This is a genomic window from Kitasatospora sp. NPDC048298 (assembly GCF_043201465.1).
Lineage (GTDB): Bacteria > Actinomycetota > Actinomycetes > Streptomycetales > Streptomycetaceae > Kitasatospora.
Window position 1 is genome coordinate 1 of sequence record NZ_JBICYZ010000082.1, and the last position, 46,556, is coordinate 46,556.

Consider the following 46,556-nt stretch of genomic DNA (forward strand, 5'->3'; position numbering starts at 1 on the left):
GGGGGGGGGCGGGGCCGCGGGGGGGGGGGGGCGGGCCGGGGGGGGGGGGGGGGGGGGGGGTACCCCCCGGGGGGGGGGGGGGCGGGGATCGGCGGGAGCTCGCCGGTGGTCTCGTACTCGCTCAGCATCTCGATCCGGCGGGTGTGCCGGGGCTCGCCGCTGTACGGGGTCTTGAGGAAGACCTCGACGAACTCGGTGGCCTCCTCCAGGGTGTGCATGCGGCCGCCGATGGAGATCACGTTGGCGTTGTTGTGCTGACGGCCGAGCTCGGCGGTCTGCACGCTCCAGGCCAGCGCGGCCCGGACGCCCTTGACCTTGTTGGCGGCGATCGCCTCGCCGTTGCCCGAGCCGCCGATCACGATGCCCAGGGCGTCCTCGTCGGCGGCGGTGCGCTCGGCGGCCCGCAGGCAGAACGGCGGGTAGTCGTCCTCGGCGTCGTAGATGTGCGGCCCGCAGTCGACCGGCTCGTGGCCGGCCCCCTTGAGCCACTCCACGAGGTGGTTCTTCAGTTCGTATCCGGCATGGTCGGAGCCCAGGTACACGCGCATGCCATGAGTGTGGCATGCGCGTGCGCCCGGGCCCGACAACGGGTGCGCCGACCGGGGTGGCCGGTGGGGCCGGCCGGTGGAGCCGCCCGGTGGGTCGGCGCCGGCCGGGCGGGTCAGCGCCGGCCGACCAGCTTCCAGGCCAGCGGCAGGGCACCGGCGGCGAGGGCGGCCTTGAGGGCGTCGCCGACCAGGTACGGGTAGAGGCCGAGCTCGGCGGCCCGGGCGAGCGACACGTGCAGCGACAGGGCGAGGTACGGGACGCCGACCGCGTAGATGGCGAGGCTGCCGAGGACCATGGTGACGGCGGTGTTGACCGGGGTGCGGTCGGCGCCGCGGCGGGCCAGCGCGCCGGTCAGGGCGGCGGCCAGGACGAAGCCGAGCACGTAGCCGAAGGAGGCCATCGCCCAGCCGGAGGTGCCCTCGGCGAACCAGGGCAGGCCCGCCATGCCGGCCAGCATGTACAGCACGAGCGAGGCGACGCCGCGGCGGGCGCCGAGCGCGGTGCCGACCAGCAGGGCGGCGAAGGTCTGGCCGGTGACCGGCACCGGCGAGCCGGGGACGTTCACCGACAGCTGGGCGGCCACGCCGGTCAGCGCGGCGCCGCCGGCCACCAGGGCCAGGTCGCGGGCCTGGGCGCCGAGCCGGGTGGAGGCGGCGGGCAGCAGGTCGGCGAGGACGGCGCGGCGCGGTATCGGGGTGGTGGCAGTGGCCATCGGGGCTCCTCCGTGAGGTCCAGGTGAGTGAACACCTGTGAACCTACGCGGTGATCCACTGCGCGAACGGCACGGTTTCGGACAAACCCGGGCCGTCGGGTGTTGTCGGAACCGGTCCCGGACGACTCCTGGTCACAACATGATCACGTTAGGTTTCGACGTGGTCCGCATCGTGAGCCCGAAGCGATCATCTTTGGCATGGACAGGGGCGCCCCCGGATATTGGACAGCTCATGTCGCATACCGCACAGTCTGGAACCGCCTCTATGGCCCCCACCCCCGCCCCTACGGCGACCGGGACCCCCGCCGGTCCCCGCCCGGCCGCCGACCCGGCGTCGGGTGGCCAGCAGCTCACCCACGGGCTGAAGCAGCGCCACCTGTCCATGATCGCCCTCGGCGGCGTGATCGGCGCCGGCCTCTTCGTCGGCTCCGGCGCCGGCATCGCGGCCGCCGGCCCGGCGATCATCCTGGCGTTCGTGCTCTCCGGCCTCCTGGTCATGCTGATCATGAGAATGCTCGGTGAGATGTCCGCCGCCCGTCCGGCCTCCGGATCGTTCTCGGTGCACGCCGAGAAGGAGATCGGCCCCTGGGCCGGGATCACGGCCGGCTGGATGTACTGGGTGATGCTCTGCTGCGGCGTGGCCGCCGAGGCCACCGCCGCCGGGAAGATCGTCAACGGCTGGATACCCGGCGTCTCCGCCTGGGTCTGGGTCGCCCTGTTCATGGTCTTCTTCTGTACCAGCAACCTCACCGCGGTGAAGAACTTCGGCGAGTTCGAGTTCTGGTTCGCCGCGATCAAGGTCGCCGCCATCGTCACCTTCCTGGTCCTCGGCGGGCTCGGCATCGCCGGCGTGATCGGCCCCGGCGCCCCCGGCACCGCGAACCTCACCGGCCACGGCGGCTTCCTGCCCAACGGCATCGACGGGCTGATCATCGGCCTGCTCGCCTCGGTCTTCGCGTACGGCGGTCTGGAGACCGTCACCATCGCCGCCGCCGAGTCCGACGACCCCAAGAAGAACGTCGCCAACGCCGTGCGCACCGCGGTGTGGCGGATCGGGATCTTCTACATCGGCTCGATGGCCCTGGTCGTCACCCTGGTCTCCTGGAAGGACCCGAAGGTCGTCACCGACGGCCCGTACGTCACCGTGCTGAGCCACCTCGGGGTGCCCGCCGCCGGGACGATCATGCAGGTGGTGGTGCTGGTCGCGCTGCTGTCCGCGATGAACGCCAACATCTACGGCGCGTCCCGGATGGCGTACTCGCTGGTCGGCCGCGGCCAGGGCCCCAAGGCGCTGGCCAAGGTCAGCGGCGGGGTGCCGCGCAGAGCCGTGCTGGTCTCCTGCCTGTTCGGCTTCGGCGCCGTGCTGGCCGCCAAGTTCTGGCCGGACACCGTGTTCACCTGGCTGATGAACACCACCGGTGTGGCGATCCTGGTGGTCTGGCTGTTCATCTGCGTGGTCCAGCTGCGGATGCGCCGCCGGCTGCAGCGCGAGGCGCCCGAGCTGCTCACCGTGAAGATGTGGGGCTACCCGTACCTGACCTGGGTCGCGATGGCCGCGGTGGTCGGCATCCTCGCCCTGATGACCACCACCGAGGGCAACCGCGACCAGCTGTACGCGGCCGGCGTGCTGGTCGCCGGACTCACCGTCGCCGGGCTGCTCAAGCAGCGCCGGGACGCCGCCGCCCTGCGCTGACCCACCCGGACGCGCGGACGGCGGGGGCCCGGTACCGATGGGTACCGGGCCCTGCCGCGTTCCACGCCGCGCTCACGCGTTCCGCGCGGTGCTCATGCGTTCCGCGCCGTGCTCACTCGAAGGAGGGGCCGGCCGTCCGGCTGCGCTTGATCTCGTAGAAGCCCGGGGTGGAGGCCACCAGCAGGGTGCCGTCCCACAGCCGGGCCGCGGCCTCGCCCTTCGGGGCGGGGGTGACCACCGGGCCGAAGAAGGCCACCCGCTCGCCGTCCACGCCCTCGACCGCGATCACCGGGGTGCCGACGTCCTCGCCGACCAGGCCGATGCCCTCCTTGTGCGAGGCGCGCAGGGCCTCGTCGTACGCGTCCGTGTCGGCCGCGTCGGCCAGCTCGACCGGCAGGCCCGCTGCCACCAGGGCGGCCTCGACGGTCTCCCGGTTCTGCGGCAGGCCCTGGTTGTGGAAGCGCAGGCCCAGCTCGGTGTAGAGCCGGCCGAGGACCTCCGGCCCGTGCTGCTGCTCGGCGGCGATGCAGACCCGCACCGCGCCCCAGGCGTTGTCCAGCAGCTCCCGGTAGCTCTCCGGGAGGTCCCGGTGCTCGTTGAGCACCGACAGGCTCATCACGTGCCAGTGCACGTCGACCGGACGCAGCTGCTGGACCTCGGTCAGCCAGCGGGAGGTCATCCACGCCCACGGGCAGGCCGGGTCGAACCAGAAGTCGGCGGTCTTGCGCTCAGCGGCAGTCGTCACTGCGTGTCGTCCTTCGTGAGGTGGTCCGAGGCAGGGAGGAGTTCCGTCCCCGGAACGCCAACACCCGCCCGGCGCCGGTGATTCCGGTGCGAACGCGGCGGCCTGTGCAATGGTACTGACGGCGCGGAGCGTGAAAGGATGGCCCCGCGCGCGGAGCACACCCCGCGCCGAGACCGCACCACCCACAGGCGCACCACCGTGCGAGCCGGACAAAGGAGTACCGCCGTGCCGGGCAAGAACCTCAGCCGCGACGAGGCGCAGCAGCGGGCCAGCATCCTGGCCGTGGACGGCTACCAGGTCCGGCTGGACGTGACCTCGGCCCCGGACCAGGCGGCCGGCACCTTCCGGTCCACCACCACCGTCACCTTCCGCTGCTCCCAGCCCGGTGCGGACACCTTCCTCGACCTGCTCGCCCCCGCCGTCCGCTCGGTCACCCTCAACGGCCGCGCCCTCGACCCGGCCACCGCCTACGACGGCGCCCGGGTGCACGTCGACGGCCTGGCCGCCGAGAACGTGCTGACCGTCGAGGCGGACTGCGCCTACAGCCGCACCGGCGAGGGCCTGCACCGCTTCGTCGACCCGGTGGACGGCGAGACCTACCTCTACACCCACTACGAGCCGGCCGACGCCCGCCGGGTGTTCGCGAACTTCGAGCAGCCCGACCTGAAGGCCCCGTTCACCTTCACCGTGACCGCCCCCGCGGCCTGGGACGTGTGGTCCAACGCCCCGCACGAGAACGTCACCGCCGAAGGCGACGCCCGTACCTGGGAGTTCGCGCCGACCAAGCCGATCTCCACCTACCTCACCGCCGTCGTCGCCGGCCCGTACCACGTCGCCCGCGACCACTACCGCCGCGAGCTGGCCGACGGCACCGCGCTAGAGATCCCGCTCTCCGCGATGTGCCGCAAGTCGCTGGCCCCGTACTTCGACGCGGACGAGATCCTCGGCGTCACCAAGCTCGGACTCGACTTCTTCCACGAGGAGTTCGACTACCCGTACCCCTTCGGCAAGTACGACCAGGCCTTCGTCCCCGAGTACAACATCGGCGCGATGGAGAACCCCGGCTGCGTCACCTTCCGCGAGGAGTTCATCTTCCGCTCGAAGGTCACCGACGCCGCGTACGAGGGCCGGGCCAACGTCATCCTGCACGAGATGGCGCACATGTGGTTCGGCGACCTGGTCACCATGCGCTGGTGGGACGACCTGTGGCTGAAGGAGTCCTTCGCCGACTTCATGGGCTCCTACGGCCTGATCGGCGCCCGCACCCGCTACTCCTCGGCCTGGGTCACCTTCGCCAACCAGCGCAAGGCCTGGGCCTACCGGCAGGACCAGTTCCCCACCACCCACCCGATCACCGCGGACATCCGGGACCTCGAGGACGCCAAGCTCAACTTCGACGGCATCACCTACGCCAAGGGCGCCTCCGTCCTCAAGCAGCTGGTGGCGTACGTCGGTTCGGAGGCCTTCTTCGAGGGCGCCCGCCGCTACTTCAAGCGCCACGCCTTCGGCAACACCGAGCTGGGCGACCTGCTGGAGGTGCTGGAGGAGACCAGCGGCCGCGACCTCAAGGCCTGGGCCGCCGCCTGGCTCCAGACCTCCGGGGTCAACGCGCTCACCCCGCAGGTCACCACCGACGCCGAGGGCCGGATCACCGAGCTGGCCGTGCTCCAGGACGGCGCTGCGGACGATTCCGCGACTCCGTCGCGTGGCCTGCGCCCGCACCGGATCGCGGTCGGCCTGTACGACCGGGACGCCGACGGCGCCCTGGTGCGCACCGGCCGGATCGAGCTGGACGTCACCGGCGCCCGGACCGTCGTCGCCGAGGCCGTCGGGCTGGCCCGCCCGGCGCTGGTGCTGCTCAACGACGACGACCTGACCTACTGCAAGATCCGCTTCGACGAGGAGTCGCTGGAGGGCCTGCGCACCGGCCTCGGCGACATCCGCGACGAGCTGGCCCGCGCGCTGACCTGGTCCGCGGTGTGGAACCTCACCCGGGACGGCCTGATGCCGGCCCGCGACTACGTCGCCCTGGTACTGCGGTTCGCCGGCCAGGAGGGCAACATCGGCGTGCTCCAGTCGCTGCACGCCCAGGCCAAGACCGCCGTCGACCTGTACGCCGACCCGGCCTGGCGCGGCGAGGGCGGCCGGCTGCTCGCCGACGGCGCCCTGCGCGAGCTGCGCGACGCCGTCCCCGGCAGCGACCACCAGCTGGCCTGGGCCCGCTTCCTCGCCCAGACCGCGGGCGGCGCCGAGCACCTCGGCCTGGTCCGCGGCCTGCTGTCCGGCAGCGCCCGGATCGACGGCCTGGAGGTCGACCAGGACCTGCGCTGGTCGCTGTGGCTGGCGCTGGCCGCGTCCGGCCAGGCCACCGACGAGGAGCTGGCCGCCGAGCTGGCCGCCGACAACACCGCGAGCGGCAAGCGGCACCACACCCAGTGCCTGGCCGCCCGGCCCACCGCGGAGGCCAAGGCCGCCGCCTGGTCGGCCGTGATCGACTCGGACGAGCTGCCGAGCGCCCTGGTCGAGGCCAACACCGCCGGCTTCTCGATCCCCTCTCAGCGCGACCTGAGCGCCCTCTACGCGGCGCCGTACTTCAAGCTGCTGGAGCGGATCTGGGCCGAGCGGAGCATCGAGATCGCGATGCGGATCGTCGGCGGCTTCTTCCCGATCGCCCAGACCGACGAGCAGACCCTGGCCGAGGCCGACGCCTGGCTGGCCGGGCACCCGCAGGCCGCGCCGGCGCTGCGCCGCCTGGTGCTGGAGCGCCGGGACGACCTGGCCCGCGCGCTGCGGGCGCAGGCCTGCGACCGGGTCTGACGGGCAGCGCGCACCGCGACGGCCGCGGGCCGCGCCGGCCGTACGCCGCCGTGACCGGGCCGCCATGACCGGGCCGCCGTGAAAGAGGGCCCCGGCCGCTCCCTGGATTCAGGGAGCGGCCGGGGCCCTCTGCCGTGGGAGGCCGGTCAGTCGCGGCGCAGGCCGCGGTCCAGCGCGGCGATCGCGCTGCCCTGGGCGTCGTCGCCGTCCAGCGACCAGACCATCACCCCGGCCAGGTCGTTCCAGCGCGTGTACCGCGCCTTCTGGGTGAGCACCTCGGCGGTGTCGTAGCTGTAGAAGGTGGTGCCGTCGTACTTCCAGGACGCGCCGTGGTCGCGGTCCAGGTGGACCTTGCCCGGCAGCTCGTTGATCTCCCGGTAGGAGCGGTCGGGCGCGGACGCGGTGGCGCTCTGGAAGAGGCCGCCGCGCTTGCCGGGGGCGACGCCGGTCCAGCCGTGGCCGTACAGCGGGGCGCCGAGGACGAGCTGTTCGGAGGGCATCCCGCGCTCCTGGTAGTGGGTCACGGCGGTGTCGGCGCTGCGCTGCCGGGGGTCCGGGTCGGTCGGGTCGGAGTACAGGTTGGCCTGGTGGTTGGCCGGGCCCTTGCCCTCCCAGGGGCCGTGCAGGTCGTAGGTCATCACGTTCAGCCAGTCCATCGACTCGCTCAGCTGCGGCAGTTCGAGCCGGTCGGCGACGGTCTCGTTGGCGGCCACGGCGGCGGTCAGCAGGTAGTGCTTGCCCTTCCTGCCGCTCAGCGCGTCCAGCTGGTCGCGGAACTCCCGCATCAGCAGGGTGAAGTTGTGCCCGTCCTCGGGGCGGACCACGTTGCCGGCGTCCCCGCCGCCGCCCGGGTACTCCCAGTCGATGTCGATGCCGTCGAAGACGCCCGCGGCCGCGGCCCGGCCGCCCTCCGGTGAGTCGGCCAGGACCGGTAGGTCGCCCTTGAGGTAGAGGTCGATGCAGGAGGAGACGAACTTCCTGCGGGACTCGTCGGTGGCGGCCGCGTCGGAGAAGTACTTGGACCAGGTCCAGCCGCCCAGCGAGATGACCGTGCGCAGCTGGGGGTTCTTCGCCTTGAGCTTGCGCAGCTGGTTGAAGTGGCCCTTCAGCGGCTGGCCCGGGGCGTCGGCCACGCCGTCCACCGACTCGGCGGCGGAGAAGGAGCGCTGGTAGTCGTCGCGGGCGTCGCCCTGGCCGGGCTCGTTGCTCTCGAAGCAGGTGCCGTCGGCGGAGACGTTGCCGAAGGCGTAGTTGATGACGGTGAGCCTGGCCGCCTGGCCGGACTCCTGGACCCGCTTGGCGGAGCTGTCGGCGCCCCACTGGGTGAAGTAGCCGACCCGCTGGCCCTTCAGCTTCGGGCCGTGCCGTCCGTCGGCGGCGTTGGCGGTGGCGGGGGCGGCGAGCAGCGCGGCGACGGTGGCGGCGGCGAGCAGGGCTGAGGCGCGAGTGGGCATACCGGACCTGTTCTCTGAAGCGACGTCAAATGGTCTGGACCAGATGGCACAGAGGTTTAGTCCATCCGCCGTTCACCGCACAAGGGGTCGGCGGCAACCGGCGCGGTATGCAAAAGCCCGGCGCAGTATGCAAAAAGGAGAGGGGCCGGACCGCGAAGTGCGGTCCGGCCCCTCTCAGGCCTGTGCCGGGACTCAGCCGATCAGCGAGCGCAGCACGTACTGCAGGATGCCGCCGTTGCGGTAGTAGTCCGCCTCACCGGGGGTGTCGATGCGGACGACCGCGTCGAACTCCTTGTCACCGGCCTTGACCTTGACGGTCTTCGGGGTGCGGCCCTCGTTGAGCTCGGTCACGCCGGTGATGGAGAAGGTCTCCTCGCCGGTCAGGCCGAGGGACTCGGCGTTCTCGCCCTCCGGGAACTGCAGCGGCAGGACGCCCATGCCGATCAGGTTCGAGCGGTGGATGCGCTCGTACGACTCGGCGATGACGGCCTTGACGCCCAGCAGCGCGGTGCCCTTGGCGGCCCAGTCGCGGGACGAGCCGGAGCCGTACTCCTTGCCGGCCAGGACGACCAGCGGGATGCCGGCGGCCTGGTAGTTCTGCGAGGCGTCGTAGATGAACGACACCGGCGCGTCGGCCTGGGTGAAGTCGCGGGTGTAGCCGCCCTCGGTGCCCGGCGCGATCTGGTTGCGCAGGCGGATGTTGGCGAAGGTGCCGCGGATCATCACCTCGTGGTTGCCACGACGGGAACCGTAGGAGTTGAAGTCGCGCTTCTCGACACCGTTGGTGGTCAGGTACTGCGCCGCCGGGGTGCCCGGCTTGATGTTGCCGGCCGGGGAGATGTGGTCGGTGGTGACCGAGTCGCCCAGCTTGGCCAGGACGCGGGCGCCGGCGATGTCGGTCACCGGGCTCGGGGTCTTGGCCATGCCCTCGAAGTACGGGGGCTTGCGGACGTAGGTGGACTCGGCGTCCCACTCGAAGGTGTTGCCGGTCGGGACCGGGAGCGACTGCCAGCGGTGGTCACCGGCGAAGACGTCCTGGTAGCCCTTGTCGAACATGGCCTCGTCGATGGAGCCGGCGACGACGTCGGCGACCTCCTGCTCCGACGGCCAGATGTCGGCGAGGAAGACGTCGTTGCCGTCGGCGTCCTGACCCAGGGCGTCCTTGGTGATGTCGACGTTCATGTTGCCGGCGAGGGCGTAGGCGACCACCAGCGGCGGGGAGGCCAGGTAGTTCATCTTGACGTCGGGGTTGATCCGGCCCTCGAAGTTGCGGTTGCCGGAGAGCACCGAGACGACCGCGAGGTCGGACTCGTTGACGGCGGCCGAGACCTCCTCGGGCAGCGGGCCCGAGTTGCCGATGCAGGTGACGCAGCCGTAGCCGACCAGGTTGAAGCCCAGCTTCTCCATGTACGGGAGCAGGCCGGCCTTCTCGTAGTAGTCCATGACGACCTTGGAGCCGGGCGCCAGGGTGGTCTTGACCCAGGGCTTGACGTGCAGGCCCTTCTCCACGGCCTTCTTCGCCAGCAGGGCGGCGCCCAGCATGACGGAGGGGTTGGAGGTGTTGGTGCAGGAGGTGATCGAGGCGATCACGACCGCGCCGTTGTCGATCTCGTAGGCCGAGCCGTCGGGGGCGGTGACGGCGGTCGGCTTCGAGGCCTCGGCGGAGTAGGTCGGCAGCGCCTCGGCGAACTTCTCGGCGGCCTCGGCCAGGATCACGCGGTCCTGCGGGCGCTTCGGGCCGGAGATCGACGGGACGACGGTGGAGACGTCCAGCTCCAGGTATTCGGAGTAGACCGGCTCGTGCGACGGGTTGTGCCAGAGACCCTGCTCCTTGGCGTACGCCTCGACCAGGGCGAGCTGCTGCGCGTCACGGCCGGTGAGCTTCAGGTAGTTGATGGTCTCGGCGTCGATCGGGAAGATCGCGCAGGTCGAGCCGAACTCCGGCGACATGTTGCCGATGGTGGCGCGGTTGGCCAGCGGGATGGAGCCGATGCCGTCGCCGTAGAACTCGACGAACTTGCCGACCACACCGTGCTTGCGCAGCATCTCGGTGATGGTGAGCACCAGGTCGGTGGCGGTGGTGCCGGCCGGCAGCTCGCCGGTCAGCTTGAAGCCGACGACGCGCGGGATCAGCATGGAGACCGGCTGGCCGAGCATGGCGGCCTCGGCCTCGATGCCGCCGACGCCCCAGCCCAGCACGCCCAGGCCGTTGACCATGGTGGTGTGCGAGTCGGTGCCGACGCAGGTGTCCGGGTAGGCCTGGCCACCACGGACCATGACGGTGCGGGCCAGGTGCTCGATGTTCACCTGGTGGACGATGCCGGTGCCCGGCGGGACGACCTTGAACTCGTCGAAGGCGGTCTGGCCCCAGCGCAGGAACTGGTAGCGCTCCTTGTTGCGGCCGTACTCGATCTCGACGTTCTGGGTGAACGCGTCCTTGGTGCCGAACTTGTCGGCGATGACCGAGTGGTCGATGACCAGCTCGGCCGGGGCCAGCGGGTTGATCTTCGCCGGGTCGCCGCCCAGCTCCTTGACGGCCTCGCGCATGGTGGCGAGGTCGACCACGCACGGCACACCGGTGAAGTCCTGCATGATCACGCGGGCCGGGGTGAACTGGATCTCCTGGCTCGGCTGGGCGTTCTCGTCCCAGTTGCCGAGGGCGCGGATGTGGTCGGCGGTGATGTTCGCGCCGTCCTCCGTGCGGAGCAGGTTCTCCAGCAGCACCTTGAGGCTGTACGGCAGCCGCTCGGAACCCTCGACGGCGGAGAGCTTGAAGATCTCGTACGACTCGTCGCCCACCTGCAGCGAGCTGCGGGCGTCGAAGCTGTTCGCGGACACGACTGACTCCTTCTGGGTGCTTCGTGCGATATCCGGCCGTCACGCGGTGGTAAGGTCAGCCTTACTTAGGCTGACCTTGCCCGCATCGCCGGCGAGCGCCTCTCGGCAAGTATCTTGATGTCGAGATATATCCTAAGGGGCAGTTATCTCGATGTCGAGATAAACCATAGTGCATGCCGTGACTCACCGGTCGTCCGGGCCGCGCCGCTTGCGCTCCAGCCTGATCAGCCAGACCGCACCCGCCACGACAGCGGCCGCCATCAGCAGCACCACCACAAGCTCACCACCGGATCCGCCGGTCGGCGAGGGGGCGATGTCGGCCAGCAGGGTCGTCGTCACTCTTCTTCCTCCGTTCGCGCCCGGTTCGCTCCCAGGCCCAGAACCAGCATCAACAGCACCGGGAACTCCAGATACGCGTGGTAACTCGCCAACGCCGCGTACACCGACCGGCCCTGGGCGTAATCCACGGCGAACAACAGGGCCAGCAGCACACCCGCGCCCGCGCCCAGCCCCCAGGCCCGCACCCCGCGCAGCCCCGGCACCCGGGCGTCGAAACGCTCCGCCGCCTCCGGCGCGTAGCGGGGCAGGAACCAGACCCAGACCACGTAGTGCATCGTCTGCAGGAACGCGAACACCGCCAGGAAACGCAGCCCCACCTGCGGCGTCAGCCAGCCGGGCGGGGTGTAGGCGGCGGCCAGCCGGTCCGTCCAACCGCCCGGGCGCCGCGCCAACAGGCCGTCCAGCAGACCGCTCAGCAACAGCGCCGGAACCAGCAGCACCCAGGCCGACTGCAGCGTCAGGAACGCCGCACGGCCCCGCGCCAGCCGGCGCGACCACTCGGCCAGGAACAGCAGCGGCACCACGTTGTGCAGGTGCGCCAGCACCACGAAGTGGTACGCGGGGAAGGCCAGCGAGACCGCCCCCGCCGCCACCAACAGCACCGCGCCCACCACCGACAGCCGCCGGCGGCCGCGCAACCCGTACCGGCAGGCCGCCGCCAGCAGGCCGTACGCGAGCAGGATCTCCGCCGACTGGGCGACCCGGGAGGGCGGCAGCAGGCGGCACAGCACGATGCCGGTCACCAGGACCAGCAGCAGCCGCAGCAGCGGGCCGGCCAGGACCGCGGCGAAACGGCCGGCCACGTAGCGCAGCTCCAGCACGTTGTGCAGCAGGCCGAAGGCGGCCAGGCCCAGCACCGCCAGGCCGGTCGGCGCCCGCAGGGCCAGCGCCAGGGCGAGGACGGCCGACAGGGCGAAGCCCGCGAACGGCGCGGCGCCCAGCCGGGCGGCCGGGCCGGGCGCGGGCCAGGCGGTGGCCGCGGGGGCGGCTGCCGTCGTGGGTGAGGTCGTGGGGGCGGGTGCCGTCGTGGGTGAGGTCGTGGGGGCGGGTGCCGTCGTGGGTGAGGTCGTGGGGGCGGGTGCCGTCGTGGGTGCGCCCGCGCTCGTCGTCGCCATGTCCCCCCTTTCCATGGCACGATCCCCGCCGTGCGCTACCCGGTGGCCCTCGCCCTCACCCTGCTGACCGAGACGCCCGTCTACACCGCCGCCCTGGTACAGGTGGGGCGGATCCGCCCCGGCCGGGCGGCCGCGGCCGCCGTCCTGGTCAACCTGGTGACGCACCCACTGCTCTGGTGGACCCTGCGGCACTGGACCGACGGACCGGCGGCAGCGTACTGGACGGGCTTCGCGCTCGGCGAGGGGGCGGTCTGCGCGATCGAGGCGCTGCTGCTGTGCCCGCTCGCCGGGCTGCGCCCGCGCGACCCGCTGCCCTGGCTCGCTGCCGGCACCGCCAACGCCGCCTCCCTGCTGGCCGGGCTGCTGATCGGGTCCTGAGCACCGCTCTCCCCGGCCGCAACGCGGGCTGCCGGGCTCGGGCGTCCGACCATGCGCAGCGGGCGCGGAGCCCGCCGAGTCACGGGGGCGCGACCAGGAACGTCCCGTCCGCCCTGGGCGCCCCCGAGCCCGGCCCCGCCGGACGAGGGCCGCCCCGGTACCGTGGCCGGTGAGTTGACGTGCGGGAACGGGCAGGGGCCGACTGATGATCGTGGTGGACGCATCCGCGCTGGTACTGGCACTCGCCGACCAGGGCCCGCGCGGGGTCAGGGCCCGCGCGGAACTCGCCTCCGGCGGCGAGTGGGTGGCGCCCGAGCACGTCGTCGTCGAGGTGATGCAGTCGCTGCGCGGGCTCTACCTGGCCAAGGAGCTGACCGTCGAGCGGGTCGCCGAACTCACCGAGGAGCTCGCGGCGGTGACGATCCGCAAGATCGAGGTGGCGCCGTTGCTCGGCCGGATCTGGGAACTCAAGGACAACCTGACCCCGGACGACGCCGCGTACGTCGCGGTCGCCGAGCGGTACGGGGTACCGCTGGTCACCGCCGACCTGCGGCTGATGCGGGCCAGCGGGCCGCGCTGCGAGATCCGGGGGATCCGGCGGGACGCGGACTGAGGGCGTCGCCTGCGCGGGGAGGACCGGGGGTGTCCTGGGAGCCCCGGCCGCGTTAGCAGGGCGACCGTCGCCCCGCCCCCGGAAGGCCCCGTCCCGATGACCGCTCCGCTTGCCGCCGCCCTGCTGCCGCTGGCCCTGCTCGCCCCCGCCACCTCGCCGGTCTCCGTCACCGAGGCCGCCTTCGACCCGGCCACCGCCTTCGTCCCGCCCACCGCGATCAGCTACGCGAGCGACCTGGTGCCGTACGGCTCGCACGCCCGGATCGTCACCGACCGCTCGCTGCCCGGGCGGACGGTGCTCACCCTGACGGTCTCGGGGCTCGCCCCCGACCACGAGTTCCCGGCGCACCTCCACACCGGCGACTGCGGGGTCGACCCGGCCTCCTCCGGCCCGCACTACCAGAACGTGGTCGACCCGGTGCAGCCGTCCACCGACCCGGCGTACGCCAACGAGGGCAACGAGCTGCGGCTGGCGCTGCGGACCGACCGGCAGGGCGTGGGCAGCGCCGCCACTGCGGTGGCCTGGCAGCTGCGGCCGGGCGAGGCGCGCTCGCTGGTGTTGCACGCGGGCACCCCGGCCGGCCGGCACGCGGTGGGTGACCGGGTGGCCTGCGTCAGGCTGGACGGCTGAGGCCGGCGCCGCCGCCGCAGGGAGCCGCCCGCGGCCCGGGGAGCCGTTCGGGCCAGGAGTCGTTCGGGCCAGGAGCCGTTCGGATCGGAAGGGTCCTCGCCCCTCACCCCTCGGTCAGGAATCGGGAGTCAGGAGCCGAGGGTGGCGACCAGCACCGCCTTGATGGTGTGCAGCCGGTTCTCGGCCTGGTCGAACACGATGGAGTGCGCCGACTCGAACAGTTCGTCGGTGCACTCCAGCTCGCTCATGCCGGTCGCCTCGTGCATCTGCCGCCCGACCACCGTGCCGAGGTCGTGGAAGGCGGGCAGGCAGTGCAGGAACTTCACGTCCGGGTTGCCGGTGGCCCGCACGGTGTCCATGGAGACCTGGTACGGCTTGAGCAGCTCGATCCGCTCGGCCCAGACCTCCTTGGGCTCGCCCATCGAGACCCAGACGTCGGTGTAGAGGAAGTCGGCGCCGGCCACACCCTCGGCCACGTCCTCGGTGAGGGTGATCCGGGCCCCGGTCGTCTCGGCCAGGTCCCGCGCCGACTTCTGCACCTCCTCGGTCGGCCAGAGCGCGCGCGGGGCGACGATCCGGATGTCCATGCCGAGCATGGCGCCGGTGACCAGCAGCGAGTTGCCCATGTTGGAACGGGCGTCGCCGAGGTAGGCGAGGGCGACCTCGGGGAGCGGCTTGGGCGTGTGCTCGGTGACGGTGAGCACGTCGGCCAGCATCTGGGTGGGGTGCCACTCGTCGGTCAGGCCGTTCCAGACCGGGACGCCGGCGTACTCGGCCAGTTCCTCGACGATCTCCTGGCCGTGGCCGCGGTACTCGATGCCGTCGAACATCCGGCCGAGCACCCGGGCGGTGTCCCTGATGGACTCCTTGTGGCCGATCTGGGAGCCCGTGGGGTCCAGGTAGGTGGTGGTGGCGCCCTGGTCGTGGGCGGCGACCTCGAAGGCGCAGCGGGTGCGGGTGGAGGTCTTCTCGAAGATCAGCGCGATGTTCCTGCCGCGCAGTCTGGGCTGCTCGGTGCCCGCGTACTTCGCCGCCTTGAGCGTGGCGGCGAGGTCCACCAGGAAGCGGAACTCCTGGGGCGTGAAGTCGAGCTCCTTGAGGAAGTGCCTGTTCCGGAGGTTGAAGGCCATGCCGGGCTCCTGGGGTGACGGGACTGGAGGAAGCGGCAAGTCTATACGATACTCGGAATTTCTATACAGAGGCGGGGCCGGGACGGTCCCACAGGAGGGGGTTCCGGGGAAGCCCGCGGGGAGCCCGCGAAGGGCTCCCCGCCTTCCGGCACCGCGCTCACAGTCGCGGATCGACCGGCTCCGACTCCAGCGCGAGCACCGCGAAGACCGGCTCGTGCACCCGCCACAGCGGCTCCCCCGCCGCCAGCCGGTCCAGCGCCTCCAGGCCCAGCGCGTACTCGCGCAGCGCCAGCGAGCGCTTGTGGCCCAGCGCGCGCAGGCGCAGCCGGTCGAGGTGCTCGGTGTAGTCCGGGCCGTAGATGATCCGCAGGTACTCCCGGCCGCGCACCTTCACCCCGGGCTGCACCAGGCCGCCCGGCCGGCCCTCACCGCGCACCGTGCGGACCAGCGAGGCCAGCGGCTTGACCACCATGCCCTCGCCACCCGCCGCGGTCAGCTCCTCCCACCAGGCGGTGGCGGCGGCCATCGAGGCCTCGTCCTCGGTGTCCACCAGGATCCGGCGGGTACGGTGCAGCACCGGCTCCTTCCGGTGTTCCGGGTGCTGCGGGTGCTGCGGGTCCTGAGGGCCCTGCGGGTACCGAGGGTCCTGCGGGTGTTCCGTGCCGTCGGCGGCGCCGGTCGCGTCGGCGGCCACCAGGCGGTCGATCCAGGCCAGGTGCTCGTCGTGCGGGCGCACCGCCAGGTTCACCCCCTCGGCCGCGAGCAGCTGGAACGGTGCGAGCCGGATGCCCGACAGGCCCTCCGTCGGCCAGCAGTAACGCCGGTACGCCTCGGTGAACGCCTGCGCGTCGGCCGCGCGCTGCCGCTGGCGGGCGGTCAGGTGGGCCAGGTCCAGGCCGCGCCCGGCCGCCCGCTCCAGCGCGGACAGCACCTCCGGCAGGACGGCGCCCGCCGCCGCGCCGACCGCCGCGTACTGGCGGCGCAGCAGTTCCACCGCCTTCAGCGACCAGGGCATCAGCTCGGCGTCCAGCAGCAGCCAGTCGGTGGCCAGCTCCTCGAACAGCCCGGCACGCTCGGCGGCCTCCCGGACCCGGCCGAGCACGGCGCCGGTGAGCTCCTCGTCGGCGAGGAAGGCGCGGCCGGTCCGAGTCCAGATCGCACCGGGGCCGGCCACGCCGAAACGGCGCTCCAGCGCGGACTCCTCCCGGGCGACCAGCAGCACCGCGCGCGAGCCCATGTGCTTCTCCTCGCAGACCAGGTGCCGCACGCCGTCGGCCCGGTAGCCGAGGAAGGCCTCCTCCGGGTGCTCCAGGTAGCCGTCCCGTCGGGAGGTGGCGCTCGGTGCCATGGTCGGCGGCAGGTAGGCGAGCAGCCGCGGGTCCAGCGCGAAGCGGCTCATCACCTCCAGCGCCGCGGCCGCGTTCTCCTCCCGGACGGCCACCCGCCCGTGCAGCCCGGTCTCGACGATCCGGCGCCCGGCCACGTCGGCGAGGTCCAGCGGACGGCCCTCGCGGGCGCCCGGCGCGTCGGTGACCAGCGGACGCACCGGGGCGTACCACTCGCGCTCCGCCTCGACGCTCACCAGCTCGCGCTCCGGGTAGCGCAGCGCGGTCAGGCTGCCGCCAAAGACGCAGCCGGTGTCCAGGCAGACGGTGTTGTTGACGAAGCTCGCGGCCGGCACCGGGGTGTGGCCGTAGACCACCAGCGCCCGGCCCCGGTACTCCTCCGCCCACGGGTAGCGCACCGGCAGGCCGTACTCGTCGGTCTCGCCGGTGGTGTCCCCGTACAGCGCGTGCGAGCGGACCCGGCCGGAGTTGCGACCGTGGTACCTCTCCGGCAGACCGGCGTGGCAGACCACCAGGGCACCGCCGTCCAGCAGGTAGTGGCTGACCAGGCCGCGCATGAACGCGCGGACCTCGGCCCGGAACTCCTCGCTCTCCCCCGCCAACTGGTCCAGCGACTCCTGGAGGCCGTAGGCGACGTTGACCTTCTTGCCGTCCATCGCCCGGCCCAGCTTGTTCTCGTGGTTGCCCGGCACGCAGAGCGCGTGGCCGGCCGCCACCATGCCCATCACCAGGCGCAGCACGCCCGGGGTGTCGGGGCCGCGGTCGACCAGGTCGCCGACGAAGACGGCGGTGCGGCCCGCGGGGTGCGCGGCGTCCACCGGGCGGCCCTCGGCGTCCCGGGTGAGCGTGTAGCCGAGCCGGGTCAGCAGGGTCTCCAGCTCGGAGCGGCAGCCGTGGATGTCGCCGACGAGGTCGAACGGGCCGGTGAGGTGACGCAGGTCGTTGTAGCGCTTCTCCAGCACGATCTCGGCGGCCGCGACCTCGGCCTCGCCGCGCAGGATGTGCACCTTGCGGAAGCCCTCGCGCTCCAGGCCTCGGAGGGAACGGCGCAGTTCCCGGTGCTGGCGGGGGATCACATGGGCCGGCAGCTGACGGTCCGGGCGGGAGCGGTTGCGCTCGGCGCACACCCCCGGTGGGACGTCCAGGACGATCGCGATCGGCAGCACGTCGTGCTCGCGGGCGATCGCGACCAGCTGCCGGCGGGCCTCGGGCTGCACGTTGGTGGCGTCCACGACGGTCAGCCGGCCGGCCGCCAGGCGCTTGCCGACGATGTAGTGCAGGACGTCGAAGGCCTCGGCGGAGGCGGACTGGTCGTTCTCGTCGTCGGCGACCAGACCCCGGCAGAAGTCGGAGGAGACCACCTGGGTGGGCAGGAAGTGGCGGCGGGCGAAGGTGGACTTGCCCGCGCCGCTGGTGCCGATCAGGACGACGAGGGAGACGTCGGTGACGGGGAGGCGGCGGGGGGTGGCGCTCTCCGCGCGGTCCTGGTCCCGGCTCTCGCCGGGGGTGTCGGTCGTGTCATCGGTCATCGGGGCTCGCCTCCTTCGGGCGTCGTGGTCGGGGTGGGCGTGGTGGGTGCCATGATCGTGGCGGTCGGAGCGGACGTGGTGGGCATGGTGGTCACGGTGGTCGTGGTGGTCGGAGCGGACGTGGTGAACAGGGCCAGCTGGGTCGGGGCGCCGACCTCCTCGTCCTGTGGACCGACCGGGCGCAGCTCCACGGTGTAGCCGTACGCGGCGGCGACCTTCCCGGTCCAGGCGCGGAACTCGGCCCGGGACCACTCGAAGCGGTGGTCGGCGTGCCGGACGGCGCCCGCCGGCAGGCTGTCCCAGCGGACGTTGTACTCGGCGTTCGGCGTGGTGACCACGACCGTCCTCGGCCGGGCGGCGCCGAACACCGCGTACTCCAGCGCGGGCAGCCGCGGCAGGTCCAGGTGCTCGATCACCTCGCACAGCACCGCCGCGTCGAAGCCCTTGAGCCGGACGTCGGTGTAGGTGAGCGCTCCCTGCACCAGCGACAACCGGGCCGCCTGACGCTCCGACAACCGCTCCAGGCCCAGCTTACGACTCGCCACCCGCAGCGCCCTGGTGGAGACGTCCACGCCGAGGATCCCGGTGAACCGGGCGTCCTTGAGCAGCTCGCCGATCAACTCGCCCTGGCCGCAGCCGAGATCGGCGACGCGGGCGGCGCCGGTCTCGCGCAGCGCGGTGAGGATCGCGGCGCGGCGCTGCTCGGCGAGCGAGGGCTGCCTGGGCTCCGGCTGTTCCCGCACCTCCTCCTCGGGCCGGTCGTCGACCGCGTTGTCGATCTCCTCGACCTCGCGGTCGTCGGCCTCCGCCAGCCGGGCCAGCTCCAGTCGCTCCATCGCGGCCCTGGTCAGCGACCAGCGCCGGGCCAGGTAGCGGCGGGTGATCAGGGCGCGCTCCGGGTGGGCCGCCAGCCAGCCCTGGCCGGCCGCGAGCAGCTTGTCCACCTCGTCCGGGGCGACCCAGTAGTGCTTGGCGCCGTCCAGCACCGGCAGCAGCACGTACAGCTGCTGGAGCGCGTCGGCGAGCCGGACCGCGTCGGAGGAGAGCGCGATCCGCACGTGGCGGGACTCGCCCCACTCGGGGAAGGACTCGTCCAGCGCGATCGCCGTCGCCTCGACCCGCCAACCCAGCGGCTCGAACAGCCGGGCCACCAGGGCCGGGCCGCCGGCCTCGCCCGCGCCGTTCGCGGGCACGGCGGGCAGCTCGATCCGCAGCGGGCGCACCCGCTCCGGCAGTTCGGGGCGGGCCGGGCAGGCGCCCTTCATGGCGGACCGGAACACCGTCCGCAGCGCCACCGCGAGCAGCGAGGACGCGGCGTACGGGCGGTCGTTGACGTACTGGGAGAGCGCGAAGTCGGGCGAGCCGCCGCGCCCCCTGCCGTCGCCCCGGCCCTTGCGGACCAACGCGATCGGGTCGATGTCCAGCAGCAGTGCCGCCGTGCAGAGCTCGTCCCCCGCCTCGGGGTAGAAGACGTGGGCCTCGCCGTGCGACGTGGTGAACTGCTGGACCTTGCCGGGGTGCTTGTGCAGCAGGAACCCGAGGTCCGTGGCCGGGGCCTCGGCGCTGCCGGTGGTGGAGATCGACATGAACACCCGCTGAAGTATTGCCCAGCACCGGAGCGCCGAGCACCGGGTTTTCCCGCCCCGCGGGCCGCCGACCAGCGCGTCCGCCGGGCGCGTCCGCCCGGTGGGCGTGTTCGGCACCGGGGCCCCGCATTGGTTAACGTGCACGGTGTGACTGCTGAATCCACCTCGCTCGAATCCACCTCCGCGGCGACCGGCGCCGTGGCCGCCGGCCTGGCCACCATCGCCGCCGACGGCACCGTCCTCGACACCTGGTTCCCCGCTCCCGCGCTGGCCGCCGAGCCCGGCCCGGCCGGCACCGTCCGGCTGACCGCCGAGCAGGCCGAGGCCGAGCTCGGTGCCGGCGCGGCCGAGGCGCTGCGCGCCGACGCGCGCCGCGGCGTCGAGGTGGTCGCCGTGCGCACCACCATCGCCTCGCTGGACGAGAAGCCGCTCGACACGCACGACGTGTACCTGCGCCTGCACCTGCTCAGCCACCGGCTGGTCAAGCCGCACGGCCAGAACCTGGACGGCATCTTCGGCCTGCTGGCCAACGTCGCCTGGACCAGCATCGGCCCCGTCCCGGTGGACAAGGTCGAGCAGGCTCGCCTGGCCGTGCGCGCCCAGGGCGGCCAACTGGCCGTGTACGGGATCGACAAGTTCCCGCGGATGACCGACTACGTCGCCCCGACCGGTGTGCGCATCGCCCACGCCGACCGCGTCCGGCTCGGCGCGCACCTGGCCGCCGGCACCACCGTGATGCACGAGGGCTTCGTCAACTTCAACGCCGGCACGCTGGGCACCTCCATGGTCGAGGGCCGGATCAGCGCGGGCGTCGTCGTCGGCGACCACAGCGACATCGGCGGCGGCGCCTCGATCATGGGCACCCTGTCCGGTGGCGGCAAGCAGGTCGTCTCGGTCGGCGAGCGCTGCCTGCTCGGCGCCAACGCGGGCATCGGCATCTCGCTCGGCAGCGACTGCGTGGTCGAGGCCGGCCTGTACGTGACCGCCGGCACCCGGGTCACCACCCCGGACGGCACGGTGGCCAAGGCCGTCGAGCTGTCCGGCCAGGACAACCTGCTGTTCCGCCGCAACTCGCAGAGCGGCGCGGTCGAGGTCATCGCCCGCTCCGGCTCCTGGGGCGGCCTGAACGCCGACCTGCACGCCCACAACTGACCTACGGGCAGGGGCTGTCGGGGTCCGGCGCCGGGGGGCCGCGCGCTTCCCGGGAACCGCTCCTTCCCCGGGTTCGGCCGCGACCGGGGCGGCTCGTGGTCCGGGTGCGGCTCGGGCACCGCTGCGAGTGGACCTGCCCGCGCGGGCGTCAGGGCTTGCGGTGGCGCCCCGGCGCCTTCCTCGGCCGCCGGGCCTGACGCCCGGGCCGCGGTGCTCCCGCGCCCTCGATCCCGTACAGGATCCGTTGGGCGGTGGCGTAGTCCTCGGCCACCGTCTCCGGCAACCACTGGTAGCCGTCCCAGCGCACGATCAGCCTCGGTTCACCCGGCGTCACATGGGCACCCCGCTGTCGTCCGCCCGTGAGCCGTACGGCCCGCAACTGCCCGACCGGCCGTAGCCGTTGCGCCCGCCTGGCCGCCCACGACGCCAGCGGTTCCTCCTCGTCCATCGCCCCAGTCTGGCCTCCCGCCGCCGTCACCCGACACCCGCGTCACCCGACCGGGCGAGGCGCGTTTCAGCCCCTCCGCTCCCTTCTCCCACACCCCGCTCCCTCCGCCGCCCGCCGTCGCCGTCTTCTCACATGCTCCTGAGGACCACCAGCCGTTGCGTCGCCCTGGTCATCGCGACGTAGCGGTCGACGGCTCCCTCGACGCCCCCGCCGAACGCCTCCGGGTCGACCAGGACGACCAGGTCGAACTCGAGCCCCTTGGACAGTTCCGGAGTCAGCGACCGGACCCGCGGCCGCGCCTCGAAGCCGGGGGCGCCGATCACACAGGCGATCCCCTCGGTGTGCTCGGCGAGCCAGCCGTCCAGGACGGCGTCCAGCTCCGCCACCGACCCGTGCGCGACGGGGATGCCGCTGCTGCGGACGGAGGTCGGCACGTTGGCGTCGGGCAGCGCGGCCCGGATCGCGGACTCGGCTTCGGCCATGACCTCTTCCGGCGTCCGGTAGTTGATGCTCAGCGAGGCCACCGTGCTCCGGTCGAGCCCGATCCGCTCCAGCCGCTCCCGCCAGGACTCCGTGAAACCGTGCCTGGCCTGTGCCCGGTCCCCGACGATGGTGAAGCTCCGGGACGGGCAGCGCAGCAGCAGCATCTGCCACTCCGCGTCGGTCAGCTCCTGGGCCTCGTCCACCACGATGTGCGCGAACGGCCCGGCGAGCGGTTCCGGGTCGGCGACGGGCAGGGCCGTCTCGTCGACCAGGGTGTCCTGGAGGTCGCGCCCGCGCAGCATCGCCACCGCGCCCTCACCGTCGTCGTCGGCCTGCAGGAGGTCGCCGATGACGTCGGCCATCCGTTCGCGCTCGGCGGCGGCCGCGGCCTCCCGCCGGCGCCGGCGCAGGTCCGCCTCCGGATCGCCGAGCCGCTGCCGGGCCGCGTCCAGCAGCGGCAGGTCGGAGACCGTCCAGGCCTGGGGCGCGTCCTTGCGCTGGAGCCTGCGGACCTCTTCGGGCGCCAGCCAGGGCGCGCACATCCGCAGGTAGGCGGGCACCGACCAGAGGTCGCTGACCAGGTCGGCCGCGTCGAGCAGCGGCCAGGCCCGGTTGAGCGTCTCGACCAGCTCGCGGTCCTGCCGCAGCGACCGGCGGAACAGCTCCGGCGAGACGCCCTCGTCCTCGTCCAGCTTGTCCATCAGGATCGTGGCCAGCTCCTCCCAGATCTGCTCGCGGGCCTCGTTGTGCGGGGTGCCCGGGTCCGGCGCGTCGAACGCGTCGGACCAGTCCTCGGCGCTCAGCCAGAGGTCGGCCCAGTGGGTGGTGACCTCCATGCCCTCGGTCGGCGGCTCCTCGTAGAACCGGACGGCCTTCTCGATCGCCTTCACCATGTCGACCGAGGACTTCAGGCGGGCCACCCCGGCGTCCCGCTCGGCCCCGGCCTTCGCCCCCTCGGCGACGAGGTCCCGCACGGTGCAGGTGCGCACCCCCTCCTCGCCGAGGCTGGGCAGGACGTCGGCGACGTAGGCCAGGTAGGGCTGGTGCGGGCCGACGAACAGCACGCCGCCGCGCCGGTGGCCGAGCCTGGGGTCGGAGTAGAGCAGGTACGCGGAGCGGTGCAGCGCGACGACCGTCTTCCCGGTGCCGGGGCCGCCGTCCACCACCAGGGCGCCCCGGGACCCGGCCCGGATGACGGCGTCCTGGTCCGCCTGGATGGTGGCCAGCACGTCCCGCATCCGGGCCGACCGGTTGCCGCCCAGGCCGGCGATGAACGCGGACTGGTCGTCCAGCGCGGCATGCCCCTCCAGGGCCTCGGCGGTGAACACCTCGTCCCAGTAGTCGCCGATCCGGCCGCCCGTCCAGCGGTACCGGCGCCGGCTCGCCAGACCCATCGGGTCGGCGTGGGTGGCCGCGAAGAACGGCTCGGCGGCGGGCGAGCGCCAGTCGACCAGCAGTCGGCGCCCCTCACTGTCGGTGAGGCCGAGCCGCCCGATGTACACCGGCTCCGGGTCGTCCGTGAGGACGACCCGTCCCAGGCACAGGTCCAGCCCGAAGCGGCGCAGGGCACGCAGCCGACCGGTCAGCCTGTGCACCTCGATGTCCCGGTCCATCGCCTCCCGCCCGAGGCCGCCCGGCGCGCGGCGGAGCGCGTCGAGGCGGTCGGACAGCTCGACGATCGACTGCTCCAGGCTCTCCGCGACGGCCGCGAAGTGCCGCTCGTCCTCGCCGATCAGCTCGGGATCGGCCTTGGCGGCGAGGCGGGCGGGAAGGTCGAACGCGCTGGTGGTCCGGCTGTTCATGGCATCAGCTCCGATCTGAGGCCTGCGATTGTGCGCCACCACGGGGGCCTTGCCGCAAGACCCCCCATGCGCTATACGTTGAGAGTGGCAAGGGGTGGGTTCTCCCCCGAGCCGTCTCCACCTCACCTCCGGTCTCCTCTCCGGGCGTGTCCGCCGACGCACCGCTCCACACGGCCGACCACCACCCGGCTCCGCGTCACCGGCCGCCGTCCCGCTTCGTGCCCCGAGCCGCTCCGCGCCTAGCCGAGGCAGCGCCGCGACGGCAACCCCGCCTCACCCGGGAGGCTTACCGCGCGCCGGAGTTGGACCGCATCGGGTGGTGTCCGGGTGACGACATCCGGAGCGGTTCGTTGGGTGCAACGGCGGGGTGGGTGCCCCGGTGGCGGGCAACTGCCGCCTCCCGCCGTGCGGCCGAGCCACCGTCGGCCGCTCCACGCCGCACCACCGATCCGAAGAGGTCCCGTGATGTCCGAACCATCTGCCACGCCGCAGTTCCCGAGCAGCCCGACGGGCTCGGCCGACGGCACCTCGGCCGGACCCGCCACCCCCAAGAGCCTGCTGGAGCAGATGCAGGAACTGCTCGCCTCCGTCACCGCGGACCTCGACGAACTCCAGGGCTCCGTCCCCGGGAGCGGCGACTCCACCGCCTATCCGACCGGCACGGACACCTCCGAGGCCTCGGACACCTCGGGCTCCCGGTAGCCCGCCGACCGTTCCTCCTCCGCCGGCCCGCCCGCCCCGGGTGGGCCACTGCCGGAGGGCGAGCCGCGGCCACTCGCCGCGCCGCCGCCCGGCGGACCGGCCTCGCCCGGCGGGCCGAGCCGGAGCACCAGTAACGGCGCCCCGCCACCGACCCGCTCCCGTTCCCGTTCCGCCCCGCCAAGCACCGCGGGCTGCGCCTCTCCGCCCCGGACCGCCGCCTCGCGCAGCCGCGCGGTGAGGTCCTTGCACTCCGACACCGCGTCCACGCCGTCGATGCACGTCCAGTAGAGGCTCTCGGTGTCCGCCCCGCAGGCCAGCACCACCAGCGTCTCGCCGACCTCCTGGAGCAGCCCGTCGAGCGCTCCGAGAGCGGGCTCCAAGTCCCCGAGGTCGGTGAGCCGCGCGGCCCGGCCGCCGCTCACCAGGGCGGCGCGGACCACGGAGCGGTCCAGGCAGACCGCCGCGTGCGCCCCGGCCTCGGACAGCTGCTGCCCCAGCCCGGTGAGCTCCTCGTCCTCCGACTCCGCCAGCCTGGCGCCCACCGCCTCGGTGAGCAGCGCGGCCTGCCGCGCCTCGGCCAGGACGTCCGGTACGTGCCTGGCCTCGGCCAGGGCGTGCCGGGCCGTCTTGATCAGTCGCAGTGCCTCCATGGCCAACCGCTCCCCTCGCTCGCTGTCGCCGTCGCCCCGGTCGCCGGGAGGGCGGTCCGTGTGGTGACGGCTGGTCACGGCGAAAGCGTGCGAGGAAGAGCGCGAGCGCGCATCCACGTTGCCAGAAGCTGTGGACAAGTGGGGGGTTGTGGATAACTCCCGCCCCTCACAAGGGTTGGTCGCCCACCTCCGAGTTGACGCCGGCCACATTTTCACCTGGTTCGGCCGCGTCCACCGGCACCGGGAAGCGGAGCTCGTTCCGCTCGATCTTGGCCGCCAGGGCCTCCAGCGGATCCACCCCGACCGCCGTGCAGAACTGCAGCAGGTAGGCCAACACGTCCGCGACCTCGTCGTGCACCCGGTGCGCGCGCTCCGGGTCGGACATCACCGACGCCGCCTGCTCGGGCGTCAGCCACTGGAAGATCTCCAGCAGCTCCCCCGCCTCCACGCTCAGCGCCGCCGCCAGGTTCTTCGGGGTGTGGAAGGGCTCCCACCGCCGGGCCGCCGCGAATTCCACCAACCGCTGCCGCAGGGCCGCCACGGTGGGCTCCGCCGACCCCGTCACTCGTTCGCTCACCCCTCCAGGTCTACCGCATCGCGGCCCGCCGCCCCAGCGCCCGCCGTGGACGCCCCACCGCCCACCGGGGATCCGGCCGCCCCCGCCTGCTCCGCCGACCGCTCACCCGACGGCTCGTCCGACCGGTCCTCATCCGCTGCCGCGCCCCCTGCCGGCACCCCGTCGAACGGGTCCGCCGTCTCCCCGGCCGCCTCCCCTCGTCCGCCCTGGACCGGCACCCGCGCCGTCTCCGGCCGCAGCACCGTGAACCCGGAGTCCGGATCCCGCCGGCACTCGACCAGCACCATCCCGCCCCCGGGCGCGCCGCCCAGCACCTCCCGCGCCGCCGCCGGCTCCTGCAGGGCCGCGACCACCCGCAGCTGGCTGCGGTCCGCCATGTCCCGCGCCAGCCGCAGCAGCGTGGCGGTCTGCTCGCCGGAGAGCCCCGCTCCCAGGTCCTCGGCCAGCACGGTGAGCTGCCGGTGCGCCCAGGGCACCTCGGCGGCCACGTCGAGGTCGAGCACCCCGGCCCCGGTCAGCAGCACCGCGGCGAAGGCGAGGTGGCGCAGCATGCCGTCGGAGGCCTGGTCCGCGCCGGTGCGCCCGAGGACGCCCTCGTCGAAGACGGCGAGGACCCGCCGCACGCCCGCGCTCTCGCGCTCGGCGAGGGTGAGCCCGAGCAGCGGGTGCGGTGCGGCGGACTGCACGGCGCGCAGCAGCTGCCCGTACCGGCGCGGGCACTCGTTGCTCAGCCGGGCGACGACGGCGGAGATGTTGGCGGCGTTGCTGCGCAGCCGGGCCTGCGGGTCGGCCCGCGCCCAGCCGCGCATCAGCGCGGGGACGGGGTGCAGCGGGAAGACCTCGCGCAGGGCGGTAAGCAGGTCCTCGGTGGCGGCGAGGACGAGGCACTCCCCGGCCGACGAGCCCGCGACCCGCAGCGGCAGCTGGGCGGTGATCATCGTGCCGCTGGGGAACGGCGCGCGGATGTCGCCCTGGCGGGTGTCGTTGTGCCAGCAGACGTTGACCCGCCGGTTGCGGACGTCCTGTTCGCCGGTGTCCATCAGGGTCCGGCCGTCGAGAGTGAGCGACTCCCGGGCGATCCGGACCGGGCCGTCGGTGCGGACGACCACGTCGAGCCGGATCAGGCCGTGCGGCGAGCGGACGGTGCAGCCGAGGATGATCGCGTCCCGTCCGTGCGGGACGCACCCGTCCAGGCCGCCCCGGACGGGTGCGGCGAGCGGGCCGGTGCGTTCGGGCAGCCCGTCCAGCGAGTCGGCGATCTCCTCGCCGAGGGCGAGCCGGGACAGCACGGCCAGCGCGTCGAGCGCGTTGGACTTGCCGACCCCGGCGGGCCCGTGCAGCACCGTGAGGGGCGCGAGCGGCAGCACCGCGCGCCGGTAGGACTTGAACGAGGTGAGCCGGAGCTCCTCGACGGTGGGGCGCGGCACGGGCGGCCGGTCGGGCCCCGGGGCGCCCGGTCGGAGCTGGGACGGCCTTGCGGACCTGGTGGCGTCGCGGTTCACCCGTCGGACGTTAGCCGCAGGCCGAGCGGCAGAAACGTGCCTGCGCGGCAGATTCATCCCAACGTGGCGCTCGACGGCGGTGCGCGGCCGGCGTCGCACGCGGGGCGGCCCACGTCGATGCGGAGCGCCGGCACGCGGCCCACGTCGGTGCTCAGCGCCGGCACGCGGCCCACGTCGGTGGTCAGCGCCGGTACGCGGCCACCGTCACCGAGGCCGTCACCTCGACCGGCTCCGGCAGCTCCGCGAGCGCGGCGTCGAGCCGCTCCGGGTCGGTGTGCCAGGCGCTCGGCCCCATGCCGACGACGGTGCGCACGTCCTGCGGGCCCAGCCGCAGGGTGAACTCGACCTCCTGCCGCCCCGCGGGCTCCAGGTACGGCCCGAGCTTCTCGTCGATCCGCCGCTGCTTCTCCTCGTCCACCGACAGCAGCCCCAGCGCGTCGACGAGTTCGCGCAGGTGGCGGGCGGTCGGCGAGACCAGCAGCAGGGTGCCGCCGGGGCGCAGCACCCGGCGGATCTCGGGCCCGTTGCGCGGGGCGAAGACGTTGAGCATCAGCTCGGCCGAGGCGTCCCGCAGCGGCAGCGGACGCCAGGCGTCGCACACCACGGCGCCGATCCGGGGGTGCGCCTTGGCGGCGCGGCGCAGCGCGAATTTGGAGATGTCAAGGGCCGCGCCGACGGTGCCGGGCAGGGCGTCCAGGACGTGTGCCAGGTAGTGGCCGGTGCCGGCGCCGAGGTCGGCGACCAGGCCGTCGGACTCGCCGGCGACCACGGCGGAGGCGGTCTGCGCCAGCGCCTCGGCGATCGGCCGGTAGTGCCCGGCGGCGAGGAAGTCCGCGCGGGCCGCGACCATCTCGGCGGTGTCGCCGGTGCCGGTGTGGGCGTCGCCGGCGAGGAGGCTGACGTAGCCCTGCTTGGCGAGGTCGAAGCTGTGCCCGGCCGGGCAGCGCAGGCTGCGGTCGTGCCGGGTGAGGGCCTGCGCGCAGTGCGGGCAGGCCAGGTAGCGCTCGATGTCCTGGAGCAAGGTTCCGTCTTCTCTCGCCGTACGCCCCGGCCGGTCGGGGCGCCAGCCAGCCTAACGACCTCGGCGGCCCGGCGCCCCGGGCCGCCGACCCGCCCCCGGCGAAGGGCCCCACCCAGCCCCCCGCCCCGTGCCCTACCGCACGCCTCTCCCGAGCCCGAGCCCGGCGAGCGCCCGCCCCCGCTCCTCCCCCACCCGCAGCGCGAGCGCCACGAGCGCCTCCGGCGCGCCGGGCCGGCCGCGGACCCCGGGGAAGGCGTTGACGTCCACGATGACCGGCTCCGCGGGCCCGTCGAGCAGGTCCACCCCGTAAACGTCGAGCCCGAACACCTCGCCGACGCGCAGCGCGAGCGTGGCCCGCGCGGCGGACGGCTCCCATTCCTCCGCCCGCCCCGACTTCCCCGTGCCGGTGGCGAGTTCGGACTGCCGCCGGGCCGCGAACACCTGCCCGTCGACCACCCACAGCTTCTGGTCCCAGCCCGTCCCCGGGACGAACGACTGGGTGACGACCGGCTCGTCGGGCCAGCGCTCGGCGAGTTCGCGCAGCCGGGCCGGCCCGTCCACCCGGGCGACCAGGTCGTGCCGCCTGCTGTGCCGGCTCTTGACCACGAACGGGTAGGCCGGATCGGCGAGTTCGCCCAGCCGTCCGACCGCCTCGGTGGCCGCGAAGGGCAATCCGGCGGCGCGGGCGAGGTCGGCCATCCGCACCCGGTCCTGGCACAGCGCGGTGGCCGCCGCCGAGTTGACCACCGGCGCGCCCCGCCGCTCCAACTCCCCCGCCAACGCCAGCGCCTGCGGCGTACGGGCTTTGAGCAGGTAGACGTCCGCCGGCCCGGTCACGGACCCGGCGGGCGGGACGACCCCGACCTCGTGCCCCTGCCGCACCAGCAGCTCGGCCGCGGCCGCCAGCACCGGGTGCCCCGGGTCGCCGGTGATCAGCCCGACCTTCATCGCAACTCCCCCTCACCAAAGCCGAGTTGCCCGTACGGGTCGCCGCCGGCGGGCACCAGTTCGGCGGGCCCGCCGGGCACCGACACGGCCGTCCCGCTGCGCGCGAGCCGCAGCACCGCCCGGGCGACCCTGGCCACCGCGTCCGGCACCTGCCGGAAGCTCGGGAAGTCGTTGACGTCCACCACCACCGGCCCGTCCGGCCCCAGCAGCACGTCCACCCCGTACAGATCCAGCCCGAACACCTCGCCGACCTGCGCCACGATCCGCGCGACGCTCCCCGGCAGCGGCACCTGCCGCTCGCGCACGCCCTGCCCGGGGTGCAGCGGGGAGGAACGTTCCGTCGCGAAGAGCTCGCCGTCGACGCAGTACACCTTGAGGTCGGTCCCGGAGTTGGGCACGTACGGCTGCGCGATCAGCAGCCCCTCCCCCGCCAGCTCGGGCCCGACCTCCAGCAGCTGGTCGGGGCCGCGCACCAGCCGGACGGCGCGCCCGGAGCTGCCGTCGGCGGGTTTGACCACCAGCGGGTACTCGGTGGCCGGGATCTCCGCCAGCCGCTCCCAGCGCGCGGCCGCGTACGTCACCGGGACGGGCAGGCCGCGGCTACGGCCGATGACCGCGGCGAGCGCCTTGTCCCTGACCCCGCGGATCGAACGCACGTCGTTCACCGTGGTGAGGCCGACGGCGGCGGCCGACTCCAGCAGGGTCAGCCCGGGTCCGCCGGAGACGGTCTTGAGCACCCAGGCGTCGTGGCTGCCGGCCCGGACCTCCTCGGAGATCGCCAGCAGCGAGTCCCCGGGGCGCAGCACGTCCACCCGGTGCCCCCACGCCGTGAGTTGGCGCGCCACGTCGAGCGGCATGCCGTCGTGCCGGTAGTGTTCCTCCACCAGAAAGCAGAGCCTCATCGGCCTGTCTTCCCCCTTGCCTCGCCTAGTGCAGACGTCCGCCGTCCCCCTCGGCAGAGCTGTAAAGGCTTCAGCATGCACGTCGTGTCCGCACAAGATCGCTGCGAGCGGGTAAGCGTTCGGCAACAATCGGCCCGGAACGACGACAGCGAACCCCCGGGTCGACGGCGCGGACCCCGCGCCCCCGACAGGAGCAGACCGCGCGACCCCGACAAATCGGTGGCACCGCACCGCCGCCCCTGCTTGGATGCACGCCGTGACCTCTGCCGATCATGCCCCCGACCGCCCCCTGCTCGACGAGATCGAGCGCTACTACGACGCCGTTCCGCGCGGCGCCGCCCGCACCGAGGACTTCGGACCGCTGACCCTGTTCGTCCGCGAGGATGCCGGCTGGCCGTACTACGCCCGCCCGACCCTCGACCACACCGGCCCGGCCGCCACCGCCGAGGACGTCCGCCGGGTGCTGGAACGGCAGCGGGAGCTGGGCGTGCCGGAGGCCTTCGAGTGGGTGGCCGAGCGGACCCCCGGGCTGCGCGCGGCGGTCGAGGCGGCGGGCCTGACGGTGCACGAGCACCCGCTGCTGGTGCTGGGCCCGCAGGACGAAGCGGCCCCGGTGCCCGAGCTGCCGGGGCGGGTGGAGGTCCGGGTGCTGGCTCCGGACGCGCCGGAGCTGGCGGCCGCCATCGCCGTCCCGCACCTGGCCTTCGACGATCCGGGCACCGCCATCGGCTCGGCCGGTGCGGCCGAACTCGCCGAGTCCGCAGTGAAGTTGACGGCCGACGGCACGGCCGAGCGGATCGCCGACCGGATCACCGCCGGCGCCACCGTGCTGGCCGCGGCCGTCGAGGACGGTACGGCTCTGTGCGCGGGCCAGCACAACCCGGTGGGCCCGGTCACCGAGGTGGCCGGGGTGGGCACGCTCCCGTCCGCACGCCGGCGCGGGCTGGGCCTGGCGGTCACCGCGGCCCTGGTCGCCCACGCCCGGGCGAACGGGGTGCGGACGGTGTTCCTGTCCGCCGCCGACGAGGACGTCGCCCGGATCTACCGCCGGATCGGCTTCCGCGCCTTCGCGACCGCCCTGATAGCGGAGCCCGCCGCCCAGCAGGAACCCACCGACGGGCAGTAACCGGCGGCAACCGGCCGACCGGCGGACTCCGGCCGACCCCGGCCGGAGCCCGCCGCGTAGCAGCACCCCGGGAGCCCCCGCCGGGGACGGGGACGGCGCCGGTCAGTCGTCGTCCTCGTCCTCCTCGTCCGCTCCGGCGACCCCCTCCCCCTCCGCCTCGTCGACCACCCAGGCCGCCAGCCGCTCGGCCACGCCCGACACCCCGAGCCGCCCCTCGCGGATGGCCCGGGAGAGGCTGCGTACCTCGCGGGCGGTGGTGGCGACGGTGCAGCCACTGGCGACCAGGTAGGCGTAGGCGACGGCGGTCGCGAAGAGTTCGTTGGTCTTCTCCAGCGCGGGCACCCGGATCAGCTGGTGCATCAGCGCCGCGGCGCGGTCCGGTGGTTCGGGGTAGACCGCGATGTCGAATATCTCGGCCTGGTGGCGGGTGACGGCCGCGAGCAGTGAGCCGTAGTCGGTGACCTGTGGGTCACCGGGGGTGTACTGCTCGGCGGTCATGAGCAACCACGAGAGGTCGACCTCCAGCTTCAACGGCGCACGTCCTGGAGGTCGCCCGGCTCCGCGAACTCGGCGAGGAAGGCCGACTCGTACTCCTTCATGAACTGCGCGGCCGCGTCCACGAAGGCCCGCCCGGACTCGCCCATGTCCTGTTGGACCAGGCGCTCGATGTACTGGTTCATGGAGATCCCCTGCTGCTCCGCCCGTTCCCGGGCCATCTCGGCGGTCGTGGCGTCGACCCGCACGTTCAGCTGCTTCTTACCCATGCCGTTCAAGCTAGCGCTCAAGTGCTAGCACAACAAGGGCGCACGCACACCGCCCGCACACCTGTGGCACGCCCCCGCGCAACCTCGCCGTCACCGGAACGCGGGAAACCGGGGAACACCGGAGCGTCGGAGTACCAGGACACCGGAACGCCGGACGGCCGGGCCCGCGGCTGCTGCCACGGACCCGGCCCGCGCCCGGAGGACGGCGCACGGCGGACGACGGATCAGAACTGGGTGCTGACGGTCACCCCGCTGAAGTCGGTGTTCGCGTAGAGGCTCACGTACCGGTAGCCCGCCGTCGGGTTGGTCACCGTGATGCTCTGGGTGGTGCCCGGGTTGGTGGACGAGGCGGTGTACGCGCTCGGCGAGGCCCAGGTGCTCTCGTTGTAGTACAGGGAGGCGGTGCCGGTGCCCCCGGAGGCGGTGATCTTCAGGGTGCTGGTGCCGGCCGGCAGGTAGACGTACAGGTAGTCCAGGTTGCCGGCGGTGGCGGAGAGGTTGGCGCGCGAGCAGTTCTTGCCGAGCGCGTCGGTGCGCGGGTCGGTGCAGGTCGGCGGGGTGGTGGGGCCGCCGCCTCCGCCGGTGGTCACGGTGACGGAGGCGGGGGTGCTGGCGGTCCTGCCGGTGTCGTCGGTGACGGTCAGCGCGACGGTGTAGGTGCCGGCGGCCGCGTAGGTGTGGGTCGGGTTCTGCTGGTCGGAGGAGCCGCCGTCGCCGAAGGTCCAGTGCCAGGCGGTGATCCGGCCGGACCCGGTCTGGACCGACTTGTCGGTCAGGGTGACGGTCGGGCCGCTCACGGTCTGGCCGAACAGCGCGGTCGGGCCGGCCGCGTAGCAGGCGCCGCCGGCGCAGGCGTCGAGCCAGGCGTCGAAGTCGGCGTCGTAGCCGGTGCCGATGCCGTTGTAGACCGCGTAGCCGCCCTGGTAGTCGCCGGTGCGGAAGTGCCCGAGCATGGCGTCGACGTCCGCCGGGTGCTTCTCGAACATGTACCGGACCGCCAGGTAGCCCCACGGGTAGGTGCGCACGGTGTCCGAGTTGCCGTACGTGCTCTGGAAGAGCGTGCTCAGCTTGTACGTGTGCTTGGCGGCCTCGGCCATCGCCTGGGTGTCGGTGGTGCCGCGGTAGGCGTAGGACTCGTACTCGGCGACGCCCTCGATCCACCAGATGTCCGGGACGGAGATCTCGGTGGAGAAGTTGCCCTTGAGGTCGTAGATGTTGTCCAGGTAGTGCGTGTACTCGTGGTTGAGGTTCCACACGTTGGCGGTGAAGCCGTCGTTCCAGGACTTCTGGTACATCACGCACACGGCCCGGTTGTTCGGGTCGGTCGGGTCCATGACGGTCTGTCCGCCGTTGTCGGTGGAGTTGTTGAAGATCGCCCAGGAGTAGGTCAGGTAGTCGGCCTGGTTGGCGAAGACCGCGAGGGTCAGCTCCTTGTCGTACTGGCCGGGGATCGGGCCGCTGTCCTTGACCAGCTTGTGGAAGAAGGTGTCCTCGCCGCGCAGGCTGGCGCAGACCGCGGACAGGTCGGCGGGCGAGAGCGCCTCGGTCTGGATGGTGCGGTTGTCGCAGACCAGCTGGTTCGGCAGCACCGCGGCGGTCAGCTTGGCCGGAAGGTCGCAGGTGCCGTAGTAGGAGCACTGGCCGGGGTCGAAGCTGTTGGCCTGGTAGGCGGTGTGGACGTACAGCGGGCCGGTGGCGCCGGTGATCTGTGCGCCGTCGAGGACGGCCTTGACCTTGCCCTTGACCGCGGCCTCGACCGTCGGGCCGTCGCCGGCCATCCGGCCGAGGTCGTTGCCCGCGTTGACGTCCAGGTAGGCGTTGGCCGTGCCGAGCAGGTCCTTGTGGTTCAGCGCGAAGTCGCCCAGGGTGGCGCCGATGCTCGGGTCGGCGCCGACCGCGCTGACGAAGTCGGGGTTCCAGTTGCCCCGCCACAGCGGCGCGGAGAGCACCGCGTTGACCGCCTTGAGCATCTTCGGGAAGGCGTTGTACGAGTTGTCGTACGCCGTCAGGACCTGCTTGTAGACGCCCAGGTAGGCGCCCTGGAGGTTGGCGCTGTCGGTGAGCACCAGCACCTCGTTGAGCACGGTGCCGTTGGCGTCGCTGACGTCGGTGCGGTGGGCACTGGCGAAGAAGGCGTCGAGGGCGGCCTTGGAGGCGCCGGTCAGCGCCGCGTCGTACGGGCCCACCGCGCCCGCGTTGTACGACTGCACGTACCAGCCGGCCCGCTGGAAGAGCACCAGCTGCAGGATGCCGGTCGAGTTGTCGCCGGTGTAGCCGCCCGCCGCGGCCTGGAAGGCGTTGGCGACGGTGAGCATCTTCGACTCCTTGAAGATGCCGCCCGCGTCCGCGCCGGTGACGTTGAACAGGGTGTTGACGCAGTCCGGGGTCGAGGCCTCCAGGAAGGAGACCAGGTCGGCCCCACTGCGGCTGCCGAAGTCGGCCGGGGTGCAGCTCTGCGCGGCGGCGGCCGCACCGGCGGCACCGCGGGCGGCGAGGGCCGCCTTGGCCGGCACGGCGGTCTTCGGATCGGCCGGGCGCGGCGCGGTCTGCACGGCGGTACCGGCCGGCTGGCCCATCACGGCCTGGCCGAGCAGGGCCGGGGGCAGCGGCTTGGCGACGGGGGCGGGTTCCTCGGCCGCGCGGGCCTGCTCGGCCGGGTCGACCGTGAGGAAGGCGCCGAGCGGCTTCGGCAGGACGGAGCCCGGGTCGGCCGCAGGGGTCGCCGGCCGGGCGGCCGCACCGGAGGGGGCGGAAGCGGCGGAAGCGGCGGAAGCGGCGGCCGGCAGCAGCGTGGCGGCGGCGCAGCAGCCGGCAACGAGGCCGGCCAGCAGGGTGGGGAGGGGTATCCGTGGGCGCACTGGTGGGTCCTTCTCCTGTGGGGGAGGCGCTGGGAGGACTGCCGAGACGGTGGGGGAACGCGTCATGATCCTGCCAGCGACGGAAGGTCAGAACAATGTCACAGGTCATATGACATTGCCTGGCCCTGCCATAACACTCCGGCCCTGACCCTGCCCCGCTACGGCCGGTACGTCCGCGCCGCCCACGCCTGGAAGCCCGGCGCGGCCGCGACCAGGTCCCGGTACGCCGCGACCGCCGCCCCGAACAGCGCCTCCACGACCTCCCCGTCCACCCCGGCCGGCCGCCAGACCAGCAGCTGCCGGACCCAGATCGGCGTCCCGGCGAGCGGTTTGACCAGCACCTCGGCGAGCGGCCGGGTGGTGGCCCGGACGACGGAGACGCCGAGCCCGGCGGCGACCATCTCCTGGAGCTCCAGCCGGCCGCCGAGGAACTCGTGGACGCTCGCCGGGGTGAACCCCGCCGCGGCGCAGGCCCCGTGGAACACGCCGTGCCAGCCGGCCCCGTCGTCGGGGGCCAGGAGCCACTCCTCCTCCGCGAGGTCCGCCAGGGCCACCTCGGCGTGGTGCCGCAGCCGGTGGCCGGCCGGCAGCGCGACGAAGACGGGCTCGGTGACGATGCCGCGGTGCGCGACGGACGGCGAGCGGCCCAGCTCCCGGCCCGGGTAGTCCACGGCCACCGCGGCGTCCGCCTCGCCCAGCTCCAGCAACTCGACGGCGTCCGAGGGGCGGTGGACCGACGTCACGGTGAAGCGCTGCCCGGGCCGCTGATGCCGGGCCCTGGCGAGCAGCCCGGGCAGGATCGGCTCGCTGGCCGCCGCCAGCCGCAACTCGCGCGGGGCGGGCCCCGCCTGGGCTTCCGGTCGGCGCCCCAGACTGTCGGCGCGGGCGAGCAGCTCCCGGGCGGCGGCCAGCACCTCCACCCCGAAGCCGGTCGGCGCGACCCCGGCGGCGGTGCGGTCGAACAGCGAGGCGCCCAGGTGGCGCTCGATCCGGCGCAGCTGGGTGCTGGTCGCCGGCTGCGAGGCGCCGAGCAGGGCGGCGGCCCGCCCGACGCTCCCGGTGTCGGCGATGGCGCACAGCACCCGCAGGTGCCGAAGCTCCAACTCCATGACGCTCCCCCTCACGCACCGGCCGGCCCCGGCCGGTGGCGTGGGGTGGCTGCCACCACGGGCGGTGCAACAGCACACATCACATGTCAGTGGCTCACCTTCACCCCGGCGAATTGCCTCGTCAAGCCCCCTCCCGGGGTCGAACGGCCGTACCCGCGCCATCTTTTACCAGCGCATTGCCGGCACCTGACCTTCCGCCCCGGCCCGGGCCCGTCCGCGGCCGCCGTGCCCCACCGGGAGGTGCGGGACTTGAAGACTCCCGCACCGTCCGGGACGCTGAAATCCCCCCCGCGTTCCCCCGAGCGGGCGCCGACCGGTGCGGAGGCCGACCGATGACAGCCATGTTCGACCAGGAGCTGCGCGAGCAGCTCGCACAGGCCCGCCGCGACCTCGCCGCGGCCCGGGCAGAAGGGGACGCCGACGGCGTCCAGGCGTACGAGGGCCGGGTCGCCTCGCTCCTGCGGCTCGCCGCCCAGCACGGCATCGACCTCCCGCACAGCGCCGACGAGGAGGAGCACAACGAGTAGCCCCCGAACGCGGCCGCGCCCCGAGCCGGACCGCTCCGCTCCGTACGAGCCGGAGGCGGTCACCCCGAACGGGTGACCGCCTCCTGCCGTGCGTGCCCGGGGGCCCGGGATCACTCCCCGGCCGGCTCCAGGATCGCCACGCACTCGAAGTGGTGCGTCATCGGGAACAGGTCGAAGGCCCGCAGCGAGACCGGCCGGTAGCCGCCCTCGCGGAAGAACTTCAGGTCCCGGGCGAGCGCCGCCGGGTCGCAGGCCACGTACGCGATCCGGCGTGCCTCCAGGCCGACGAGGTGGGCGACGGTCTCACGGCCGGCGCCGGCGCGCGGCGGGTCCAGCACGATCAGGTCGGTGGCGGTGATGCCGGTGCGCGGCAGCAGCGTCTCGACCCGGTCGCACTCGATCCGCACGTTGTCCAGCGCGGCCAGGTTGTGCCGGGCGTCGACCACGGCCTGCTTGGCGGACTCGATGCCGAGCACCGCGCCGTCCTCGCCGACCCGGTCGGCCAGCGCGCCCGCGAACAGGCCGACGCCGCAGTACAGGTCGAGCGCGTTCTCGCCCCACTGCGGGTCCAGACCGTCCAGCACGGCGTCGACCAGGGTGTCCGGCGCCTCCGGGTGGATCTGCCAGAAGCCACCGTTGCTGACCCGCCAGGTCCGCCCGGCCGCCCGCTCGCGAACGAAGGAGCGCCCGTGCACCTTGTGCAGGTCGCCCTGCGCGTCCACCCGGGCGATCGACACCGGCTTGTCCAGCTCGACCAGCGGCAGCTGGGCGCCGTCCCGCGGGGTCAGCACCACCTGACGGTCCGAGGAGCCGCTCGCCGCGATCGCCTCGACGCCCGCCACGCCCGGCCAGTCCCGGGACTCGATGCCCAGCTCGGTGACGCCCTCGGCCGCGATCAGGCAGCGGTCGATCACCTGCACCTCGTGCGAGCGGTGCTTGCGCAGACCGACCTTCCCGGTCTCCGCGTCCACCGCGTACTGCACCCGGGTGCGCCAGGCCGGCACCTGCCCGGCCGGCAGCTTGCCGCCGACCGGCTCGACGCTGCCGTCCCAGCCCGCCTCGGCCGGGGTGAGCCCGGCCAGCTTGGCCAGCTGCTCGGTCAGCACCGCCGCCTTGAGCTTGCGCTGCGCGCCCGGGGTGACGTGCTGCCAGTCGCAGCCGCCGCACTTGCCGGGACCGGCGAACGGGCAGGGCGCCTCGATCCGGTCCTTGGAGGGCTCCAGCACCTCCACCGCGTCGGCCCGCAGGAAGCGCGAGGTGGTCGTCCCGTCGGTCACCAGCGCGACGACCTTCTCACCGGGCAGCGCGTGCCGCACGAACAGCACCCGCCCCTCGTGCCGGGCCACGCAGTGCCCGCCGCCGTGCGCGACCGGGCCGACCTCGACCTCGTAGCGCTGCCCGGCCAGCGGCTCCCCGGAGGGCGCCTCGGGCCGCGACGGCCGCGCGGCGGCGGTGCGCAGCGCCTTGGGCGGCCGCACCGCCTGCTTGCGCGGCGCCTTCCGGCCGGCCCCGGCGGCGCCCTTCGGCGCGTCCTGGCCGGCGTCCTTGCCCGCGCCCTTCGACGCACCCTTCGGCGCGCCCTTGCCGGAGCCCTTGCCCGCGGCGCCCTTGCCCGCGCCCTTCTCGGCGGCTGGCCCGGCGGGCCCGCGGTCCTCCGGCTCGCCCGGGACGATCGGCGCGGTGCGCGCGGTGAGGCCGTCGCGGTCGGTGGCCTCCGGACGGGCCGGCCGGCCCCAGCGCGGCCGGGAGACCTGCCCGGGCTGGGAGCCGCCCCGGCGGGCGCCCTTGCCGGAGGAGCCCGAGGAGCGGGGCGGAGTGTTGCGGGTCACTGGGAGGAGTCCTTGCTGCGCTCGGAGGTGTCACCGGCGTTCGCACCGGTGGAGACGGAATCCTTCGACTCTACGGCCTTCGGCGCCCGCGGCTCGCCACGGCGGACGGCGCCCGGCGCCGACCAGGCCTTCTGCGGCTTGCGCCGCTCCGAGGACTCCAACTGCCACGGTACCGAGGTGACCATCACGCCGGGCTTGAACAGCAGCCGGCCCTTGAGCCGCAGCGCGCTCTGGTTGTGCAGCAGGTGCTCGTACCAGTGGCCGACCACGTACTCCGGGATGTAGACCGAGACGACGTCCCGCGGGCTGCTGCGCCGCAGGTTCTTCACGTAGTCCAGGACCGGCCCGGTGATCTCGCGGTACGGCGAGTCCAGCACCTTGAGCGGCACCTCGATGCCGCGCTCGTCCCACTCCCGGCGCAGCGCCGCCGTGTCCGCCGGGTCGACGTTGACCGTGACGGCCTCCAGCGTGTGGGCCCGGGCCAGCCGGGCGTACGCGAGGGCGCGCAGCGCCGGCTTGTGCAGCTTGGAGACCAGCACGATGGCGTGCACCCGGGTGGGCAGCACCACGTCGTCCGGCTCCTCGGCGGCGGTCAGCTCGTCGGAGACCCGGTCGTAGTGGCGCCGGATGCCCTTCATCATCACGAACAGCACGGCCATCGCGGCGATCGCGATCCAGGCGTGGCCGATCTTGGTGACCAGGACGACGATCAGCACGGCCATCGTCATCACCAGGCCGAAGGCGTTGATCGCCCGGCTGCGCTGCATGTGGCGGCGCTTGGCCGGGTCGGTCTCGGTGCGCAGCAGCCGGGTCCAGTGCCGGATCATGCCGGACTGGCTCATGTTGAAGGCGACGAAGACGCCGACGATGTAGAGCTGGATCAGCCGGGTCGGGTCGGCGTCGAAGGCGAGGATCAGCAGGATCGCCGCGATCGCCAGCAGGATGATGCCGTTGGAGAAGGCCAGCCGGTCGCCGCGGGTGTGCAGCTGACGCGGCAGGTACCGGTCCTGGGCGAGGATCGAGCCGAGCACCGGGAAGCCGTTGAAGGCGGTGTTGGCGGCCAGCACCAGGATCAGGCCGGTGACGGCGGCGACGAAGTAGAAGCCGGGCGTGAAGTTGTTGAACACGGCCTCGCTGATCTGCGCCAGCGCCGTCTTCTGGTGGTAGTCCGGCGAGGCGCCGACGAGCTGCTCGGTCGGGTTCTCGGCCATCTGGACACCGGTCAGCCGGGCCAGCCAGATGATGCCCATGAACATCACGACGGCGATGCTCGCCATCATCAGCAGCGTGGTGGCCGCGTTCTTGCTCTTCGGCTTGCGGAAGGCCGGCACGCCGTTGGAGATCGCCTCCACACCGGTGAGCGCGGCACAGCCGGAGGAGAAGGACTTCAGCAGCAGGAACACCATCGCGAAGCCGGCCAGCGAGTCGTTGCCGGGGATGGCGGCCAGGTGGAACGTGGAGCTCTCGGCGGGCATGTCCTGGCCGAGCGCGAAGTGCCGGAACACCCCGTAGCCGACCATCCCGATCACGCCGACCATGAAGGCGTAGGTGGGAACGGCGAAGGCGCTGCCGGACTCGCGCACACCGCGCAGGTTCATGCCCATCAGCAGCACGACCACGACCACCGACAGGACGGTCTCGTGGCCGCGCAGCGCGGGCACCGCGGAGACGACGTTGGCGACGCCCGAGGTGGTCGACACGGCCACGGTGAGCACGTAGTCGACCATCAGCGCGCTGGCGACCACCAGGCCGGCAGCCGGCCCGTGGTTGACGGTCGCGACCTCGTAGTCGCCGCCACCGCTGGGGTAGGCATGCACGTTCTGCCGGTAGGAGGCGACCACGGCGAGCATCACGATCGCCACGACGACGCCGATCTGCCAGGAGAAGTGGATCGCCGAGGCGCCCGCGATGGAGAGGGTGAGCAGGATCTCCTCGGGGGCGTACGCGACCGAGGAGAGCGCGTCCGAGGCGAACACGGGCAGCGCGAGCCGCTTGGGGAGAAGCGTCTCGCCCAGCTTGTCGCTGCGTAGGGCGCGCCCGATCAGGATGCGTTTCGGAAGGTCAGTCGGCATAGGCACGTTAAGGAATCGTAGGGGCTCCCCGGTCAAGGCTCCGCCGTTTGTCCCCCCCTTCGTCGCGACTGCGTTCGGTGGACCGGCTAGCGTGTCGGATACGAGTCGGCGGGCAACACTCTGGTTGTCGAGCGTTGTCGGGCCGGCGCCCCCACGATGAACCTCGTCCCGGACGACCGGGCGGGAAACGGAGCTGAACGGTGTTTGCGCAGGTCAAGACCCCTTCGGGACGGGTGAGGTAAGCGCCGGTGCACATCGTGATCATGGGCTGCGGCCGCGTGGGCTCCGCCCTCGCCAGAGCACTGGAGAAACAGGGCCACTCGGTGGCCGTGGTCGACCAGGACCCGACCGCATTCCGTCGACTGGGCGCCGGATTCAACGGGCGCCGGGTCACCGGTGTCGGCTTCGACCAGGACACCCTGCGCGAGGCGGGCATCGAGGAGGCCGGTGCCTTCGCCGCGGTCTCCAGCGGTGACAACTCCAACATCATCGCCGCGCGGGTGGCCCGGGAGAACTTCGGCGTCGAGAACGTCGCCGCCCGGATCTACGACCCCCGCCGCGCCGAGGTGTACCAGCGCCTGGGCATCCCCACCGTGGCGACGGTCCGCTGGACCGCCGACCAGATGCTGCGCCGACTGCTGCCCAGCGGCGCCGAGCCGCTGTGGCAGGACCCGAGCGGCGGCGTGCAGCTCGCCGAGGTCGCGTACGACCCGCGCTGGATCGGCCACCGGATCAGCAAGCTGGAGGAGGCCTCCGGCGCCCGGGTGGCGTTCGTCACCCGGCTCGGCGAGGGAGTGCTCCCCTCGCCCCAGATGGTGGTGCAGGAGGGCGACCTGGTGCACGTGATGCTGCGCCGGACCGACCTGACGGCCGTCGAGGCCGCGTTCGCGCAGGGGCCGAAGGAGGAGGGTCACTGATGCGGGTCGCCATTGCCGGGGCCGGTGCCGTGGGCCGCTCGATCGCGGGCGAGCTGCTGGAGAACGGCCACGAGGTCCTGCTGATAGACAAGAACCCCAACTCCATCTCGGTGGAGCGGGTCCCGATGGCGGAGTGGCTGCTGGCCGACGCCTGCGAGATCACCTCGCTGGACGAGGCCGCGCTCCAGCGCTGCCACGTGGTCATCGCCGCGACCGGTGACGACAAGGTCAACCTGGTCGTCTCGCTGCTCGCCAAGACCGAGTACGCGGTGCCCCGGGTGGTCGCCCGGGTGAACAACCCCAAGAACGAGTGGCTCTTCAACGAGTCCTGGGGCGTGGACGTGGCCGTCTCCACCCCGCGCCTGATGTCCGCCCTGGTCGAGGAGGCGGTCAGCGTCGGCGACCTCGTCCGCCTGATGCGCTTCAGCCAGGGCAACGCCAACCTGGTCGAGCTGACCCTCGCCTCCGACACCGAACTCGTCGGCACCCGGGTCGGCGACGTGGCCTGGCCGCAGGACACCGCGCTGGTGACCATCATCCGCGAGGGCCGGGTGCTGGTGCCGGGCAAGGACGACACCCTGGAGGGCGGCGACGAGCTGCTCTTCGTCGCCGCGCAGGAGCGCGAGGAGGAGCTGGAGCAGTTGCTCTCGGCCACCTCGGGCGCCCAGTAGCGCCGCCTTCGCAACAGCGGAAGGGCCCGCACCCCTCGCCGGGGTGCGGGCCCTTCCGCTGTTGCCGGGGTCCGGTCCGGGCCGGTCCGGCCGGGAGCGGCTACTTCGCCGGCTCCTCCTCCTCGTCGTCCAGCTGCGCCTTGATCGGCGGCGGCGCCTTCAGCAGGATCTGCCAGGTCACGTACATCGCCAGCAGCAGCGGCGGGATGCCGAGGGCGACCTTCAGCCAGCCCAGCAGGTTGACGTTGTGGGTGAAGTACAGCGGGAAGAGGATCACCGGCTTGAGGCCCATGATCAGCACCCAGGCCCAGGTCGCCTTGGTGTAGGCGGCCAGGCGGCCCGGGTTCTCCTTGCGCCAGGTGAACATCTCACCGGTGATCGGACCGAGCATCACCCCGATCATCGGCCAGCGGGCCAGGGCGGAGGCCGCCAGGGCGACGCAGTAGCCGACGTTCCAGAGCAGGCCGGGCAGGTAGAAGTCCTCGGCCTTGCCGCTCTTCATCGAGATCCAGGCACCGAGGGCGACGCCGAACACCCCGCTGAAGGCGTGCTGGATGGTCTGCCGCTTCGCCAGCCGGGCCACCACGAACAGGGCGCTCAGGCCCAGCGCGGCCCAGGCCGAGGTGCTGACCTGGTGGGTCAGGTTGTACGTGACGATGAAGACCAGGCCTGGCAGCGTCATGTCGATCATGCCGCGCACGCCGCCGAAGGCCTTGAGCACGGTGTCGGCGGCCTCCTTGGAGGCGGCCTTGCGGGCGGCCTCCGCGTCCGCGGGGTCGACAGGCAGGTCGAGCTGGGCGGCGGCCTCGCCGCCTGGCTGGTTGCTCACGCTCATTCGCTCCCGTGTCCGACCGGACGCAGCTCATAGCGGGGGTTGAACAGCACACGGCGCCCGCGTGCGTGGCTGATCCGGCCGCTGGCGATCAGCCGGCGGCCGGGCTCTATCCCGGCGATCGAGCGACGACCGAGCCAGACCACGTCCAACGCCTCGGTGCCGTCGAAGAGTTCGGCTTCCAGCGCGGGCACCCCCGCCCGGGGCCGGAGCGTCACCGTGCGCAACGTGCCCGCCACGGTGACCAACTGGCGGTCTCCGCAGCCGGCGATCGGTGTGCAGCCGGACTCCGCGGCGCTCTCCTGGCGCAGCTCCTCGGCGTCCAGCTCCTCGGCCGACGAGGTCAGCCGGCTGAGCATGCGGCGGAACCGCCCCTGCGGCTGGCCGCTGCTGTTGTCACCACTCATGTCGGAAGGGTACCGGGTTCGGGCCCCCTGGCGGCAGGTCGTTCAGCCGCCAGGGGCACCCGCGGTCAGCTCTCGAACCGGTATCCCATGCCCGGTTCGGTGATGAAGTGGCGCGGGTGCGAGGGGTCGCGCTCCAGCTTGCGACGCAGCTGGGCGAGGTAGACCCGCAGGTAGTTGGTCTCGGTGCGGTAGGCCGGGCCCCACACCTCCTGCAGCAGCTGGGTCTGGCTGACCAGCCGCCCGGCGTTGCGGACGAGGACCTCCAGCAGGTGCCACTCGGTCGGGGTGAGGCGTACGTCGGCACCGTCCCGGTTGACCTTCTTGGCCGCGAGGTCGACGGTGAAGGACTCGGTGACGACCAGCGAGTCGGCCTCCCCGGCCACCGGCTCGGCCCGCCGCACGGCGGCCCGCATCCGGGCCAGCAGCTCGTCCATGCCGAACGGCTTGGTGACGTAGTCGTCGGCGCCGGCGTCCAGCGCCTCGACCTTCTCGTCCGAGGCGTGCCGGGCCGACAGCACGATGATCGGCACCCGGGTCCAGCCGCGCAGACCGCGGATCACCTCGACCCCGTCCATGTCGGGCAGGCCCAGGTCGAGGACGACCACGTCCGGATGGCGGGCCGCGGCCAGCTCCAGGGCGCTCGCGCCGTCATGGGCCGCGTCCACCTCGTACTTGCGGGCCTTGAGGTTGATCACCAGCGCGCGGACGATCTGCGGTTCGTCGTCCACGACGAGGACCCGGGTCATTTACGGGCTCCGCCTTTCAGGCTGTCTGACTTACGGACTGTGGGACTGGCTCTACGACTTTCGATGCGGCGTGCGCCCCTCGGGAGGGGCGACGGACCCGGCCGGCGCGCCGCCGGGTTCTCAAGTGACCAGCTCCGGGAGCGGCTCGCCACCCTCGCCGTCCGACTCCCCCGTTCCCGGCGGCCGTTCGACCACGGGCAGACTGACCACCATGGTGAGCCCGCCCCCAGGGGTGTCCTCGGCGGTGACGGTACCGTCCATCGCCTCGACGAAGCCACGCGCCACCGCGAGCCCGAGGCCCACCCCGGCGCCGCGCGGCGCGTCCCCGTACCGCTGGAACGGCGCGAAGATCTTCTCCTTGGCGTCCTCGGGCACGCCCGGGCCGCGGTCCACGATCCGCAGCTCCACCCTGGCCGGCTGCCCCGGCTGCCGCAGCTCGTCGGCCTTGACCAGCACCCGCACACCGTCCGGGCTGTACTTGACCGCGTTCTCCACCAGGTTGGCCAGCGAGCGCTCCAGCAGCCCGCCGTCGGCCCGGACCATCGGCAGCGTCTCCGGCACCTCCAGCCGGACGGACTCCAGCGGCACCCCGCCGAGCGCGAACGGCACCACCTCGTCCAGGTCGGTCTCCTGGATCAGCGGGGTGACCGTCCCGGTCTGCAGGCGGCTCATGTCGAGCAGGTTGTTGATCAGGTGGTCCAGCCGGTCGGCCCCGGCCTCGATGCCGGCCAGCAGCTCGGCCTCGTCCTCCGGGTCCCAGTCGACGTCGGCCGAACGCAGCGAGCTCACCGAGGCCTTGATCCCCGCCAGCGGGGTGCGCAGGTCGTGCGAGACGGCGGCCAGCAGAGCGGTCCTGATCCGGTTGCCCTCGGCCTCCCGGCGGGCCTCGGCGGCCTCCCGGGACAGCCGGCGGCGCTCCAGCACCACGGCGGCCTGCGCGGCGAACGCCCCCAGCAGGCGCCGGTCCGCCCCGGGCAGGACCCGGCCGCGCAGCACCAGCGCCAGGCTGTCGCCGACCGGGACGTCCACGTCGGCCTCCTCCGGCCGCTCCGGCGGGCGCGGTCCCGCGGTGGCCACCGGCGCCCAGGCCGCGAGCGGATCGGACCGCTCCAGCAGCGCGGCGCTCTCCTGCCCGAACGTCTCCCGGACCTGCTCCATCAGCGCGGTCAGCACCCCGTCGCCGTTCGGCGCACCGCGCAGCACCGTGCCGGCCAGCGCGCTGAGCGTCTGCGCCTCGGTCTGGCTGCGGGCCGCCTGCTGGGTGCGCCGCGCCGCGAGGTCCACCACCGACGCCACCGATATGCCCACGATGGTGAATATCGCCACCGCCATGATGTTCTGCGGTTCGTTGATGGTGAAGGTGTGCAGCGGCGGGGTGAAGTAGTAGTTCAGCACCGACGAGGCGACCAGCGCCGAGCCGATCGCCGGCAGCAGCCCGCCGACCAACGCCGCGCACACCGTCAGCGACAGGAACAGCAGCATGTCGGTGGAGAGCCCCAGCCCGCCGATCCCGGTCAGCACGATCGCCAGCACCGGCGGGCCGACCAGTCCGATCAGCCAGCCGGCGACGGTGCGGGTACGGCCCAGGTCGGTGATCCGGCGGACCGGAATCCTGCCGCGCCCGTGCCCGGCGTGTTCGTGGGTGACCATGTGGACGTCGATGTCGCCGGCCTCCCTGGTCACCGTGGTGCCGACGCCCGGCCCGTACAGGTACTGCCAGGCGGGCCGCCGACTGGTGCCCAGCACGATCTGGGTGGCGTTCACGCCCCGGGCGAAGTCCAGCAGCCCGGCGGCCGGGTCGTCGCCGAGGACGGCGTGGAAGGAGCCGCCGAGGCTCTCCACCAACGCGCGCTGCTCGATCAGCGTCTGCGGCGAGCCGGTGCCCACCAGTCCGTCCGAGCGGGAGATGTGCACGGCGAGCAACTCGCCGCCGGACACCCTGGCGGCGATCCGGGCCGCCCGACGGATCAGCGTCGCCCCCTCCGGCCCGCCGGTCAGGCCCACCACGATCCGCTCCCGGGCTTGCCAGGTGCCCTCGATGCCCTGCTCGGCCCGGTACTTCTGGAGGTACTCGTCCACCCGGTCCGCGGTCCACAGCAGCGCCAGCTCGCGCAGCGCGGTCAGGTTGCCCGGGCGGAAGTAGTTGGCGAGGGCCGCGTCGATCTTCTCCGGCGCGTACACGTTGCCGTGTGCCAGCCGGCGCCGCAGCGCCTGCGGGGACATGTCCACCAGCTCGATCTGGTCCGCCCGCCGGACCACCTCGTCCGGGACGGTCTCGCGCTGACGCACCCCGGTGATGCCCTCGACGGCGTCGCCGAGCGACTCCAGGTGCTGCACGTTGACCGTGGAGACCACGTCGATCCCGGCCGCCAGCAGCTCCTCGACGTCCTGCCAGCGCTTCTCGTTGCGGCAGCCGGGAACGTTGGTGTGGGCCAGCTCGTCCACCAGGGCCACCTGCGGGCGGCGGGCGAGCACGGCGTCCAGGTCCATCTCGGAGAACCGCGCGCCGCGGTGCACCACCTGCTGCCGCAGCACGACCTCCAGCCCGGCGACCATGTCCGCGGTCCGCCGGCGCCCGTGGTCCTCCACGAACGCGACCACGACGTCCGTGCCACGCTCCTGCCGCCGGTGCGCCTCGGCGAGCATGGCGTACGTCTTGCCGACCCCGGGGGCCGCCCCGAGGTAGATGCGCAGCCTGCCTCGTCCCATGAGCACCATTCTTGATCCGACGCTGCCCGGGTGACACCCCCGGACACCTGTTCCCCTCGCCTTCGAGACTACGGTGTGCGACGCGATTTTCCGCTGATCAGTGCGCTGATCAGGCGGTTTTAGCGGCATATTGACGGTGGACCAGCCACTCGGCGGGGGTCGTTCGGGAAGGGCGGGGAGGAGACGGAGAGATCCGTGACGGGCCCGGAAACGCGAATAACCCCCATCCGGATTCCGGATGGGGGTTATTCAGAAGAATTGTTCGGCGGCGTCCTACTCTCCCACAGGGTCCCCCCTGCAGTACCATCGGCGCTGTGAGGCTTAGCTT

38 protein-coding genes and 1 pseudogene are annotated in these 46,556 nt (G+C 73.1%); 11 read left to right on the top strand and 28 right to left on the bottom strand.

Annotated elements, in window-relative coordinates; translation table 11 throughout:
• Positions 1-62 precede the first annotated feature (62 nt).
• Positions 63-548, bottom strand: a pseudogene (locus ACGF0D_RS37990) (ribose-5-phosphate isomerase); the annotation flags it as partial.
• Positions 549-661: 113 nt separating this feature from the next.
• A complete protein-coding gene (locus ACGF0D_RS37995; protein ID WP_392884324.1) occupies positions 662-1,261 on the bottom strand; it encodes a biotin transporter BioY in 600 nt (199 codons plus the stop codon).
• A gap of 265 nt (positions 1,262-1,526) precedes the next feature.
• On the opposite strand from ACGF0D_RS37995, the gene ACGF0D_RS38000 reads away from it, so the two are divergent.
• A complete protein-coding gene (locus tag ACGF0D_RS38000) occupies positions 1,527-2,954 on the top strand; it encodes an amino acid permease (RefSeq protein WP_392924358.1) in 1,428 nt (475 codons plus the stop codon).
• 112 nt (positions 2,955-3,066) lie between these two features.
• On the opposite strand, the gene ACGF0D_RS38005 is transcribed toward ACGF0D_RS38000, so the two are convergent.
• Positions 3,067-3,699, bottom strand: coding sequence for a DsbA family protein (locus tag ACGF0D_RS38005; protein WP_392884326.1), 633 nt, complete (start codon positions 3,697-3,699; stop codon positions 3,067-3,069).
• A gap of 225 nt (positions 3,700-3,924) precedes the next feature.
• Here ACGF0D_RS38005 and pepN point away from each other — a divergent pair, with 225 nt between their 5' ends.
• Positions 3,925-6,516, top strand: a complete 2,592-nt coding sequence (gene pepN / locus ACGF0D_RS38010) for an aminopeptidase N (protein WP_392924361.1) — start codon at positions 3,925-3,927, stop codon at positions 6,514-6,516.
• Between the two features lie 146 nt (positions 6,517-6,662).
• Here the strand turns inward: pepN and ACGF0D_RS38015 are convergent, their stop codons facing one another.
• The 4 genes from ACGF0D_RS38015 to ACGF0D_RS38030 form a co-directional block, all read right to left on the bottom strand.
• Positions 6,663-7,970, bottom strand: a complete 1,308-nt coding sequence (locus tag ACGF0D_RS38015) for a glycoside hydrolase family 18 protein (protein ID WP_392924364.1) — start codon at positions 7,968-7,970, stop codon at positions 6,663-6,665.
• Between the two features lie 192 nt (positions 7,971-8,162).
• On the bottom strand, positions 8,163-10,808 hold the full coding sequence (gene acnA / locus ACGF0D_RS38020; protein WP_392924366.1) for an aconitate hydratase AcnA: 2,646 nt from the start codon (positions 10,806-10,808) through the stop codon (positions 8,163-8,165).
• A 183-nt stretch (positions 10,809-10,991) separates the two neighbouring features.
• Positions 10,992-11,147 carry a hypothetical protein gene (locus ACGF0D_RS38025; RefSeq protein WP_392884332.1) on the bottom strand — a complete coding sequence of 52 codons (156 nt, stop codon included), beginning with the start codon at positions 11,145-11,147 and terminating at the stop codon, positions 10,992-10,994.
• Positions 11,144-12,262, bottom strand: a complete 1,119-nt coding sequence (locus tag ACGF0D_RS38030) for a hypothetical protein (protein WP_392924369.1) — start codon at positions 12,260-12,262, stop codon at positions 11,144-11,146. Before ACGF0D_RS38030 ends, ACGF0D_RS38025 begins: the two co-directional genes overlap by 4 nt.
• A 30-nt stretch (positions 12,263-12,292) precedes the next feature.
• On the opposite strand from ACGF0D_RS38030, the gene ACGF0D_RS38035 reads away from it, so the two are divergent.
• The 3 genes from ACGF0D_RS38035 to ACGF0D_RS38045 all read left to right on the top strand — a co-directional run bounded on the left by ACGF0D_RS38035 (position 12,293) and on the right by ACGF0D_RS38045 (position 13,883).
• Entirely contained in the window at positions 12,293-12,640 is a 348-nt protein-coding gene (locus ACGF0D_RS38035) for a hypothetical protein (RefSeq protein ID WP_392924371.1), read from the top strand.
• A 205-nt stretch (positions 12,641-12,845) separates the two neighbouring features.
• On the top strand, positions 12,846-13,253 hold the full coding sequence (locus ACGF0D_RS38040; RefSeq protein ID WP_392924374.1) for a type II toxin-antitoxin system VapC family toxin: 408 nt from the start codon (positions 12,846-12,848) through the stop codon (positions 13,251-13,253).
• A 96-nt stretch (positions 13,254-13,349) separates the two neighbouring features.
• Complete coding sequence (locus tag ACGF0D_RS38045; RefSeq protein ID WP_392924377.1) at positions 13,350-13,883, top strand: superoxide dismutase family protein; 534 nt, start codon at positions 13,350-13,352, stop codon at positions 13,881-13,883.
• 128 nt (positions 13,884-14,011) lie between these two features.
• Here the strand turns inward: ACGF0D_RS38045 and argF are convergent, their stop codons facing one another.
• The 3 genes from argF to ACGF0D_RS38060 all read right to left on the bottom strand — a co-directional run bounded on the left by argF (position 14,012) and on the right by ACGF0D_RS38060 (position 19,480).
• Positions 14,012-15,013, bottom strand: coding sequence for an ornithine carbamoyltransferase (gene argF / locus ACGF0D_RS38050; protein WP_392924379.1), 1,002 nt, complete (start codon positions 15,011-15,013; stop codon positions 14,012-14,014).
• A gap of 157 nt (positions 15,014-15,170) precedes the next feature.
• Positions 15,171-17,888, bottom strand: a complete 2,718-nt coding sequence (locus ACGF0D_RS38055) for a polynucleotide kinase-phosphatase (RefSeq protein WP_392924382.1) — start codon at positions 17,886-17,888, stop codon at positions 15,171-15,173.
• Positions 17,885-19,480, bottom strand: a complete 1,596-nt coding sequence (locus tag ACGF0D_RS38060; RefSeq protein ID WP_392924385.1) for a 3' terminal RNA ribose 2'-O-methyltransferase Hen1 — start codon at positions 19,478-19,480, stop codon at positions 17,885-17,887. Before ACGF0D_RS38060 ends, ACGF0D_RS38055 begins: the two co-directional genes overlap by 4 nt.
• A 141-nt stretch (positions 19,481-19,621) precedes the next feature.
• Here ACGF0D_RS38060 and dapD point away from each other — a divergent pair, with 141 nt between their 5' ends.
• Positions 19,622-20,626, top strand: coding sequence for a 2,3,4,5-tetrahydropyridine-2,6-dicarboxylate N-succinyltransferase (gene dapD / locus ACGF0D_RS38065; protein ID WP_392924388.1), 1,005 nt, complete (start codon positions 19,622-19,624; stop codon positions 20,624-20,626).
• 148 nt (positions 20,627-20,774) lie between these two features.
• On the opposite strand, the gene ACGF0D_RS38070 is transcribed toward dapD, so the two are convergent.
• Positions 20,775-21,074, bottom strand: coding sequence for a DUF6087 family protein (locus ACGF0D_RS38070; protein WP_392884343.1), 300 nt, complete (start codon positions 21,072-21,074; stop codon positions 20,775-20,777).
• 128 nt (positions 21,075-21,202) lie between these two features.
• The gene (gene helR, locus ACGF0D_RS38075) at positions 21,203-23,359 is read right to left on the bottom strand and encodes an RNA polymerase recycling motor ATPase HelR (protein WP_392924390.1); all 2,157 of its coding nucleotides are present in this window, start codon (positions 23,357-23,359) and stop codon (positions 21,203-21,205) included.
• A gap of 465 nt (positions 23,360-23,824) precedes the next feature.
• Between helR and ACGF0D_RS38080 the strand changes: the two genes are divergently transcribed.
• On the top strand, positions 23,825-24,061 hold the full coding sequence (locus ACGF0D_RS38080) for a hypothetical protein (protein ID WP_392924393.1): 237 nt from the start codon (positions 23,825-23,827) through the stop codon (positions 24,059-24,061).
• Here ACGF0D_RS38080 and ACGF0D_RS38085 read toward each other — a convergent pair.
• From ACGF0D_RS38085 to ACGF0D_RS38110, 6 genes are all read right to left on the bottom strand, one after another.
• Positions 24,007-24,789, bottom strand: coding sequence for a DUF6099 family protein (locus ACGF0D_RS38085; RefSeq protein WP_392924396.1), 783 nt, complete (start codon positions 24,787-24,789; stop codon positions 24,007-24,009). The two genes, ACGF0D_RS38080 and ACGF0D_RS38085, sit on opposite strands and share 55 nt — an antisense overlap.
• Before the next feature lie 88 nt (positions 24,790-24,877).
• Positions 24,878-25,276, bottom strand: a complete 399-nt coding sequence (locus ACGF0D_RS38090; protein WP_392924419.1) for a nucleotide pyrophosphohydrolase — start codon at positions 25,274-25,276, stop codon at positions 24,878-24,880.
• A gap of 8 nt (positions 25,277-25,284) precedes the next feature.
• Positions 25,285-26,715, bottom strand: coding sequence for an AAA family ATPase (locus tag ACGF0D_RS38095; RefSeq protein WP_392924399.1), 1,431 nt, complete (start codon positions 26,713-26,715; stop codon positions 25,285-25,287).
• A gap of 256 nt (positions 26,716-26,971) precedes the next feature.
• Positions 26,972-27,811: a putative RNA methyltransferase gene (locus tag ACGF0D_RS38100; protein WP_392924401.1), complete on the bottom strand. Its 840-nt coding sequence runs from the start codon at positions 27,809-27,811 to the stop codon at positions 26,972-26,974.
• A gap of 132 nt (positions 27,812-27,943) precedes the next feature.
• Entirely contained in the window at positions 27,944-28,759 is an 816-nt protein-coding gene (locus ACGF0D_RS38105; RefSeq protein WP_392924404.1) for a RimK family alpha-L-glutamate ligase, read from the bottom strand.
• Positions 28,756-29,661: a RimK family alpha-L-glutamate ligase gene (locus ACGF0D_RS38110; RefSeq protein WP_392924407.1), complete on the bottom strand. Its 906-nt coding sequence runs from the start codon at positions 29,659-29,661 to the stop codon at positions 28,756-28,758. Before ACGF0D_RS38110 ends, ACGF0D_RS38105 begins: the two co-directional genes overlap by 4 nt.
• A gap of 256 nt (positions 29,662-29,917) precedes the next feature.
• Between ACGF0D_RS38110 and ACGF0D_RS38115 the strand changes: the two genes are divergently transcribed.
• Complete coding sequence (locus tag ACGF0D_RS38115; protein WP_392924410.1) at positions 29,918-30,787, top strand: GNAT family N-acetyltransferase; 870 nt, start codon at positions 29,918-29,920, stop codon at positions 30,785-30,787.
• Positions 30,788-30,889: 102 nt separating this feature from the next.
• Here ACGF0D_RS38115 and ACGF0D_RS38120 read toward each other — a convergent pair whose 3' ends face one another.
• From ACGF0D_RS38120 to ACGF0D_RS38135, 4 genes are all read right to left on the bottom strand, one after another.
• Entirely contained in the window at positions 30,890-31,285 is a 396-nt protein-coding gene (locus tag ACGF0D_RS38120; RefSeq protein WP_392884370.1) for a fic family toxin-antitoxin system, toxin component, read from the bottom strand.
• A 29-nt stretch (positions 31,286-31,314) separates the two neighbouring features.
• On the bottom strand, positions 31,315-31,551 hold the full coding sequence (locus ACGF0D_RS38125) for a toxin-antitoxin system HicB family antitoxin (protein ID WP_355260484.1): 237 nt from the start codon (positions 31,549-31,551) through the stop codon (positions 31,315-31,317).
• A 224-nt stretch (positions 31,552-31,775) separates the two neighbouring features.
• Positions 31,776-34,409 (bottom strand): collagenase, encoded by a 2,634-nt coding sequence (locus ACGF0D_RS38130; RefSeq protein ID WP_392924412.1) that lies wholly within the window; start codon positions 34,407-34,409, stop codon positions 31,776-31,778.
• A gap of 158 nt (positions 34,410-34,567) precedes the next feature.
• Positions 34,568-35,518 (bottom strand): LysR family transcriptional regulator, encoded by a 951-nt coding sequence (locus ACGF0D_RS38135; RefSeq protein WP_392924414.1) that lies wholly within the window; start codon positions 35,516-35,518, stop codon positions 34,568-34,570.
• Between the two features lie 332 nt (positions 35,519-35,850).
• On the opposite strand from ACGF0D_RS38135, the gene ACGF0D_RS38140 reads away from it, so the two are divergent.
• A complete protein-coding gene (locus tag ACGF0D_RS38140) occupies positions 35,851-36,045 on the top strand; it encodes a hypothetical protein (protein ID WP_350505495.1) in 195 nt (64 codons plus the stop codon).
• 110 nt (positions 36,046-36,155) lie between these two features.
• Here the strand turns inward: ACGF0D_RS38140 and ACGF0D_RS38145 are convergent, their stop codons facing one another.
• Both ACGF0D_RS38145 and ACGF0D_RS38150 read right to left on the bottom strand, forming a co-directional pair.
• Positions 36,156-37,505, bottom strand: a complete 1,350-nt coding sequence (locus ACGF0D_RS38145; RefSeq protein WP_392924421.1) for a class I SAM-dependent RNA methyltransferase — start codon at positions 37,503-37,505, stop codon at positions 36,156-36,158.
• Between the two features lie 365 nt (positions 37,506-37,870).
• On the bottom strand, positions 37,871-39,946 hold the full coding sequence (locus tag ACGF0D_RS38150) for an APC family permease (protein ID WP_392884373.1): 2,076 nt from the start codon (positions 39,944-39,946) through the stop codon (positions 37,871-37,873).
• A gap of 248 nt (positions 39,947-40,194) precedes the next feature.
• On the opposite strand from ACGF0D_RS38150, the gene ACGF0D_RS38155 reads away from it, so the two are divergent.
• Both ACGF0D_RS38155 and ACGF0D_RS38160 read left to right on the top strand, forming a co-directional pair.
• Positions 40,195-40,863, top strand: a complete 669-nt coding sequence (locus ACGF0D_RS38155) for a potassium channel family protein (RefSeq protein WP_392884361.1) — start codon at positions 40,195-40,197, stop codon at positions 40,861-40,863.
• Positions 40,863-41,534 (top strand): TrkA family potassium uptake protein, encoded by a 672-nt coding sequence (locus tag ACGF0D_RS38160; RefSeq protein WP_359829049.1) that lies wholly within the window; start codon positions 40,863-40,865, stop codon positions 41,532-41,534. Before ACGF0D_RS38155 ends, ACGF0D_RS38160 begins: the two co-directional genes overlap by 1 nt.
• 100 nt (positions 41,535-41,634) lie before the next feature.
• Here ACGF0D_RS38160 and ACGF0D_RS38165 read toward each other — a convergent pair whose 3' ends face one another.
• From ACGF0D_RS38165 to ACGF0D_RS38180, 4 genes are all read right to left on the bottom strand, one after another.
• On the bottom strand, positions 41,635-42,363 hold the full coding sequence (locus tag ACGF0D_RS38165; protein WP_392884362.1) for a DUF3159 domain-containing protein: 729 nt from the start codon (positions 42,361-42,363) through the stop codon (positions 41,635-41,637).
• Positions 42,364-42,365: 2 nt separating this feature from the next.
• Positions 42,366-42,773: an OB-fold nucleic acid binding domain-containing protein gene (locus ACGF0D_RS38170; protein WP_392884363.1), complete on the bottom strand. Its 408-nt coding sequence runs from the start codon at positions 42,771-42,773 to the stop codon at positions 42,366-42,368.
• 65 nt (positions 42,774-42,838) lie between these two features.
• Positions 42,839-43,519, bottom strand: coding sequence for a response regulator (locus ACGF0D_RS38175; RefSeq protein ID WP_049657530.1), 681 nt, complete (start codon positions 43,517-43,519; stop codon positions 42,839-42,841).
• A 120-nt stretch (positions 43,520-43,639) separates the two neighbouring features.
• Entirely contained in the window at positions 43,640-46,228 is a 2,589-nt protein-coding gene (locus tag ACGF0D_RS38180) for an ATP-binding protein (protein ID WP_392924416.1), read from the bottom strand.
• Positions 46,229-46,556: the final 328 nt, after the last annotated feature.

Coding starts and splice junctions, on each gene's coding strand:
- ACGF0D_RS37995 (WP_392884324.1), bottom strand. CDS start 1,261: ATGGCCACTGCCACCACCCCGATACCGCGCCGCGCCGTCCTCGCCGAC.
- ACGF0D_RS38000 (WP_392924358.1), top strand. CDS start 1,527: ATGGCCCCCACCCCCGCCCCTACGGCGACCGGGACCCCCGCCGGTCCC.
- ACGF0D_RS38015 (WP_392924364.1), bottom strand. CDS start 7,970: ATGCCCACTCGCGCCTCAGCCCTGCTCGCCGCCGCCACCGTCGCCGCG.
- ACGF0D_RS38030 (WP_392924369.1), bottom strand. CDS start 12,262: ATGGCGACGACGAGCGCGGGCGCACCCACGACGGCACCCGCCCCCACG.
- ACGF0D_RS38040 (WP_392924374.1), top strand. CDS start 12,846: ATGATCGTGGTGGACGCATCCGCGCTGGTACTGGCACTCGCCGACCAG.
- ACGF0D_RS38045 (WP_392924377.1), top strand. CDS start 13,350: ATGACCGCTCCGCTTGCCGCCGCCCTGCTGCCGCTGGCCCTGCTCGCC.
- argF (WP_392924379.1), bottom strand. CDS start 15,013: ATGGCCTTCAACCTCCGGAACAGGCACTTCCTCAAGGAGCTCGACTTC.
- ACGF0D_RS38055 (WP_392924382.1), bottom strand. CDS start 17,888: ATGACCGATGACACGACCGACACCCCCGGCGAGAGCCGGGACCAGGAC.
- ACGF0D_RS38070 (WP_392884343.1), bottom strand. CDS start 21,074: ATGGACGAGGAGGAACCGCTGGCGTCGTGGGCGGCCAGGCGGGCGCAA.
- helR (WP_392924390.1), bottom strand. CDS start 23,359: ATGAACAGCCGGACCACCAGCGCGTTCGACCTTCCCGCCCGCCTCGCC.
- ACGF0D_RS38080 (WP_392924393.1), top strand. CDS start 23,825: ATGTCCGAACCATCTGCCACGCCGCAGTTCCCGAGCAGCCCGACGGGC.
- ACGF0D_RS38105 (WP_392924404.1), bottom strand. CDS start 28,759: ATGAAGGTCGGGCTGATCACCGGCGACCCGGGGCACCCGGTGCTGGCG.
- ACGF0D_RS38110 (WP_392924407.1), bottom strand. CDS start 29,661: ATGAGGCTCTGCTTTCTGGTGGAGGAACACTACCGGCACGACGGCATG.
- ACGF0D_RS38120 (WP_392884370.1), bottom strand. CDS start 31,285: ATGACCGCCGAGCAGTACACCCCCGGTGACCCACAGGTCACCGACTAC.
- ACGF0D_RS38125 (WP_355260484.1), bottom strand. CDS start 31,551: ATGGGTAAGAAGCAGCTGAACGTGCGGGTCGACGCCACGACCGCCGAG.
- ACGF0D_RS38135 (WP_392924414.1), bottom strand. CDS start 35,518: ATGGAGTTGGAGCTTCGGCACCTGCGGGTGCTGTGCGCCATCGCCGAC.
- ACGF0D_RS38140 (WP_350505495.1), top strand. CDS start 35,851: ATGACAGCCATGTTCGACCAGGAGCTGCGCGAGCAGCTCGCACAGGCC.
- ACGF0D_RS38150 (WP_392884373.1), bottom strand. CDS start 39,946: ATGCCGACTGACCTTCCGAAACGCATCCTGATCGGGCGCGCCCTACGC.
- ACGF0D_RS38160 (WP_359829049.1), top strand. CDS start 40,863: ATGCGGGTCGCCATTGCCGGGGCCGGTGCCGTGGGCCGCTCGATCGCG.
- ACGF0D_RS38170 (WP_392884363.1), bottom strand. CDS start 42,773: ATGAGTGGTGACAACAGCAGCGGCCAGCCGCAGGGGCGGTTCCGCCGC.
- ACGF0D_RS38175 (WP_049657530.1), bottom strand. CDS start 43,519: ATGACCCGGGTCCTCGTCGTGGACGACGAACCGCAGATCGTCCGCGCG.
- ACGF0D_RS38180 (WP_392924416.1), bottom strand. CDS start 46,228: ATGGGACGAGGCAGGCTGCGCATCTACCTCGGGGCGGCCCCCGGGGTC.